50 protein-coding genes and 2 pseudogenes (1 of these 52 running past the window's edge) are annotated in these 57,671 nt (G+C 65.3%); 29 read left to right on the top strand and 23 right to left on the bottom strand.

Annotation, left to right across the window (positions count from 1 at the left end; translation table 11 throughout):
- Positions 1-1,106 carry the 3' portion of an alpha/beta fold hydrolase gene (locus IWX64_RS09345; protein ID WP_196866918.1) on the top strand. Its footprint begins 160 nt before the window's first position, so 1,106 of the gene's 1,266 nt are visible here — the last part of the coding sequence; its start codon lies beyond the left edge, outside the window; the stop codon is at positions 1,104-1,106.
- Positions 1,107-1,306: 200 nt separating this feature from the next.
- Here the strand turns inward: IWX64_RS09345 and IWX64_RS09340 are convergent, their stop codons facing one another.
- The 4 genes from IWX64_RS09340 to coaE form a co-directional block, all read right to left on the bottom strand.
- Positions 1,307-2,356, bottom strand: a complete 1,050-nt coding sequence (locus tag IWX64_RS09340) for a TerC family protein (protein ID WP_196866860.1) — start codon at positions 2,354-2,356, stop codon at positions 1,307-1,309.
- Between the two features lie 150 nt (positions 2,357-2,506).
- Entirely contained in the window at positions 2,507-4,426 is a 1,920-nt protein-coding gene (locus tag IWX64_RS09335; protein ID WP_196866859.1) for a hypothetical protein, read from the bottom strand.
- A 5-nt stretch (positions 4,427-4,431) separates the two neighbouring features.
- Positions 4,432-6,522 (bottom strand): excinuclease ABC subunit UvrB, encoded by a 2,091-nt coding sequence (uvrB, locus tag IWX64_RS09330; RefSeq protein WP_196866858.1) that lies wholly within the window; start codon positions 6,520-6,522, stop codon positions 4,432-4,434.
- Positions 6,523-6,573: 51 nt separating this feature from the next.
- Entirely contained in the window at positions 6,574-7,791 is a 1,218-nt protein-coding gene (coaE, locus tag IWX64_RS09325) for a dephospho-CoA kinase (RefSeq protein WP_196866857.1), read from the bottom strand.
- Between the two features lie 44 nt (positions 7,792-7,835).
- Between coaE and IWX64_RS09320 the strand changes: the two genes are divergently transcribed.
- The 4 genes from IWX64_RS09320 (at position 7,836) to IWX64_RS09305 (ending at position 10,909) form a co-directional block, all read left to right on the top strand.
- Positions 7,836-8,519: an IMPACT family protein gene (locus IWX64_RS09320; RefSeq protein ID WP_196866856.1), complete on the top strand. Its 684-nt coding sequence runs from the start codon at positions 7,836-7,838 to the stop codon at positions 8,517-8,519.
- On the top strand, positions 8,512-9,639 hold the full coding sequence (locus IWX64_RS09315; RefSeq protein WP_196866855.1) for a class I SAM-dependent methyltransferase: 1,128 nt from the start codon (positions 8,512-8,514) through the stop codon (positions 9,637-9,639). The genes IWX64_RS09320 and IWX64_RS09315 overlap by 8 nt, the downstream gene beginning before the upstream one ends.
- 214 nt (positions 9,640-9,853) lie before the next feature.
- Positions 9,854-10,138 carry an APC family permease gene (locus IWX64_RS09310; RefSeq protein WP_196866854.1) on the top strand — a complete coding sequence of 95 codons (285 nt, stop codon included), beginning with the start codon at positions 9,854-9,856 and terminating at the stop codon, positions 10,136-10,138.
- Between the two features lie 3 nt (positions 10,139-10,141).
- Positions 10,142-10,909 carry a hypothetical protein gene (locus tag IWX64_RS09305; protein WP_196866853.1) on the top strand — a complete coding sequence of 256 codons (768 nt, stop codon included), beginning with the start codon at positions 10,142-10,144 and terminating at the stop codon, positions 10,907-10,909.
- A gap of 140 nt (positions 10,910-11,049) precedes the next feature.
- Here IWX64_RS09305 and rpsA read toward each other — a convergent pair whose 3' ends face one another.
- The 3 genes from rpsA to polA all read right to left on the bottom strand — a co-directional run bounded on the left by rpsA (position 11,050) and on the right by polA (position 16,934).
- Positions 11,050-12,552: a 30S ribosomal protein S1 gene (rpsA, locus tag IWX64_RS09300; protein WP_196866852.1), complete on the bottom strand. Its 1,503-nt coding sequence runs from the start codon at positions 12,550-12,552 to the stop codon at positions 11,050-11,052.
- A 252-nt stretch (positions 12,553-12,804) separates the two neighbouring features.
- Positions 12,805-14,130, bottom strand: a complete 1,326-nt coding sequence (locus tag IWX64_RS09295; RefSeq protein ID WP_196866851.1) for a GNAT family N-acetyltransferase — start codon at positions 14,128-14,130, stop codon at positions 12,805-12,807.
- Between the two features lie 47 nt (positions 14,131-14,177).
- On the bottom strand, positions 14,178-16,934 hold the full coding sequence (gene polA / locus IWX64_RS09290; protein ID WP_196866850.1) for a DNA polymerase I: 2,757 nt from the start codon (positions 16,932-16,934) through the stop codon (positions 14,178-14,180).
- Between the two features lie 19 nt (positions 16,935-16,953).
- Between polA and IWX64_RS09285 the strand changes: the two genes are divergently transcribed.
- From IWX64_RS09285 to IWX64_RS09275, 3 genes are all read left to right on the top strand, one after another.
- The gene (locus IWX64_RS09285; RefSeq protein WP_196866849.1) at positions 16,954-17,442 is read left to right on the top strand and encodes a PaaI family thioesterase; all 489 of its coding nucleotides are present in this window, start codon (positions 16,954-16,956) and stop codon (positions 17,440-17,442) included.
- Between the two features lie 184 nt (positions 17,443-17,626).
- Positions 17,627-18,412, top strand: a complete 786-nt coding sequence (locus IWX64_RS09280; RefSeq protein WP_196866848.1) for an AfsR/SARP family transcriptional regulator — start codon at positions 17,627-17,629, stop codon at positions 18,410-18,412.
- 8 nt (positions 18,413-18,420) lie between these two features.
- Positions 18,421-19,461, top strand: a complete 1,041-nt coding sequence (locus tag IWX64_RS09275; RefSeq protein ID WP_196866847.1) for a hypothetical protein — start codon at positions 18,421-18,423, stop codon at positions 19,459-19,461.
- Between the two features lie 39 nt (positions 19,462-19,500).
- On the opposite strand, the gene IWX64_RS09270 is transcribed toward IWX64_RS09275, so the two are convergent.
- On the bottom strand, positions 19,501-19,731 hold the full coding sequence (locus IWX64_RS09270) for a hypothetical protein (RefSeq protein WP_196866846.1): 231 nt from the start codon (positions 19,729-19,731) through the stop codon (positions 19,501-19,503).
- 20 nt (positions 19,732-19,751) lie between these two features.
- Positions 19,752-20,963 (bottom strand): S8 family serine peptidase, encoded by a 1,212-nt coding sequence (locus IWX64_RS09265; RefSeq protein WP_196866845.1) that lies wholly within the window; start codon positions 20,961-20,963, stop codon positions 19,752-19,754.
- 289 nt (positions 20,964-21,252) lie between these two features.
- Between IWX64_RS09265 and IWX64_RS09260 the strand changes: the two genes are divergently transcribed.
- Both IWX64_RS09260 and IWX64_RS09255 read left to right on the top strand, forming a co-directional pair.
- On the top strand, positions 21,253-21,873 hold the full coding sequence (locus IWX64_RS09260; RefSeq protein WP_196866844.1) for an L-threonylcarbamoyladenylate synthase: 621 nt from the start codon (positions 21,253-21,255) through the stop codon (positions 21,871-21,873).
- A gap of 171 nt (positions 21,874-22,044) precedes the next feature.
- On the top strand, positions 22,045-22,452 hold the full coding sequence (locus tag IWX64_RS09255) for a GNAT family N-acetyltransferase (protein ID WP_196866843.1): 408 nt from the start codon (positions 22,045-22,047) through the stop codon (positions 22,450-22,452).
- Positions 22,453-22,470: 18 nt separating this feature from the next.
- On the opposite strand, the gene IWX64_RS09250 is transcribed toward IWX64_RS09255, so the two are convergent.
- Positions 22,471-22,908, bottom strand: coding sequence for a hypothetical protein (locus tag IWX64_RS09250; protein ID WP_196866842.1), 438 nt, complete (start codon positions 22,906-22,908; stop codon positions 22,471-22,473).
- A gap of 149 nt (positions 22,909-23,057) precedes the next feature.
- Here IWX64_RS09250 and IWX64_RS09245 point away from each other — a divergent pair, with 149 nt between their 5' ends.
- Together IWX64_RS09245 and IWX64_RS09240 are read left to right on the top strand one after the other, a co-directional pair.
- Positions 23,058-23,489: a LexA family protein gene (locus tag IWX64_RS09245; protein WP_334683226.1), complete on the top strand. Its 432-nt coding sequence runs from the start codon at positions 23,058-23,060 to the stop codon at positions 23,487-23,489.
- Between the two features lie 8 nt (positions 23,490-23,497).
- Positions 23,498-24,841: a Y-family DNA polymerase gene (locus IWX64_RS09240; protein ID WP_196866841.1), complete on the top strand. Its 1,344-nt coding sequence runs from the start codon at positions 23,498-23,500 to the stop codon at positions 24,839-24,841.
- A 94-nt stretch (positions 24,842-24,935) separates the two neighbouring features.
- Here the strand turns inward: IWX64_RS09240 and cydD are convergent, their stop codons facing one another.
- The 3 genes from cydD to IWX64_RS09225 all read right to left on the bottom strand — a co-directional run bounded on the left by cydD (position 24,936) and on the right by IWX64_RS09225 (position 31,020).
- A complete protein-coding gene (cydD, locus tag IWX64_RS09235; protein WP_196866840.1) occupies positions 24,936-28,322 on the bottom strand; it encodes a thiol reductant ABC exporter subunit CydD in 3,387 nt (1,128 codons plus the stop codon).
- Positions 28,319-29,338 (bottom strand): cytochrome d ubiquinol oxidase subunit II, encoded by a 1,020-nt coding sequence (cydB, locus tag IWX64_RS09230; protein WP_196866839.1) that lies wholly within the window; start codon positions 29,336-29,338, stop codon positions 28,319-28,321. Before cydB ends, cydD begins: the two co-directional genes overlap by 4 nt.
- A gap of 86 nt (positions 29,339-29,424) precedes the next feature.
- The gene (locus IWX64_RS09225) at positions 29,425-31,020 is read right to left on the bottom strand and encodes a cytochrome ubiquinol oxidase subunit I (RefSeq protein ID WP_196866838.1); all 1,596 of its coding nucleotides are present in this window, start codon (positions 31,018-31,020) and stop codon (positions 29,425-29,427) included.
- A gap of 227 nt (positions 31,021-31,247) precedes the next feature.
- On the opposite strand from IWX64_RS09225, the gene IWX64_RS09220 reads away from it, so the two are divergent.
- The 3 genes from IWX64_RS09220 (at position 31,248) to IWX64_RS09210 (ending at position 35,200) form a co-directional block, all read left to right on the top strand.
- Positions 31,248-31,943 carry a response regulator gene (locus tag IWX64_RS09220; protein WP_196866837.1) on the top strand — a complete coding sequence of 232 codons (696 nt, stop codon included), beginning with the start codon at positions 31,248-31,250 and terminating at the stop codon, positions 31,941-31,943.
- A gap of 2 nt (positions 31,944-31,945) precedes the next feature.
- Positions 31,946-34,609, top strand: coding sequence for a DUF4153 domain-containing protein (locus IWX64_RS09215; RefSeq protein ID WP_334683225.1), 2,664 nt, complete (start codon positions 31,946-31,948; stop codon positions 34,607-34,609).
- Between the two features lie 171 nt (positions 34,610-34,780).
- Entirely contained in the window at positions 34,781-35,200 is a 420-nt protein-coding gene (locus IWX64_RS09210; protein ID WP_334683224.1) for a pyridoxamine 5'-phosphate oxidase family protein, read from the top strand.
- Here IWX64_RS09210 and IWX64_RS09205 read toward each other — a convergent pair.
- Positions 35,148-37,061: a heavy metal translocating P-type ATPase gene (locus tag IWX64_RS09205; protein WP_196866834.1), complete on the bottom strand. Its 1,914-nt coding sequence runs from the start codon at positions 37,059-37,061 to the stop codon at positions 35,148-35,150. The genes IWX64_RS09210 and IWX64_RS09205 overlap by 53 nt on opposite strands.
- A gap of 188 nt (positions 37,062-37,249) precedes the next feature.
- Between IWX64_RS09205 and IWX64_RS09200 the strand changes: the two genes are divergently transcribed.
- On the top strand, positions 37,250-38,758 hold the full coding sequence (locus tag IWX64_RS09200; protein ID WP_196866833.1) for a DUF4389 domain-containing protein: 1,509 nt from the start codon (positions 37,250-37,252) through the stop codon (positions 38,756-38,758).
- A 71-nt stretch (positions 38,759-38,829) separates the two neighbouring features.
- A complete protein-coding gene (gene nhaA / locus IWX64_RS09195) occupies positions 38,830-40,245 on the top strand; it encodes a Na+/H+ antiporter NhaA (protein ID WP_196866832.1) in 1,416 nt (471 codons plus the stop codon).
- 130 nt (positions 40,246-40,375) lie between these two features.
- On the opposite strand, the gene IWX64_RS09190 is transcribed toward nhaA, so the two are convergent.
- Positions 40,376-41,899 carry a SulP family inorganic anion transporter gene (locus tag IWX64_RS09190; RefSeq protein WP_196866831.1) on the bottom strand — a complete coding sequence of 508 codons (1,524 nt, stop codon included), beginning with the start codon at positions 41,897-41,899 and terminating at the stop codon, positions 40,376-40,378.
- Positions 41,900-42,134: 235 nt separating this feature from the next.
- Between IWX64_RS09190 and IWX64_RS09185 the strand changes: the two genes are divergently transcribed.
- Complete coding sequence (locus tag IWX64_RS09185) at positions 42,135-42,488, top strand: MerR family transcriptional regulator (RefSeq protein ID WP_196866916.1); 354 nt, start codon at positions 42,135-42,137, stop codon at positions 42,486-42,488.
- Between the two features lie 270 nt (positions 42,489-42,758).
- Positions 42,759-42,968 carry a hypothetical protein gene (locus tag IWX64_RS09180; RefSeq protein ID WP_196866830.1) on the top strand — a complete coding sequence of 70 codons (210 nt, stop codon included), beginning with the start codon at positions 42,759-42,761 and terminating at the stop codon, positions 42,966-42,968.
- A 380-nt stretch (positions 42,969-43,348) separates the two neighbouring features.
- Here the strand turns inward: IWX64_RS09180 and IWX64_RS09175 are convergent, their stop codons facing one another.
- Complete coding sequence (locus IWX64_RS09175) at positions 43,349-44,638, bottom strand: FAD-dependent oxidoreductase (protein WP_334683222.1); 1,290 nt, start codon at positions 44,636-44,638, stop codon at positions 43,349-43,351.
- Positions 44,639-44,845: 207 nt separating this feature from the next.
- Here IWX64_RS09175 and IWX64_RS09170 point away from each other — a divergent pair, with 207 nt between their 5' ends.
- The gene (locus tag IWX64_RS09170) at positions 44,846-46,285 is read left to right on the top strand and encodes an APC family permease (RefSeq protein WP_196866829.1); all 1,440 of its coding nucleotides are present in this window, start codon (positions 44,846-44,848) and stop codon (positions 46,283-46,285) included.
- Between the two features lie 247 nt (positions 46,286-46,532).
- Positions 46,533-46,952: a hypothetical protein gene (locus IWX64_RS09165; protein WP_196866828.1), complete on the top strand. Its 420-nt coding sequence runs from the start codon at positions 46,533-46,535 to the stop codon at positions 46,950-46,952.
- Between the two features lie 46 nt (positions 46,953-46,998).
- Here IWX64_RS09165 and IWX64_RS09160 read toward each other — a convergent pair whose 3' ends face one another.
- On the bottom strand, positions 46,999-47,541 hold the full coding sequence (locus IWX64_RS09160; protein WP_196866827.1) for an ArsR/SmtB family transcription factor: 543 nt from the start codon (positions 47,539-47,541) through the stop codon (positions 46,999-47,001).
- 75 nt (positions 47,542-47,616) lie between these two features.
- On the opposite strand from IWX64_RS09160, the gene IWX64_RS09155 reads away from it, so the two are divergent.
- Complete coding sequence (locus tag IWX64_RS09155) at positions 47,617-48,867, top strand: MFS transporter (protein WP_245345644.1); 1,251 nt, start codon at positions 47,617-47,619, stop codon at positions 48,865-48,867.
- Between the two features lie 97 nt (positions 48,868-48,964).
- Positions 48,965-49,162, top strand: coding sequence for a mycothiol transferase (locus IWX64_RS09150; protein ID WP_196866826.1), 198 nt, complete (start codon positions 48,965-48,967; stop codon positions 49,160-49,162).
- 19 nt (positions 49,163-49,181) lie between these two features.
- On the opposite strand, the gene IWX64_RS09145 is transcribed toward IWX64_RS09150, so the two are convergent.
- Entirely contained in the window at positions 49,182-50,228 is a 1,047-nt protein-coding gene (locus IWX64_RS09145; protein WP_196866913.1) for a S66 family peptidase, read from the bottom strand.
- 279 nt (positions 50,229-50,507) lie between these two features.
- On the opposite strand from IWX64_RS09145, the gene IWX64_RS09140 reads away from it, so the two are divergent.
- Complete coding sequence (locus IWX64_RS09140) at positions 50,508-51,461, top strand: nucleoside-diphosphate sugar epimerase (protein ID WP_196866825.1); 954 nt, start codon at positions 50,508-50,510, stop codon at positions 51,459-51,461.
- Between the two features lie 39 nt (positions 51,462-51,500).
- Here the strand turns inward: IWX64_RS09140 and IWX64_RS09135 are convergent, their stop codons facing one another.
- Together IWX64_RS09135 and IWX64_RS17015 are read right to left on the bottom strand one after the other, a co-directional pair.
- Entirely contained in the window at positions 51,501-51,959 is a 459-nt protein-coding gene (locus IWX64_RS09135) for an SRPBCC family protein (protein ID WP_196866824.1), read from the bottom strand.
- 77 nt (positions 51,960-52,036) lie between these two features.
- A pseudogene (locus IWX64_RS17015) lies at positions 52,037-52,201 on the bottom strand (ABC transporter permease subunit); the annotation flags it as partial.
- A gap of 68 nt (positions 52,202-52,269) precedes the next feature.
- Between IWX64_RS17015 and IWX64_RS17010 the strand changes: the two are divergent.
- The 4 genes and pseudogenes from IWX64_RS17010 to IWX64_RS09115 form a co-directional block, all read left to right on the top strand.
- Positions 52,270-52,434 (top strand): annotated as a pseudogene (locus IWX64_RS17010) (ROK family protein); the annotation flags it as partial.
- Positions 52,435-52,476: 42 nt separating this feature from the next.
- Entirely contained in the window at positions 52,477-52,767 is a 291-nt protein-coding gene (locus IWX64_RS17005) for a hypothetical protein (RefSeq protein ID WP_312883997.1), read from the top strand.
- A 287-nt stretch (positions 52,768-53,054) separates the two neighbouring features.
- The gene (locus IWX64_RS09120; protein ID WP_196866822.1) at positions 53,055-53,543 is read left to right on the top strand and encodes an Lrp/AsnC family transcriptional regulator; all 489 of its coding nucleotides are present in this window, start codon (positions 53,055-53,057) and stop codon (positions 53,541-53,543) included.
- Between the two features lie 14 nt (positions 53,544-53,557).
- Positions 53,558-54,232 carry a haloacid dehalogenase type II gene (locus IWX64_RS09115; protein ID WP_312883998.1) on the top strand — a complete coding sequence of 225 codons (675 nt, stop codon included), beginning with the start codon at positions 53,558-53,560 and terminating at the stop codon, positions 54,230-54,232.
- Between the two features lie 87 nt (positions 54,233-54,319).
- Here IWX64_RS09115 and IWX64_RS09110 read toward each other — a convergent pair whose 3' ends face one another.
- Together IWX64_RS09110 and IWX64_RS09105 are read right to left on the bottom strand one after the other, a co-directional pair.
- A complete protein-coding gene (locus IWX64_RS09110) occupies positions 54,320-55,351 on the bottom strand; it encodes an isopenicillin N synthase family dioxygenase (protein ID WP_196866821.1) in 1,032 nt (343 codons plus the stop codon).
- 306 nt (positions 55,352-55,657) lie between these two features.
- Entirely contained in the window at positions 55,658-56,089 is a 432-nt protein-coding gene (locus IWX64_RS09105) for a universal stress protein (RefSeq protein WP_196866820.1), read from the bottom strand.
- A 254-nt stretch (positions 56,090-56,343) separates the two neighbouring features.
- On the opposite strand from IWX64_RS09105, the gene IWX64_RS09100 reads away from it, so the two are divergent.
- Entirely contained in the window at positions 56,344-56,937 is a 594-nt protein-coding gene (locus IWX64_RS09100) for a gamma-glutamyltransferase (RefSeq protein WP_196866819.1), read from the top strand.
- 29 nt (positions 56,938-56,966) lie between these two features.
- Here the strand turns inward: IWX64_RS09100 and IWX64_RS09095 are convergent, their stop codons facing one another.
- Positions 56,967-57,338 carry a hypothetical protein gene (locus IWX64_RS09095; protein WP_196866818.1) on the bottom strand — a complete coding sequence of 124 codons (372 nt, stop codon included), beginning with the start codon at positions 57,336-57,338 and terminating at the stop codon, positions 56,967-56,969.
- Positions 57,339-57,671: the final 333 nt, after the last annotated feature.

Genomic DNA, 57,671 nt, shown 5'->3' with positions numbered 1-57,671 from the left:
GCGGCCGCGGCGCCAGGGTGACCCAGCTGGGCGGCTGGATGAAAGCAGCGGCCAAACACTTCAGAATTTTGATGCTTGATCAGCGGGGCACCGGCCGGTCCACTCCAGCGGATGCCAGGACGCTGCCGACCCGCGGCGACGCCGCAGCCCAGGCCGAGTACCTCACGCACTTCCGGGCCGACTCGATTGTTGCGGATGCTGAACTGATCCGCCGCCAGTTGGTCGGAGCGCCCTGGACGGTCTTCGGTCAAAGCTTCGGAGGTTTCTGCGCCCTGACGTACCTCTCTTTCGCCCCGGAGGGCATGGACCGCGCCCTGATCACTGGTGGGCTCGCACCGCTCGGAGGGTCACCCGACCGGGTCTATGCAGCCACCTACCGGCTCGTCGAGGCACGGAACCGGGAGTATTTCGCCAGGTACCCCGGGGATCGGAACATCCTCACCCGGATCGCCCGGCACGTCGCCGCCGTCGACGAGCGGCTCCCGACCGGTGAACGGCTCTCTGTCGAACGCCTCCAGATGATCGGCTCATTCCTCGGCGGCAACACCCGCGTCGACGCGCTCCACTATCTCCTGGCGGACGCCTTCGTCGCGACCCCTGAGGGCGATCGACTCTCCGACGTGTTCCTCGACGCGGTGTGGGCGCAGGTCAGCCGGTCCTCCAATCCGCTGTACGCACTGTTGCACGAGTCGATCTACTGTCAGGGTGCGGCCTCCGCGTGGTCCGCGGACCGGGTCCTGGCCGCATATCCCCAGTTCCTTCCCACCGCTGACGAGCTCCTCCTGACCGGTGAGATGGTCTACCCCTGGTACTTCCAGCAGGACCCCGCGTTGGTCCCGTTGCGGGAAACCGCCGACCTCCTGGCCGCGCGGACCGACTGGGGCCCCCTGTACGACGTCGACCAGCTGTCACGGAACACCGTTCCTGCCGCCGCCGCCGTGTACCAGGAGGACATCTACGTGGACCACGGTCAGTCGATGGAAACCGCACGGGCTGTCAACGGTTTGCAGGCATGGGAAACAGCCGACTTCCACCACGACGGAATCTCCGACGACGGCGAAGCGATCTTCACCCGGCTACTTGGTATGACCGGATGGCCCGCCTGACCGGATGTGTCAGTGAACGGGTGTGCCTGGCCGGATCAGTCAGTGAACGGGCGCGCCTGGCCGGATCAGTCAGTGAACGGACCGATGCCGGACCCTGCTGAACAGTAGCGCCCCCCGACACGCAGCCGGCCCGCCAGTCCCGGAATTGCGGTGCTGGCGGGCCGGGGCGGCGCGCTGATCGTTTGGTAGAGCCGAGGAGGCTAGCTGTCGACGTCGGCCGCGCGGGCCTTGCGGGCATCCTCTTCCAGCTGGGCGTCGATGGCAGCCTGCTCGGCCTTCGGGCTGAGCAGGCTCAGGACGACGGCGATCACGATGGTCCCGAGGATGATGCCCAACGACACAAACGTCGGGATGATCGGTGCCCACTCGATGTGCTGCCCGCCGTTGATGAATGGAAGCTCGTTCTCGTGCATGGCGTGGAGGATCAGCTTGATGCCGATGAACGCGAGGATCACCGAGAGTGCGTGCTTCAGGTAGATCAGGCGGGTCATCAGTCCACCGAGCAGGAAGTAGAGCTGACGCAGACCCATCAGGGCGAAGATGTTGGCCGTGAAGACGATGAACGCGCTCTCGGTCAGACCGAAGATGGCCGGGATGGAGTCAACGGCGAAGAGCAGGTCGGTGAGGCCGATCGTGACGAACACGATGAGCATCGGGGTGAAGACTTTCCGGCCGTCAACCACGGTGCGGATCTTGTTGCCGTCGTACTTATCGGTCATCGGCAGGACATTACGGAGGTTGCCGATCAGCTTGTTCTCGCTGCCATGCTCCTCATCCTCACCACTGTCCTTGGCCTGCTGGTAGGCCGTGTAAAGCAGGAAAACGCCGAAGATGTAGAAGATCCAGCTGAAGTTGCTGATCAATGCGGCGCCCAGGAGGATGAAGATACCGCGGAGGACCAGCGCAATGATGATGCCCACCATCAGTACTTCCTGCTGGTATTTCCGGGGTACCGAGAACCGGGCCATGATGATGATGAACACGAACAGGTTATCGATGCTGAGGCTGTACTCGGTGACCCAGCCGGCCACAAACTGGCCGCCGTAGTCAGGGCCGGTGAAGATAAACATCAGGACGGCGAAGACCAGGGCGAGGGACACGTAGAACGTGACCCAGAGGCCGGCTTCCTTCATGGACGGCTCGTGGGGGCGCTTGACCACCAGGAGCAGGTCGAAGAGAAGGATGAGGCCAAGCACAATGAATGTGCCGACCTCGAAAGCCAGCGGCAACTCCAGTGTGGGTTCGGGCATGAAAGACCTTTCGGAGGGTGCAGCGGTGTCCGCAAGTCTCTCCGCCGCGGCATCTGCCAGTCGGCCGCTACGCCCGGCAGGGCAACGATGCCCTGCGTGTTGACGTTCGTAGCGCTTCGGGATACTCCCCTACGTCCGCATCATCGTAGCCTAACCACCTCTCGGATCAGGAAATGACAGCCGTAACCTTTCAATTTCCTCGGTCAACTGGGCGGCCGTCCAATAGTCATCGTGCCCACGGAGTACACCGACAGCGTCAGGGTCAGCGAGCTGCCGGTTGTCGGCGCACGGGACGGCTGTCCCAATCGGGTCGGTATCCCGCCAGAGATTCACCCAGCCCCGGCCGGCGGTGTTGCTGCTGATACGCCGAAAGAGGTCATCGTTGAAGTAGGCGGGAAAGAACGCACCGTACAGGGAGGCCAGCGGTGAGCCGGCGGTGACCAGGAGGGGACTACTGGCGTCCGATCTCGGCGTGTGGGCCAGGAGCCATGCGCAGATCACTGAACCTTGGCTATGCGCCACCAGCACCACTTGCCCGACGTCGGCCCGCCGGGTTTCGGCCCGGATACCCTCCACTACCGCATCGCGGTAGGAGACCCCGGCGAGTGGGTGGTCACGGATGGGCCAGAAGCCGGCAATGTCGGCGATTTTCCCCAGCACGTTGCGAACCGGTGCGAGCTGGCCGAGCAACAGCACCAGGATCACGGCAGCGCCCGCCAGGTGGAGCGCAAGAATGGCCAGTGCGAGCCACGGACCGCCCAACCGTCCCTCCCCGAGGGTGACCGCAGCGGCGATCCCGGCGGCGGCCAACAGTCCTGCCGCGGGCAGGATCCGGGGCACCAGCGTGGGCGCGCCCGCGGTCAGGCGGTGGAGCCACCGGGCCCGCTGCACCGGGGTCCCCCACAGTGCACGGAGGCCCAGAGTCCGGGTGAGTGAGAGGACGACGGCGGCGGCGAGGGCAACGGCCGCCACGACGATCAGCGCAAGGAAGGGGAAAAGATCGAGCCGGCTGTCCCCTGCCTCGGCGGTGCTGTCGTAGGCGAGCAGGATCGCGTGGCTCGTGTTGCGGGCAGGGGTGGGGCCGTCCGCACTGGACGCGCCGAAAAGGCCGGTGATGTACACCAGAATGTTGTCGAGCACCATGCGCAGCAGGGACGTCACACTGTGCAGCAGCAGGACCGCCGCCACCAGCAGCACCCCCGCCGCGGCCTCCGGGGCACGGCGGTCTTCCGGACGCGCCGCCCAATAGCGGACCAGCAGGAGCGTCGCGGCGAGGACAGCAACCCCAGTGCTGAGCGCCATCCAGAGGGCCATCGCGTCCAGCCGCTCCAGGGTGGGCACCTGACTGGAAGCGTTGGCAGAAATGGGGGTGGCGACGGAAGGCCACCCGCCGTAGGCCAGCTGCGCTGGACGGAGCCAGGCGACGGCCAATCCTGCGCCCATGATCAGCCCGAGGTGGGTGAAGACACCCCGGGCGTCGGGGAGACTCTGCTCTCCCTGCTGGCGCCCCTCGGTGTGGCTCCCTCCCTGACGCCTCCCCTCGCTGTGGCTCCCTGCCTGCTGGCGCCCCTCGGCCTGGCGGCTGATGACCGCCCGCCACCGGTAAAGCAGCCAACCGGCGAGGCCGACTGCGGCGACGATCGCCGTCGTCCTTCCCGCGGCCGATCCGCTGACTTCCGGCGGAAGGTGGCGCAGCACGGTTTCGCCAAGCACCACCAGCCAGGCCAACTGGCTGACGGTGAGGACAAGTCCCACCAGGCCGACGCACATCCGTAACAGGGGGCCGCCCACCCCAGCTGGACCGACGGTGTGCATGCGCCCCGCCACATTGGCCAGGGTGAAGGGGAACGCCAGGTACCAGAGGAACCCGGTGTTCCGGCGGTTCGACCGCGACCAGTTGATGATCCTCAGCCGGTGCTGTGGGACCGCCGGTGCGTCGGCCGTTTCCACCCAGGAGTTGAACTGGCGGACTCGGGGCCGTCCCAGCGCGCTCAGGTAGTCATGGTCTCCTACCCCGTGCACCCGGATCTCGGTGAAGGGTCCGGTGGTGGGCGGGCGGCGACCTGTCATGGAGTTTAGGCGTGCCCGGCCGTCTGCATCTGCCGTAGTTCCTTCTTGAGGTCACCCACCTCGTCGCGCAACCGGGCGGCCAGCTCGAAGTGCAGGTCGGCTGCCGCGGAGTGCATCTGGTCGGTGAGCTGGCTGATCAGGTCAGTCAGGTCCTCCGCGGGCACAGCTGCAAGCCCGTCGTGACGGACCGGAGTCCCCCCCTTGGCAGTCTTACCGCCCTTGCGTTTCCTGCCTGTTTCTTCAAGCAGCGCCCGGGTATCGGCGTCCTCCTGGGCAATCGAATCGGTGATGTCGGCGATGCGCTTCCGCAGCGGCTGCGGGTCCACCCCGTGCTTGAGGTTGTAGGCCACCTGGATTTCGCGGCGCCGGTTCGTTTCGTCAATCGCCTTGGCCATCGAATCGGTGATCCGGTCGGCGTACATGTGCACCTCGCCGGACACGTTTCGGGCGGCACGCCCGATCGTCTGGATGAGGGACGTGGCGCTGCGCAGGAACCCCTCCTTGTCGGCGTCGAGAATGCTGACCAGTGAGACCTCGGGGAGGTCGAGGCCCTCACGGAGCAGGTTGATGCCTACCAGGACGTCGAAGGTGCCGAGCCGCAGCTCGCGCAGCAGCTCGACCCGGCGCAGGGTGTCGACGTCGGAGTGCAGGTACTCCACCTTCACCCCGTGTTCCAGCAGGTAGCCGGTGAGATCCTCGGCCATGCGCTTGGTGAGCGTGGTGACCAGGACGCGTTCGTTGCGTTCCACCCGGGTGCGGATCTCGCCCAGCAGGTCGTCGATCTGGCCCTTGCTCGGCTTGACCACGACCTCCGGGTCGATCAGCCCGGTCGGGCGGATGATCTGCTGCACATAACCGTCGGACTTGCCCAGCTCGTACTTGCCCGGCGTCGCCGACAGGTACACGGTCTGGCCGATCCTTTCGAGGAATTCGTCCCACTTCAGGGGCCGGTTGTCCATGGCGGAGGGCAACCGGAACCCGTGGTCCACGAGGGTACGCTTTCGGGACATGTCCCCCTCATACATGGCGCCGATCTGCGGGATGGTCACGTGGGATTCATCCACGACCAGCAGGAAATCGTCGGGGAAGTAGTCGAGGAGGCAGTGCGAGGCCGAGCCCGGCCCGCGCCCGTCAATGTGCCGCGAATAGTTCTCGATACCGTTGCAGAACCCCATCTGCTGCATCATTTCGAGGTCATAGGTGGTGCGCATCCGGAGGCGCTGCGCCTCGACCAGCTTGTTCTGTGACTCCAGCTCATCGAGCCGGACCTGCAGCTCGTCCTCGATCTGCTTGACCGCGCGGTTCATCCGTTCCGGACCCGCAACATAGTGCGATGCCGGGAACACGTACATCTCGGTCTCTTCCCGGACAATCTCACCGGTCAGGGGGTGCAGGGTGTAGATCTTCTCGACCTCGTCGCCGAAGAACTCGATGCGGAGCGCCAGTTCCTCATACATCGGGATGATCTCGACGGTGTCGCCGCGCACCCTGAACGTGCCGCGGTGGAAGTCGATGTCGTTGCGGGTGTACTGCATTGACACGAACTTCCGCAGCAGGTCATCCCGGTTCATCTGCTGGCCGGTCTCCAGCGTGACCATTCCGGCGACGTACTCCTCGGGGGTGCCCAGGCCGTAGATGCAGGACACCGTGGCGACGACGATGACGTCCCGGCGGGTCAGCAGGGCGTTCGTGGCCGAGTGGCGGAGCCGCTCCACCTCCTCGTTGACCGAAGAGTCCTTTTCAATGAAGGTGTCGGTCTGCGGTACGTAGGCTTCAGGCTGGTAGTAGTCGTAGTAGGAGACGAAGTACTCGACGGCATTGTTTGGCAGCAGTTCACGGAATTCGTTGGCCAGCTGTGCGGCGAGGGTCTTGTTCTGCACCATCACCAGGGTGGGGCGTTGGACCTGCTCGATCAGCCACGCCGTCGTCGCACTCTTGCCGGTGCCGGTGGCGCCCAGGAGCACCACGTCCTTTTCGCCACCCTTGATCCGCTCGCTCAGCTCGGCGATCGCGGCCGGCTGGTCGCCAGCCGGATTGAAATCACTGATCACTTCGAACGGGGCGACCACCCGGTTAATTTGCTGCGCAAGGCTCATATAAATACGTTAGACCCTCCCCCGGACAATTACTGTCCTCATGCCCGTGACTTAGCCGACGGCGGAAGGCGGTCCCGGCCGCCAGCCGGTGTCGGCGATCCACCGGGTCAGCAGGGGGTCGGCAACCTGGGTGAACCAGGCTTCCTTGCACTGCGCGTAGCCGTCCGTTCCCTGGTCGTCAGCGTGGTCGGCCGCACAGCGTTCCTTCTCCGCCAGATACCGGGCTGCGGCGTCCGGATCGGACCGCAGCCAGTCCCTGAAGGACAGCGCGTAACACCATCCCGGCGAGCCCTGGACCCTGACGTGCACATTCGCCGGGCGTCCGGGGTCGGCGTTGGCGTGCAGTCGCTTCGCCCACCGGTCCGGATCGGGTGCGGCTGGTTTCGGCTCATCCTGCACAATGCCTTCAACGAGGGGGAACCCCGCCGCAGTGAGTCTGTCGGCAATCCTGTCGGCGTCCGCCAGGCTCGCCACGGTGACCTGCAGATCGATGACGTCCTTGGCCGGCAGGCCGGGAATCGCCGTCGAGCCGATGTGGTCCGCTCCCAGCACCAGGGGATCCGCCAGGCGCAGCCGGCCTGCGATCCGCTCCGCCTGCACCGGCCAGTCATCCCGGTATTTTTCGAGCTGCGGCCCGCCGGTCCGTCCCGCACGCACACCCCTGACCAGGTTGGTGTTGAACGGGACCACCCGGTCCCGCCACAACCGGTCCACCGCGGCCAGCAGTTCTTCGGCGGTTCCCTCATTGGGGATGACGACGTCGGCCGCTTTAGCGCGCTCGGCCCGCGTCGCCTGCGCCGCGATCCGGGCCCGTGCGTCGGCGTCGCTCATTCCGCGGTCGGAGGTCAGCCGTCCCAACCGCACCTCGTCGGACGCATCGACCACTACCACCAGATGGAACTGGTGCTGCTGGCCGGTCTCCACGAGCAGGGGAATGTCCTGCACAACGACGGCGTCCGGCGGAGCGGCGGCGGTCAGCTCACGCGCCCGGTCGCGGACCAGCGGATGGATGATGGAGTTCAGGGTCATCCGGCGCGACGGGTTCCCGAAGATGGCTTTCGCCAGGGCGGGCCGGTTCAGGCCGCCGTCGGGCAGGAGCATCTCCGCGCCGAACTCCGTGACGACGGCCGCCAGCCCGGCCGATCCTGGCTCGACGGCCTCCCGGGCCAGGACATCCGCGTCGACCAGCACCGCCCCGAGCTCTTCCAGACGTTGAGCGACGAGTGATTTCCCGGCGGCGATCCCGCCGGTGAGGCCGATTCTGAGCATGTCCCCCACCCTAGTACGCGGATCACTCGCAGTGCCCGCCCCGTATGCTTGATCCGGTGAGCGACAGTGGAATAACCGGCTATACGACGGTCCGGGGCGAGCACCGCCACGAGACCGAGGTTCGCCGGTCCCGTTTTGTCGCGGTCGTCCGGCGCGCCGACACCGAGGACGGCGCGCGGCATCTCGTCACCGACCTGCGGCGGGAATTCCACGATGCACGCCACCACTGCAGCGCGTTTGTCCTCGGCCCGGACCGGTCAATCCAGCGGGCCAACGACGACGGCGAGCCGTCCGGCACCGCCGGGGTGCCCATGCTGGACGCCATCCTGAAACGCGTTACCACCGGGGGCGCCACCGATCTGAGCGACCTCGCCGTGGTGGTGGTGAGATACTTCGGTGGTGTCCTGTTGGGTGCCGGCGGCTTGGTCCGCGCCTACTCCGACGCCGTTTCCCAGGCACTAGAGGCTGCACCAACCGTTCAGCGCCGACTGCTCCAGCAACTCACGGTCCCGGTGGCCCACGCCGACGCCGGTCGGGTCGAGAACGATCTGCGAGCCGCTGGCACCGGGATACTGGGAACCGACTATCTCGCCGACCGTGCGCTGATCCAGGTGGCCGTGCCAGCCGGGGAAGCCTCGGTGATGGACTTCACCGCCCGGCTTGCCTCCCTGACCGCCGGGCAATCCGGCGCCGAACTCCAAGACCTGAAATGGGTGGACTGTGACTGACTTTTCCTTCGACAACCTTCGGCGGGCTCCCGATGTTGAGGCCCCCAACCTCTTCGCGTTCGACGCCACCGACCGACTGCTCCTGGACACCGCCGGCAGTGCCATCAGTGAGGACCCGGCGGGCGTCGTCGTGATCGGTGATCACTATGGCGCGCTGACACTCGGTGCTGCTGCGCTGCACGGTGCGACGGGGATCCGCACCCACCAGGATCCGCTGTCCGGGGAGCTCGCGCTGACCCGCAATGCGACAGCGGCACGTTTGCCCGACAGGTACACACACCACCCGCTGGACGGCGCGCTGCTGACCGATGCCCGCATTGTCCTGCTGCAACTTCCCCGGTCGCTGGCCGCGCTCGATGAAATCGCCTGGACGATCGCCCGCCATGCCGCGCCCAATGTCCGCGTGTTCGCGGGCGGCCGGGTGAAGCACATGACCATGGCGATGAACGGCGTGCTCGCCCGCCATTTCGGCTCCGTAGCGGCGGGACTGGCCCGCCAGAAGTCCCGGGTGCTGACCGCCTCCGGGCCGGTGCAATCCGCTGTCAGCGGTTTCCCCGTTGAGGAGCAGCACGACGTCGGCCTGGCTTCCCCGCTGATCCTGCGGGCGTTCGGCAGTACATTTGGCGGGGCGAAGCTCGATGCGGGTACCCGTTACCTTCTGCCAGCCCTGTCCGCTGCGCGGTCAGTAGGGCACGCCATCGACCTGGGGTCGGGCAACGGCACGATCGCCGCCTACCTGGCGCTGACGCGGCCTACCCTGCAGGTCACCGCAACCGACCAGTCGGCGTCGGCGGTCGCATCCTCGCGGGCCACCGCTGAAGCCAACGGCGTGGGTGACCGGATCACCGTGGTGCGTGACGACGCGCTGTCCCTGGCGGCGGCGGCGTCGGCCGACCTGATCGTCCTGAACCCGCCCTTCCACCTGGAAGGCACGGTCCACTCAGGAATCGCGCTGAAGCTGTTCGCCGACGCCGGGCGGGTCCTGCGTCCGGGCGGCGAACTCTGGACGGTCTGGAACAGCCACCTGCAGTACCGGGGGCCCCTGACCCAGCTGGTGGGGCCCACCCGCCAGGCCGCGCGGAACCCGAAATTCACCGTAACGGTGTCAACGCGGACCTAATCCGGTGCTGCCTTTGGCACCCGAAAGAGTCATCTAGTCAGCAGGCTTACTTTCTGCAATATACTACTGGCATGTCCACCACAGCACAGCGCCCGTCACCATCGAAACTCAAGCAGGGGATCAGCGCGTCGTCAACGCCACCGGATTCGGTATCCCGGAGTGGATCTTCGGGCTCGTCGCGCTCATCGCTGTCGCCAACCGTTTGCTGCTCACCATGATCATGGCCAGCCGGGTTACCTATGGCAGGGAAGAACAGGGGCTGCTTCCCTCCGTGCTCGGCCAGGTACTTCCGAATCGCCGGACCCCCTGGGCCGCGATTGTCGTGACGACTGCCGCCGTTCTGGTCCTCAGCAGCACCGGTGACCTCGCGTCGCTGGCCGAAACCTTCGTGGTTCTCCTCCTGGCGATAGGGCTCGCGCTCTACGCAGTGCGGCGCTTCGCCTCACGGCGAGGCTCGGATTCACAAGGCGCCGACCAGCGCCCCACGGTCGGGGGCTGACCCATGCGCCCCACTGCAGCTCTCGGCTCCGGTTTCGCCGGACTGTTCGCAGCGATTAAAAAGGTCAGACCGCACCGGCCCATCCACCCGGACGGGGTGATGCTGCACGGGACCCTCACCCGCACAGGTCCGGTGATCCCGAGCGGCATCTCCTGGATCGACGCTCCGGGAGAGGACAAGGTCAGGGCCCGCCTGTCCCGTTCGGTGGGACTCCCCCGCTGGAGTCCCGACATCCTGGGCCTGGCCGTCCGTGTCCCCAGCGGGGCCAACCACTTCGATGTGCTCTTGGCATCAACCGGCGTATCGTTCCCGGGCCGGTTTGTGCTGGTCCCCCAGCAGAACATTATGGCTGCCACGTTCACCTCGCTCATGCCGTATAAAGGAGATAAGTCAGCGGTGCTTCTTGGCGCCTTCCCGCTGGACCCGGGCGGGAACCTCCCCGCTACACCCGTAGGCCTCCGCACCGGACTGGCGAAGCGACCGCTGGAGCTCGCACTGTGTTTCAGCCGGCCACTGGGTTCGTGGATCAGGTTCGGCACCCTGAGGCTGCTCCACGATCCCGAGCAGTCGAGTCTTCGTTTTGACCCGATCCGTCATCCGCTACCTGGGTCAGAAACTTACGCCTGGACCCGCGCGCTGCGGGAGCCCTCGTACGCCGAGGCACGGGCGGATCCAGACACGCAGCAGCCCCCCGTTGCCGGTAATTCAGCTTCTGGTCCCGGCCCCGATGCGGTTCCCGCTGCTGGAGCACCTGGCGCTCCGTCCCAGTGATCAGGCGCGGTGAATGGGACTGTCTAGACAATCCCATTCACCGCCCCTGGTCGGTGGGAAGCCTGATCAGGTCCAGCGTTAGCATCTAAAAAAGGCCCCCACCTCGCGGTGGGGGCCTTTTTTAGATGCTTACGCTGGACCTAGTTGCCGGTCAGCTTTTCGCGCAGTGCAGCAAGTGCTTCGTCTGACGCGAGGGTACCCGTGCCGACGTTGCTGTTGCTGCTGCTGTTGTTGGTGCTCTCAGCAGCGGCTGGCTCGGACGAGTAGCTGGTCGAGCTAGACTCGACAGGCTCGTTGGCCGCAGCTGCATCGTCGGATGCGTGCTGCACAACCTGCTTCTTGTGTGCTTCCCAGCGTGACTGGGCCTCAGCGTACTGAGCTTCCCAGGTAGCGCGCTGGGTGTCGTAACCCTCGAGCCATTCGTTCGACTCTGGGTCGAAGCCCTCGGGGTACTTGTAGTTGCCTTCTTCATCGTACTCGGCAGCCATACCGTACAGAGCGGGATCGAACTCGGTGCTGTCAGCATCGACGCCCTCGTTGGCCTGCTTGAGGGAGAGGGAGATCCGGCGACGCTCGAGGTCGATGTCGATGACCTTGACGAACAGTTCGTCTCCAACCGAGACAACCTGCTCTGCCAGCTCCACGTGGCGGACAGCCAGCTCGGAGATGTGAACGAGGCCTTCGATACCGTCTTCGACACGGACAAACGCGCCGAACGGAACCAGCTTGGTGACCTTACCCGGAACAACCTGCCCCAGGGCGTGGGTGCGGGCGAAGGTCTGCCATGGATCTTCTTGGGTGGCCTTGAGCGAGAGTGAAACACGCTCGCGGTCCAGGTCAACCTCAAGCACCTCAACGGTGACTTCCTGGCCAACTTCGACAACCTCGGACGGGTGGTCGATGTGCTTCCAGGACAGCTCGGAGACGTGGACGAGTCCGTCGACGCCGCCGAGGTCCACGAAGGCACCGAAGTTGACGATCGAGGAGACAACGCCGGGACGAACCTGGCCCTTTTCCAGCTTGTTGAGGAACGTGGAACGCACCTCGGACTGGGTCTGCTCAAGCCACGCACGACGGGACAGGACCACGTTGTTGCGGTTCTTGTCCAGCTCGATGATTTTCGCTTCGATCTTCTGGCCGATGTACGGAGCCAGATCGCGTACACGACGCATTTCAACCAGGGACGCAGGCAGGAAGCCGCGGAGGCCGATGTCGAGGATGAGTCCACCCTTGACAACCTCGATGACCGTACCGGTGACGACGCCGTCTTCTTCCTTGACCTTCTCGATGTCGCCCCAAGCGCGCTCGTACTGAGCGCGCTTCTTGGACAGAATCAGGCGGCCTTCTTTGTCCTCCTTGGTGAGCACCAGGGCTTCGACCTGATCGCCAACGGAGACAACGTCCCCGGGATCAACATCGTGCTTGATGGACAGCTCACGGGAAGGGATGACACCCTCGGTCTTGTAACCGATGTCGAGCAGAACTTCGTCGCGGTCAACCTTGACGACCGTTCCTTCAACGAGGTCTCCGTCGTTGAAGTACTTGATGGTGGCGTCAATGGCTGCGAGGAAGTCCTCAGCGGTGCCGATGTCGTTGATCGCGACCTGCGGTGCACCTGGCTTCTCGGTGGTGGTGATGGTCATGTAGTTGGGACTCCGTTGTGGATGATTAGTTGATCCGGCGGGCGCCGCCAAGCCAACAGGAAACCCTGCTGATTCGTGTGGAACCCGTCCGGAAGTGGACTTTTGGAGAGGAAACGGCCAACCAGTAACAGTCGGATAACCCGTTTCACAGTGCGCATTACACGCCCGTCTAGTCTAGCCGCCTGCGACAACACAGGTCAAAAGCGCCACCGACGGTGAAAGAAGGTTTCGAAGTGGGTAATACTGTGCGGGCTAGAAGTGGGTAATACAGTACGGGTCCGACGGCGTCTGAAAGATCCGGTCGAGGACGGCGATGCTGCCGTCCCCATCCGGGCCCTGCTCGGCAATGTGACCAACCGCGGCCAGAGTGTGCGCGGGGACACCTCCGAGATAGAGCGATCCGAGCGCGGCGACGTCCACGCGCAGCTGCGTCTCGGCGTCGTCGTCGAGGCGCGTCAGCGCACCCGTTCCGTCGGCGGCCGACAACCGGTACCGGCCGGCGGCGTAGCCGAGCGGATCGACAATTTCCAGGGTCACCGTGCCAGTCCCCTGGTACCCGCGCGCTCCCAGCGCCTTCGCCGGGTCGAGGATCCGCAGCCAGAGCACATCCTCGTCACCGGTCAGTTTGTAGCATCGACGGTCCTTCAGTGCCCAGGGCAGCGGGTCATTGACCGGAGCCAAGTTGAAGGTGATCCGCTCGATCAGGTCGATCGATCCCAGATACCGCCACAGTTCCAGGTAGGCGGCGCCGGAGACGGCCACCAGATCGATGATCTTCATCGTGTAGGGGCTGGTCCCCCAGCCGGAGAACTTGTAGGAGACATAGCCGTCGGGCCGGCCGTCATCGTCGTAGTGGACGGCGGTTCGCACACCCTTGTCCTCGACGGGCCGTTCCTCACCCCACCGGCCCGATGCGCGCTGCGGGTAGGCGAACTGGCGGCCGAGGGAACCAGTGGTCGCGTGGTGGAATCGGCCGAAGATCTGCTCGGACAGGGCAGCGGCGGACGCCGGCGACACCACTTCGGTGGCACCATAGGCGGGCGGGCGGAGGGCGAAGCGTTCCTTCACGTCAACCTCGATGTTGCGGGTGAACGTGGCCGTGCCGAAACCGAACCGTCCGTAGATGGTCGCCTCGGACGCGGTCAGCGCCGCGACGGCGAAGCCCTTGGCCGCCGCCCCCTCGAGGTCGGAGGTCATCATCCGGCGGAGCAGGCCGCGGCGGCGGTGGGTGGGCCGCACGGTGACGGCGGTGATCAGGTGCGCGTCGATCAGCTGCCCGTTCCCCACGTTCAGGGTGTTGATCATGGTTCCGTAGGTTGCCACCGGGATCCGGGGATCCCAGGCGTGGGTGCCCGCTGCGTCGTCGTAGGCGCCCCAGAGGGTGCGGCTGTCGGAGGCGAAGGCGCCGGCGTAGGTCGACAGGTCCTCCGGCTCGGTCCTTGTCTCATGGAACCCGAAGCGGATCGCCTCAAACCAGTGAGCGAGGGCGCTGTCGGGCGTCGAATCGGTTTCGGCGGTCACCGTGAAGGTGTCAATGCGCAGCGGGGCGGGGGCGGCGGGGTCCTGGGAAGCAGTCACGATCCATCAGCCTAGTGCCGCAGCACCCCGCGCACCAGCACCGCGGGTCAGTGGGCAGCCTCGTGCCAGCTCGCTCCCACACCGACTGAGACGTCAAGGGGTACGGTCAGGTCAGCGGCCGAGCCCATCTGTTCCCGCACCAGCAGTTCCACAGTGTCCTTCTCGCCCGGAGCGATCTCCAGGACCAGTTCATCGTGCACCTGCAGAAGCATCCGGGAGGCCAGGCCCTGCCTGCGCAGTTCGGCGTCGACGCCGAGCATCGCCTTCTTGATGATGTCCGCTGCCGAGCCCTGGATGGGGGCGTTCAGCGCCGCCCGCTCAGCCATTTCGCGGAGCTGCCGGTTGTCGCTGGAGAGATCCGGCAGGTAACGGCGGCGGCCTTCAATCGTGGACGTGAAACCGTCGACGCGCGCCTGTTCCACCACTCCGCGCAGATAGTCGCGGACGGCGCCGAACCGATCAAAGTAGTCGCCCATCAGGGTGCGTGCCTCATCCACCGAGATGGCCAGCTGCTTGGACAGGCCAAATGAGCTGAGGCCGTAGACCAAACCGTAGGACATGGCTTTCACCTTGGACCGCATGGCGCTGGTGACGTCCTCGGGGGCGACCCCGAAAATGTGCGCGCCGACAAACCGGTGCAGGTCCTCGCCTTCCCGGAACGCCTGGATGAGCCCCTCGTCGCCGGAGAGGTGAGCCATGATCCGCATCTCGATCTGCGAATAGTCGGCGGTCATCAGGCACTCGAACCCGTCGCCGACGACGAACACCTCGCGGATGCGCCGGCCCTCGTCCGACCGGACCGGGATGTTCTGCAGGTTCGGGTTCGTGGAGGACAGCCGCCCGGTCGCCGCGATGGTCTGGACGTAGGTGGTGTGGATCCGGCCGTCGTCGGCCACTGATTTCCTGAGCCCCTCCACCGTCTGGCGCAGCTTGGAGGCGTCGCGGTGCGCGAGGAGCTGTTCCAGGAACGGGTGCCCGGTCTTGACGATGAGGTCGGTCAGCGCGTCGGCATCGGTGGAGTAGCCGGTCTTGATCTTCTTCGTCTTGGGGAGTTCCAGTTCGTCGAACAGGACCGCCTGGAGCTGCTTGGGTGAGCCCAGGTTGATCTCCTTGCCGATGATCCTGAAAGCCTCGGCGCTGGTGGTGCTCATGGTCGCCGAGAAGTCGTCGAACAGCTGGTCGAGCCGCTCCATGGACACTGAGACGCCGGTGAGTTCCATTTCAGCGAGCACCTGGGCCAGTGGCAGTTCAAGCCCACCCAGCAGCTGGTTGGCACCACGTTCCACCAGCTGGCCAGCGAAATACTCACTGAGCTGCAGGGCCGCGAACGCACGGGCGATGGCCGGCGAGGCGACGTCTTCCTCCTCCAGCTGGAGCGCGAGCTGACCACCCGTGGACTCCGCCGGGGGTGCGATGGACATCTTCAGGTGCGACTGGCTCAGGTCACCGAGGTCGTAGGCGCGGCGGTCGGGCTGGATCAGGTAGCCGGAGATGGCGGTGTCGTCCACGACCCCAGCAAGTTTCAGTCCGCGGGCCGCGAGCAGCTTGTACGCCGCCTTGAAATCGTGGGCCACCTTCGGCGCGCCCAGGTCAGCCAGCCAGGCAGCAAGCACCTGCTCCGCTTCGGCGTCGAGCGTTTCCAGATCCACGTACGCCGCGTCCGTCGAGGTCACCATCGCCAGCCCGGCGACGTCGTCGTTCCCGGTGGTCGACTGGGTCACCAGCTGGACGGCGGCAGTGGCCTGGTTGGTGGCCTTGAACCAGGAGCCCAGGGCAACGGCATCGGCGAGGACCACGTGCTGGGGCGGGGTCATTTCGTCGTGCGACTCCGCGGCATCCTCCTCTCCGAACAGGTCGAACAAACGCTTGCGGAGGACGTTGAACTGGAGGGAGTCGAACAGTTCCTCCACGGCCGGGCGGTCGGGGGTCCGGGACACCATGGTGTCCAGTTCCACCGGCAGGTCCAGGTCGAGGTGCAGCTGGTTCAGTCGGCGGTTGCGCTTGACCAGTTCCACGTTCTCTCGGAGGGAGTCCCCCACCTTCCCCTTGATCGCCGCAAGGTTCTCGAGGATGCCGTCGAGCCCGCCGTAAAGCTTGATCCATTTGGCGGCAGTCTTGGGACCCACCCCGGGAACCCCGGGAAGGTTGTCGGCGGTCTCCCCCACCAGGGCGGCCAGGTCCGAGTACTGGTTGGGCGGGACGAGGTATTTTTCCTCCACCGCCTGCGCATCCATCTGCGGGATGTTGGTGACGCCCTGCTTCGGGTACAGCACTGTCACGCGGTCGTTGACCAGCTGGAAGGCGTCGCGGTCACCACTCACCACCTGCACATCCCAGCCCTCGGCCGCGGCACGGACCGACAGGGTGGCAATGATGTCGTCGGCCTCATAGCCTGCCATCGACAGGGTGGGAATGTGCATCGCCTGCATCACCTTGATGATCAGGTCCACCTGGCCGTGGAATTCCGTGGGCGTCTTGGCGCGGCCAGCCTTGTACTCGGTGTACTCCTCGGTCCGGAACGTCGGGGTGCTCAGGTCCAGTGCAACCGCCACATGGGTGGGCTTCTGGTCCCTGATCAGGTTGATCAGCATCGCGGTGAACCCGTAGACGGCGTTGGTGTGCTGCCCCGTGTCGGTGGAAAAGTTCTCGGCCGGCAACGCATAGAACGCCCGGTAGGCCATCGAGTGACCGTCGATCACGAGCAGGCGTTTGCGGGATCCGTCAGCCGGCTCGGTGGCCGTGGGAGGAGCGTCCGACAGAGTCGCAGCGGCCGGGGGAACATCGGGTTTGGTTGTTTGACTCACAGGTGCCAGCCTAGTTCCCATGACCCACAATTACACTCCGGAGCCGTCCGGACAGGAACCGACCGCAAACCCCTACGCCACCGAGCTGGCCGCCGCCGGTGTGCCGGAAGAGATGCACGAATGGCTCAGCGGCCACGGTATCGGGCGTCTCGCCGCGAAGATGGGGATCGTGTTCACGGAGATGACGCCGGAACACCTGGTGGCCACCATGCCGGTCGAGGGGAACGAGCAGGTGGCCGGGATCCTTCACGGCGGGGCGCACCTGGTCCTCGCGGAGACCCTGGGCTCATTCGCCGCCGGGCTCCATGCCGGCCGCGACCGGCAGGCGATGGGCATTGAGATCAGCGCGACGCACCACCGGTCGGCGTCGTCAGGGATGGTCACCGGCACCGCCACAGCCGTCCATCTGGGACGCACCCTGACCACCCACGAGGTGGTGATGACTGACGACGACGGCCGCCGCCTGTCCACCGCCCGGATCACCAACATCATCCGTGACAAACGCTGATCTTTTTTGCGCTCCCGGGGCCCCGGAATCCGCCGTCGATACGGGGGTAATCCTCTACGGGTGAACTTTTCCCCGAGGCATTGACAAGGTTCTGCAGCCTGAGGATGCTAGCACTGACAGCGGTCAACCGTTTCAGCGGATAGGGGACGCCTCTCCCCGATGAAGCAGGAAGTGGGGACGGGGCATGTCATTGAACACTCCGGTCCAGTGGAACTTGAAGATGTTGGGGTACTGGTGCCTTGAACGGGATCACCAGCCTCTCACCGTGGCCTTCCGGCAGCAGCGCCTGATCGCGGCCCTCGCGCTCCGCGGTGGTCGACGACGAAGCTACATTGCAGGCCTCCTGTGGCCCAACCGGACCGATGCCCAGGCCTCAGGCAGCCTGCGTGCCTGCCTGTGGAACATTGCACACCAGCTTCCCGGGCTGCTCCACCCCGTCAGCGACACGCTGGCCCTTGCACCCGGGATCACCATCGACGTTGACGAACTGCGGGGCACGATCAGCCTCGTGGACACGGGCGCCACCGTGCCGCAGGAATTTACCGCGGAGCTGCGGGCCGCCGACCTGCTACCAGGGTGGGACGAGGACTGGCTGCTTCCCGACCAGGACAGGGTCTTCCGCCAGCGCCTTGCCGCCCTGGAAACCCTCGCCGAAACGTATTTGGCTGGCGGGCAGCTGCCGGCAGCCCTCGATGCCGCCACCGCAGCAGTGGCGCTCGACCCGCTGCTGGAAAGCGCTCAGCGCTCTCTGCTGCGCATCCACCTGGCGGCCGGAAACAACGGGTCGGCGATGCGCAGCTACCGCACCTACCTGGCGACCCTGCAGCAGGAATGCGGAGTATGCCCGTCGGCGCGGATCACCGAACTGATCAGGCCGTTGCTGCAGGGCCAGGAGCGTGGGGGCCAGGAACAGACCCTGCGGGGTCCGGTACCCGGCTACCGTGTCAGCCTGCACCCGTCCTTTGAGTAGGTGGAGTCATGTCCGAGCCCAGCTCCTCCCAACCACTCATGCCACCCCCACTGGGACCGCCAACCAACCGCACCTGGCGGGAACAGTCGATCACCACCGCCGCCCAGCTGAGGACCCTCGCCGAATGGGTCAGTCTGACGGACCCGCCCGTCGGGCTGAGTTCGGGCCAGGCCAGCGCGAAGACAGCCCTCGATCGCGCAATTCTGTGGCATCTGAACGCGGCCACAGACGTGGCATCCGAACGGTCACCCGCCATCCAGACCTCCTTCAACGGGGCGGTGGTGGAACGGGTCCTCAGCCAGCTGGATGCCGCGCAGGTGGCGCTGCTGCTCAGGGCACCGCTGAGTTACGTCCAGTCGCAGCTGCCCGGCATCCAGGCCCACGCCCGGCAGCACCTGCCCCGGCTGGATCCGCACCGGGTCGCCGTCGAAAAGGTGGTGAAGGCCGCAGCAGCAGCCCCTCTGGACGAGTCGGGGCGGATGACGTTAGTGGCCGCGTTCAGGGCGTCCTGCCTGGAATCCCGGGAGGAGTTTTCCCGCGTCCGCAGCTTCCGCAACGTGCTCTTCATGGGTGCCCTGGTCCTGGCAATCCTCGCCGCGGCGCTCGCCGTCGCCGGCTGGTTCCGCCCCGAGGAACTGCGGTTGTGCTTCGAGCCTGCCGGGGAATCTGTCTGCCCCACCGGCGAGCGCCCCCGACCGTGGGACGTCTTCTTCATTGAAGCGTTCGGGCTGATTGCGGCAGCGGTTTCCGGTGCCGCTTCGCTCCGGCACGTGCGCGGGACTTCCACGCCGTACGGACTGCCCATCGCCCTCGCCATCCTCAAGCTGCCGGCGGGTGCGCTGACCGCGGTCCTGGGCCTGCAGCTGATGCGCGGCGGGTTTGTCCCGGGCCTCAGCGACCTGGACAATCCGGCCCAGATTGTCGCCTGGGCCATCACCTTCGGCGCGGCCCAGCAACTGTTCACCGGGTTGGTGGACCGGCAGGCACAGACGGTGCTCGACGACGTCGGCGGCAAGACGGGGACAACCGCCGACGGGAACGGTCCCTAGCGCGGCAGCTGGCTGGTCTTGCTGCCGGGCAGGTCGGAGCTACTGGATGTCGCTGTCCGGCGGAGGCAGCACGAACCGTACCTCCCCGTCCACTGAGGACACTCCCTCGACAGCCTCCAACTCCGACCGGCGGTCGTCCGGTGCGGAACCGGTGATCATGCCGACGGTTTCCAGGACCCGATCGATCTCCAGCCCGCAGGACCGCAACCGTTCAGCGACCTCCTGGATTTCGGACCGGTGCGAGTCCCGCACGGTGACAGTGAAGTTCACCTGTCCTCCTTCAGTCGTAGCTAGTCCTGCGGCGCCAACACGAGGCCTGAACCGACGTCGACGGAGGGCAGCAGGAGGCGCTGGCTCTCCTGCGCCAGCGCCGACCACAGTTCCCGCCCCCGGTAGCCCGTAGCCTGAGCCCAGAGCGCGGCGACGCCGGCCGCGTGCGGCGTCGCCATCGACGTCCCGCTGATGCTCCGGTACCTCCCTGGCATCAGCCAGGACGAGTACACCTGGAATCCGGGGCCGGCCACGTCCACCTGTCCCCCGCGGACCGGTAACGTCCGGGCCGAGAAGAACGCCATCTCAAGCTGCTGGTCCAACGCTCCGACCGCCAGGATGAACGGACTGTTGGCTGGAGCGCCCACAAATCCGTAGTCGTTCTGCCGCCGGTCGGCGTTGTTTCCGGCCGCCGCGATGATCAGTGACCCCTGATCCAGTGCCCGCCGGCCGACCGCTGTGTAGGGCGGGTGGACCTGCGCGATGTCGGCTCCGAGGGACATGGAGATCACTGCACACTCGTTGGCCATCGCCCAGTCGATGCCGGCGATGATGCCACCGTCGCTGCCCGACCCCGAATCTCCCAGGACCTTCCCGGCGAAAATATCCGCTTCGAATGCGACCCCGTACGCCGGGCCCTCCTCCGGCGACCGCGGTCCACAGGACGTGCCGATGCAGTGGGTCCCATGGCCGTGGCCGTCCTGGGAGGTTTCCCCCGGTACGAACGATTCGGTGGTGATTTGTCGTCCGGCGAAATCAGGATGGCTGGAGTCGAAGCCCGTGTCCAGGACCGCCACCCGGATGCCCGCTCCACTCCACGGCGAGGTGTCGGCGGCTACCGCCTGGAGACCCCAGGTCAGTTCGCCAGAGTCCTGGAACAGTGTGGAAGGTTCCCCGGGCGACTCGGTCAGCACATGGTGGATCAGCTCGGGCGATACCGAAGCGATCGTGCCCTCCTCGGAAAAGGAGCGCAGCGCCCGTGCCTGCTGCGGATCGGCCGACACCACTGCCACGCCCAGCCGGGAGAACACTGTGGCAGCTGCGCCCTCGGTCTGGTCCGGGGTCGCTGCACGGGACCCGAACTCGCGGGAGTCGGCGATGCTGGCCATCCCTGCGGACCTCAGGAAACCTGGTGCATCCTGTTCCGCGTCGGCGAAGACGACGATGAAACGACCGGTGGTTTCCGGCTCCTGTCCGCGGGAGCGGCTGCCGGAGGACTCAGATTCAATCATTGTGGCACTCTACCTTTGGGGTGCTGGGCGATAAAGCATTCCGGGGAATAACCTTTTCGGGATCAAGCCATGGGGATAGGGTCCCGGGCAATCACCTGACGCACAATCTTCTGGGGCACCGCCAAGGTATCCCCCACCGCGTTACTTCCGCGTTATCTCACAGTCATTTGCCCCGTGCCGGCGAGCACGAGAAGCGGGCGACGCCCGGGGACGAAACCCTCGCGGGTTTGCTCTCCCAGCGCACCGCGGGATAGGACCCCAGAGCCGCTGCTCGACGTATGCTCTTCGCATGGCCAAATTTTTCGATGTACACCCGCAGGATCCGCAGCCGCGCGCGATTGCCCAGATTGTCGACGTCATCCGGTCCGGCGGGCTGATCGCGTACCCCACCGACTCCTGTTACGCACTGGGCGCACAGCTGGGGAACAAGGACGCACTGGATCGCATCAGGTCCATCCGGAAGCTCGACAGCAAGCACCATTTCACCCTGGTCTGCAAGGATTTCTCCCAGCTGGGACAGTTTGTGCACATCGACAATGACGTGTTCCGCAGCATCAAGGCGGTGACGCCGGGGAGTTACACGTTCATCCTGCCCGCCACCAAGGAAGTGCCACGCCGGCTGCTGCACCCCAAGAAGAAGACCGTGGGCGTCCGTATTCCGGACCACCGGATGGTGCAGGCGCTCCTCGCCGAGCTGGACGAACCGCTGCTGTCGAGCACCCTGCTGCTCCCCGACCAGGAAACGCCCCTGACACAGGGCTGGGAAATCAAGGAAGAGCTCGACCACCAGGTGGACGCCGTCATCGACTCCGGGGACTGCGGTGCCGAGCCGACCACCGTCATTGATTACTCCAGCGGCGTCGCTGAGGTGGTCCGGCACGGGATGGGTGACCCCTCCCGCTTCGAGTGAAAGTGAGCTGATCATGCCGCACACCGTCCGTCCGCTCGACGCTTCGACCTGGGACGCCTTCGCCGAACTGATGGAACGCAACAACGGCGTGTTTGGCGGCTGCTGGTGCGCCGGGTTCCATCCGGAAGGTGCCGAACGTGGCCTCGACCACCGCGAGGCTAAAGGGAACGGGTGTTCTTGGACCGCGCGCACGCGGCGCTGGTCTTCGACGATGACGGCGCCGCGCAGGGCTGGTGCCAGTTTGGCAGTCCCCGTGAGCTGACCCGGATCAAACACCAGCGGGAGTATCTCAAGGCCGAGCCACCGGTCCCGGACTGGCGGATCACCTGCTTCTACGTCGACAAGAAGCACCGGGGGCAAGGTATTGCCAGGACGGCACTTGAGGGTGCCCTGGACCTGATCGCCCGGCGGCGCGGCGGCCTGGTGGAAGCGATTCCCGAGGTCACTGCCGGCCGGACCGCGCACGGCCACTTCCTGTTCAGTGCCACCGTCGAACTGTTCGAGGACTGCGGCTTTACCCGCCGCCGCCAGGTGGGCAAACACGCCTGGATTGTCGGCCGGGTACTCGACCCCAGGTGAGCCCGACGGCGGCTGGCGTCACCAGTCCTGCCAGCGGCGGTTGCCCTGCAGGGGAATGGCACGGCGGAACGGCCCGCGCTGCTCGTTGTCCTCGGTAGTCCAGGAAATCAGGACCGCCGGCTTCTTGCCCCGCAGGTACCCGCTGAAGGTGGCTTCCCCCGAGGTCTGCATGGTGCTCCGCAGGTGCGAGGAGTCGACCGTGAACTGCTCGAACTGCACATCCACCCCCGTGGCCTTGGCGGAACCGGTGTTGGTCAGTACCCAGATGTTGTCCTTCTGCCAGTACACCGCCCAATCGGCTTCCCTTTCCCGCGGCGCCTCGGCGGGCTCCACCACGGGTGTGGATGCGGTGGCCGGGGTGCGCCGCTTGCGGTCGACCGCGAGCGCCGCCCATCCACCGGCAAAACCAAAGCCCGCCGCGACTACTGCCAGCACGGGGATCAAGATCCAGTCCATCGCTCGTTTCCTACTTCATTTACAGGCGACAACCCGGCTGGCCAGTCGCCCCCGTAGCGTTGCCGCGTCCCCGTGAAATCTAGCACCAGCGGGACCGGCAAGTGCTACGCTGATTACGTTCGAAGATATGTTCTAGTTAAAGGGATGTCGTGACAGTTGTAGCCCAGATCGCCCCTTTGCAGGGAACCCCGCCCGGGCAGCTCACCGAGGTCAGCCCGGTCTCCGTTCCGGCCGGTTTCCCGTCGCCCGCCCAGGACTATTACGACGGCGGGATCGACCTCAACAAGCACCTCATCAAGGACACCACGTGCACATTCATCGTGCGGGTCTCCGGGGACAGCATGTCCGGTGCTGGCATCAACGACGGGGACGAACTGATCGTTGACCGCTCCCTCACTCCCCTCCACGGCTCGGTGGTGGTGGCGATCCTCGACGGCGAACTGACGATCAAGCGGTTGCACCTCGGTACCGCCGGCGTCATTCTCAAAGCCGACAACCGGGACTACCCCGACATCACGGTGGCTGAACTCTCCGACCTCACGGTGTGGGGTGTCGTGACCCGCTGCCTCCACTACGTTTAGGCACCACCATGGGTGAACGTCCCACGCGTGCCACCCCGGGCCACCACCCCTCGGCCGCGGCGGCGGGATGGACCGGGACATCCCGGATAGCGCTGGTGGATGTCAATAGCTTTTACGTCAGCTGCGAGCGGGTCTTCGATCCCCGGCTGGCGGGCGTTCCCGTCGTCGTCCTGTCCAACAACGACGGCTGCGTGGTGGCACGCTCCAACGAGGCGAAGGCGCTGGGCATCCCCCTCGGTGAGCCCTGGTTCAAGATCGCGGCGCAGGCACCCGGGTGGGGGATGATCCAGCGGTCCAGCAACTACGAGCTGTACGGCGACCTGAGCGCCCGGGCGATGGAGCTGATGGGACGTTTTGCCGCGTGGCAGGAGGTGTATTCGATCGATGAGTCGTTCCTGGGACTGGCGGGGTCGCCGCGGGCGTTGCAGGAGCAGGGGACAGCCATCCGGACGGCGATGGCCCTGCATACGGGCCTTCCGGTGTGCGTCGGGATTGCCCCCACCAAGACGCTCGCCAAGTTCGCCAACCGGGTGGCGAAACAGAACGCCGCAATGGGTGGGGTGTGCAGCCTGGACCTCATGCCCGACGCCCATATCGATCACATCATGTCCCGGGTGCCGGTGACCGGCATCTGGGGGATCGCGGGGAGGCTCGGGAAGCGGCTCAACGCGATCGGGGTCTTCACGATCGCCGACCTGCGCGCCGCGGATCCGGTGCTGATGCGGCGCAAGTTTTCGGTGCTGATGCAGCGGACCATTCTGGAGTTGCGCGGGATCCCCTGCATCGAGCTGGAAACGGAGCGCGCGGACAAACGGCAGATGATCTTCTCGCGGTCTTTCTCGACGCCGGTCACCACGCTCGAGGGCATGCAGCAGGTGATGAGCCTCTATGCCCAGTCAGCCGCCATCCGCCTGTCCCGGGCGAACCAGCTGGCCAAGAGCATGACGGTCTTCGCGGGGACGTCGCCGTTCCACCACACCGCCTCCTCCTTTCCCTCGGTCGCGCTCCGGCTGGCCGCTCCGACAGCAGATCCGGTGCTACTGACCCGCGCCGCCGTCGGTGCCCTTGACGGGCAGTTGGTCGAGGGCGCGCCCTATGCGCGGGCGGGCGTGATGCTCACCGATCTCTCCCCCGCCGGCTATCAACCGCAGTTCGATACGTTCGTGTCGGTGCACGAGCGACGCAACATCGGGGCACTGCTGGGCCAGGTAACCGACCGGTACGGGGCCACCAGCATCGGACTGGGACGGGCCGGCATCAGCGCCCCGGCCGACTGGACGATGAGCCGCCGCTATTCCTCCCCCCGGTACACCACGGAATGGGACGAACTGGCCATTGTCAGGGCGGGCTAGGTAGGGCGGGCTATTTGAGCCAAAGCCCCCGGACAGCGCGGTTCAGTGTCCGCCGATCACCTCGCGGCAGACCTGCTGTTCCCCGGCGCAGCGCTTAGCGAGCGACCGCCGCGAGCGTTCCCTGACTCGTCAGCTCAAGCTCCGTCTCACACCGCGATGCCTCGTCCCGGCTGTGGGTCACCATCACCACGAATTTGTCCGCCAGACCCCGGCGCAGATCGGTCAGCAGTTCGCGGGCGGCCGCCGGGTCCAGGTGCGCGGTGGGTTCGTCGAGCAGCACGACGTCGGCCTGGGTCAGCAGGGCGCGGCCGACGGCGAGGCGCTGCATCTGCCCACCGGACAGCCAGGTTCCACCCGGGCCGACCTGCGTGTCCAGCCCCGCCGGTAGCGTCCTGACGAAGTCCCCCAATCCGGAACGGTCCAGGGCCGCATAAAGGTCAGCGTCGGACGGTGACGCCGTCGAATCCCGCGCCAGGGCCAGATTGGCCCGGACGCTGGACTGGAACAGGTGCGCCTCCTGCGGGCACCACGCGATCCGTGGCGCACGGGCCCCGCCCGGCTCTCCACTGCCGGTCGGTTCAGCGCTGCCGGTCGGTTCACCATTGATGAGGTAGCTGCCGGCACTGAGCGGCAAAAACCCAAGGAGCACTCCCAGCAGCGTCGATTTTCCGCTGCCGGAGGGTCCCGTCACCGCCAGCCATTCACCTCGCTGCAGGTCCAGCGACACGCCAGCGAAGGCGGGGATCGACTGGTCCGGATAGGTGTAGGAAGCATCGCGAAGCTCGAGGGAATCGACCGGTGTCGCGGCCGTCCGCTCGGCGCTAATGTCGGCGGAACCCAGATCGGGCACCACCCGGTCACCGACCGCCCGCCACGCACCGACCTGGTGCACAGCCGTGTTGACCGCGACGAACGGCTCGATCAGGGCCAACTGCATGAGCACGACGACGGCGGCCACGGCCGGGTCCACCCCCGCGGCGGAGCCCACCATGGCCAGGGCGCCCAGAGAACAGGCGAGCACGGTCAACCCGTTGGCCAGTCCCTGCGCCCAGGCGCTGCGATCAAGCCTTGCCGAGACTGCCGCCTCCAATCTGGCGACGTCGGCGCGCAGCAGCCCGTCTGCGGCGTTGGCGCTGAGGTCCGGTGCGGCGGCGAACATCCGCGAGGTGGTGTCGAGAATTTCAGCCTTGAGTCCCACTGCGGCGCGGCGCGATGAACGGTCGGCGGCTAGGACCAGGGCAGGCGCCGCCACCAGGCAGAGGGCGAGGAGCACCAACTGCCAGTACATACCGGCGGGAAGCAGCAGGGCGGTGGTGATGGCTGCGGCCAGAGCGGTGAGGACGCCGACCAGCGGGGCGAAGATCGCCCGCGGCGACAGGTCCCGCAGCTCGTCGACATCGCCGACCAGCTGTTCAAGGACTTTGCCGCCGCGGCCGAGTTTCCGCCACGCGGCAGGACGCTCCAGCAGTCCATTCCACAGCCGCAGCCGCAGCGTGTTGGTGCTTTCGAAAATGGCGTCATGAAGGCGGAGGCGCTCGCAGTAGCGGAGCACCGAGCGCCCAATCCCGAAGAAACGTACTCCCACAATGGCGGTCAGGAGGAAAAGAATCGGGATCTGTTCGGACGCGCGCACGATCATCCACCCCGAGGTGGCGGTCAGCGCCACGGCGAACAGGGTGGCGCCGGTACCGAAGAGCAGGGCGGAGACAAACCGTGGGCGCCACGGCTGGACCATGGCAACGCTGCGGGCCAGGGCAACCTTCCCTGTCCGGGCCGGCGGCTCCGTGCCGGGTCGACGGCGCTGGACAGCAGCGCTGGCCGGCAGCGCGGCGTTCGTCGGGGCTTCCGGTGGGGGGCCGCCGTCGTCCTGTCCTGCCGATCCGCCGGCGACCGCGATCACCTGGTCGGCCAGCGACACGGTCGCCGGGTTGTGGGCGACCAGCAGGACTGTGGTGCGCCCGCGCAGTGCCGCCAGCGCGGTTTCCACGGTCCGGGCGGCGCGGGCATCCAGATGGGAGGTGGGCTCATCCGCCAGGAGCAACGCGACGTCGGCGTGCTCCACCCGGGCGAGCGCCCGCGCGACCGCCACCCGGCGAAGCTCGCCCGGACTCAGGTCGCCGCTCCCGGCGTCCAGCAGGTCCAGGGCGTCCAGGTGGGTGAGGGCGCGTACCGCTGCATTCCGCTGTTCGCCCGGACCGGCCAGCCCGGAGTAGAGACCAATTTCGTCGGCAACAGTGGGCATGGCGAGGACCGGGTGTTGCGGAATCCACGCGATCTGCGACCGGGTAATCCCGGTGATGGTGCCGGACACCCGCGCACCTGCCCCGTGACCGCGAAGTCCGGCGAGCACTTCCAGCACCGAGGTTTTCCCTGTTCCACTGGGTCCGGTGAGGGCGGTGATGGTTCCGTGGGGCAGCGTGAGGTTCAGCCCGTCCACCACGGTTCCCGCACGGCCCGCATAGCCGATGGTGAGATCCCTGACCGTGATCGTCGAGCGTTGCGGCTGTGGGTCGGTCGAGGGGAGCAGGCTGCGGATGGCCGGGGCGTCGATGACCCGGCGGGACCGTTCCAGCGCGTCGACCCCGTCCTCGCTCGCATGATGGGCAGCACCAAGGTCCCGGAGCGGAGCGAAGCACTCGGGAGCAAGAATGATCGCGAGGAGTCCGATCTCGAGGCTCAGGTCTCCCCCGATGAGCCGGACGCCAATCACCACGGCCACCAGCGCAACCGAGATGGTGGCAATAAGTTCCAGGGCAAGGGAGGAAAGGAACGCGACCCTCAGCGTTTCCATGGTCCGGGTCCGGTACTGCCCGGCGACCTCGCGGAGTGCCCTGGTCTGGCTGCCCGCCCGGCCCAGCCCCACCAGCACGGGCAGTCCGCGGGACAGCTCGAGGAGGTGGTCGGAGAGCCGGTTCAGCGACGCCGAGGCCTCCCCGACCTTATCCTCCGTGTGCTGCCCGATCAGGATCATGAAGATGGGCACCAGGGGGACGGTCACCACGATGATGGCGGCGCTGAGCCAGTCCGCGGCAAGAATACGCGCACCAATCAGCAGAGGGACTACTGCGCAGGTGACCACTGCGGGCAGGTATTTGGTGTAGTAGTTGTCGAGTCCGTCGAGCCCCCGCGTGACCAGAACGCTCAGGGCACCGGTCCCGGCGTCGGCCGAGGTGCCGCCGTCGTTCATCACGCGGGTGGCAATCGCGGTGCGCAGCTCCTCTTTCGATCCTGCAGCGGCCCGCTGCGCCACCGTTTCCTGCCACCAGGTCGCCAACGCGCGGAGGACCGCTCCGGCGACCCCCTGCAGCAGGACGGTGGGGAAATCGACGCTCAGGGTGTTCCCGGAAACAGCGAGCGAGGCGACGCCGGTTGCCACAGCCTGGGCGATCAGGACCAGGCCCGCCGCCTTCAGCGCGGCGAGCAGGCCGAGGAGGTAGAGCGCACGTTTACCGGCGGCACCCACCGGCAGCGTTGGCCTCATTGGGCTGTCACGGCGTGGGCGGGCGGGATGTGGCTCCGGCTGACCCGTTTGCGGAAGACCCAGTAGGTCCACCCCTGATAGACCAGCACACCCGGCAGTCCCACCAGCGCGACGACGCTCATCACGGACAGGGTGTACCCGGAGGAGGAGGCGTTGGCGACCGTCAGGTCGAACGCCGCGTCGAGCGTTGAGGGGAGGACCACGGGGAACGCGGCGGTGAAGATGGTGGTGGTTCCCGCGGCAAGGAACGCCGCCATTCCGATGAAGCTCCACCCGTCGCGGCGCCGGCGGGCCATGACCCAGGCAAAGGCCGCGCCCCCGACGGCGAGCATCAGCGTCAGCCAGGTGATGCCCTTGCCACCCGAGGAGTGCACCACTATCGCCCAGACGGCCATCGGCAGCAGCCCCCAGGGCATCCACCGGAGGAATTGCCGCCGTGCACGGGCACGGATCTCGCCGTCGGTCTTGAGCACCAGGAATCCCAGGGCATGGACGAGGCTGAACAGCACTACGGCAGAGCCGCCGAGGACAGCGTAGCCGTTGAACCAGGCGAAGGCCCCGCCCACCCGGTCACCGTTGTCGTTGATGGGCAGGCCCGTCGTCGTCAGCGCCAGGGCCGCTCCGATGCCGAAGGCCGATACCAGCGATCCGAGCGCGATGGCCCAGTCCCACCGGGTGCGCCACGCGTCGTTGTTGCCTTTCCCCCGGTACTCGAAGCCCACGGCACGGAAGATCAACCCCATCAGGACGAGCAGCAGGGGCAGGTAGAGGGCGGAGAACAGTGACGCGTACCAGAGGGGGAAGGCAGCAAAGGTGGCCGCACCGGCCGTGATCAGCCAGACCTCGTTGCCGTCCCAGACCGGCCCGACGGTGTTGAGCAGTACCCGCCGGTCCTGGTCGGTGCGGGCGAAGAGTTTCATCAGCATGCCAACACCCAGATCGAAGCCCTCCAGCAGGAGGTACCCGGTCCAGAGGTACGCGATGATGACGAACCATAGGGTGGGGAGGAATTCCATCTCAGGTCTCCAGTCGATCGATCAGGACCACCGCGTGCGCGGCGGGAAGCACGGGGGCAGCGGACACTTCGGTAGCGGACACCGGGCTAGTACGCGAACGCCAGCACGTCGCCGTCGCCCTTCTTCCGGGAGGGGTCGCCCCCGGAAGTGTCGTCGTCGGGGTCGTCATGCTGCGGCAGGAGCTCGGGCATGGCCGAGGGCACGCCCCCTCGCACGTACTTGACGAGCAGCTTGACCTCGACGACCAGCAAGACGCTGTACACGACCGTGAAGGCGATGAGGGAGATGGCAAGCTCCACGGCGGAGACGCCGGGTGACACGGCGGCGGCAGTGAACATGAACACGTTGTCGATGCCGCTGGGGTCGGGGTTAGGGGCAACCACAAACGGCTGCCGGCCCATCTCGGTGAAGATCCAGCCAGCGGCGTTGGCGCCGAAGGGGGCAAGGATCCCCAGGACCGCGAGCTGCATGATCCGTTTGGATTCCGGGACCGTCCCCCTGCGGGTCAGGAACAGGGCAACCGCCGCCGCGAATGCTGCCACCGCTCCGAAGGTGATCATCATCCGGAAACCCCAGTAGGTCACTTCCATGACGGGCACATAGTCGATTTCCATGCCGGCGCGTTCCCCGTACATCGGATCATCGGGGAGGTGGGTTCCGTACTGTTCCTGGTACTGCGGCACCAGGGAATTGACGCCCTGGACCTCGGTGGCGAAATCCCCGTTGGCCATGAAGGAGAGCATGCCGGGGACCTCGATGACCGCCACGATGTCATCACAGTTCTGGGAGCCGAGGTTGCCGACCGACAGCACGGAGAATCCGGTCCCGTCGTGGCAGGCCGCTTCTGCCGCGGCCATCTTCATCGGCTGCTGTTCGAACATCAGTTTGGCCTGCAGGTCGCCGGTGACGGCGACGCCGGCGAACGACACGACGGCGACGACGGCGCCGATCCGCAGTGAGCGGAGCCAGACCTGGTGGTCGGCGGCGTCCCGGCCCGTGCTCTCGACGCTACCCACGGTGACCCTGCCATCGGGTCCGACGGTGTCGATGCCGTCGCGGCGGCGCTTCCACAGGTGGTACCAGCTGATGCCGAGCAGGAACCCGCCGGCCACCGAAAACGCACCCAGGATGGTGTGCGGGAATGCGACCAGCAGGGTGTTGTTGGTCAGGACCGCCCAGATGTCCACGAGGACCGGACGTCCGTCCACCATTTCCACTCCTACCGGGTGCTGCATCCAGGAGTTGGCGGCGAGGATGAAGTAGGCCGAGAGGATCGACGCGGTGCTGGCACCCCAGATGGTGGCCAGGTGCAGGTTTTTGGGGAGGCGGTCCCAGCCGAAGATCCAAAGTCCCAGGAAGACTGACTCAACGAAGAATGCGAGCAGCGCCTCCATCGCCAGTGGGGCACCGAAGACGTCACCGACGAACCGCGAATACTCGCTCCACGCCATGCCGAACTGGAATTCCTGCACCAGCCCGGTGGCTACCCCCATGATGAAGTTGATGAGGAACAACTTTCCCCAGAACTTGGTCATTCTCAGGTACTGCGCCTTGCCGGTGCGGACCCACATGGTTTGCATGATGGCCACCAGCAACCCCAACCCGATGGTGAGGGGCACCATCAGAAAGTGGTACACGGTGGTGATACCGAATTGCCATCGGGCAAGCTCTAGGGCTTCCATACGACTTCCTTTGAACCTTTCAGGGCGGACGCCCTCCGATCCAGGGTTTCCACACAGAGGTCCACTATTGTGGTTTCTACGCTGCGTAGAAAAGCTGACTTCTACACAGTGTAGAACAGCTGGTTGACCGTCGCGAAACCGGCGGGCAATCCCGCGTCCGAGAGCTTCACAGGTTCTCCACATGTCATCCCAACCGTGTCCAGATTCGCGCTTGTAGGCTCAGGACCATGACAAACGGCAGCGGACCAGCCCACACAGTGTTGATCGTCGAAGATGATCCGACCATCAACCAGGCGCTCGCCGACCGGCTGGCGGCCGAAGGGTTCAGGACCGTCAGCGCCTTCGACGGGCCGGGGGCCCTCACCGCGTACACCGAGCATGATCCGCAGCTGGTCATTCTCGACGTTATGCTTCCGGGCTACGACGGACTCGAGGTGTGCCGACGGATCCAGGCCCTTCGGCCCATCCCCGTCCTGATGCTCACCGCGAAGGTCGAGGAGACCGACCTGTTGATCGGCCTGGGCGTCGGCGCCGACGACTACGTGCTCAAGCCGTTCCGCATGCGGGAGGTGGTCGCCCGGGTCCGGGCCCTCCTGAGGCGGGTTGACCGGGCTGCCCAGTTGGCCGTCGTCAGGGATCCGAAGGTGACGGTCGGTGACCTGGTCCTGCACCGCGACACCCGGAGAGTGCAGCTCGCCGCCGTGGACATCCATCTCACCCCCCTCGAGTTCGACCTCCTCGCGATGCTCGCCGAGCAGGTGGGGACCGTCCGGACCCGGGAAGCCCTCATGACCGAGGTCTGGGGCTGGGCGGACGCCCGCGGCACCCGCACCCTCGACAGCCATGTGAAATCCCTGCGCGCCAAGGTGGGGGCCACCCGGGTCCGCACCGTGCACGGCGTCGGCTACGCGTTGGAGCAGTGACGATGCCGGCCAGTCCCCTGCGCCCCCGCCGGCCGCTGGACCCGGTGGCGTCCATCAAGGTCAAGATCGGCCTTCTGGTGGCGCTGAGCATCATCGCCGCGGTAGTGGTCCTGCAGGTAGGCATCCGGGCGGGCGTGCCAGGCTGGCTGACCCTGCCCGCCACGCTTGCCGCGGCCCTCGGGATGACCCAGTGGTTGGCGCGCGGGATGACGTCCCCGCTGCGGGAAATGACACGGGCAGCCGGCCGGATGGCCACCGGTGACTATTCGGCCCGCGTCACCGCCACCTCAGCCGATGAGGTGGGGATCCTGGCCCGGGCGTTCAATACCATGGCGACGGATCTCGCCACTGATGAGCAGCAGCGCCGGCAACTGATCGCCACGGTGTCCCACGAACTCCGCACACCCCTCGCGGCGCAGCGGGCCCTCCTCGAGAATCTGGTCGATGGGGTGGTCAAACCCGACGACGCCGTCCTGCAATCGGCGCTCGCCCAATCCGAGCGGCTCAGCAGGCTGGTCACCGACCTCCTCGATGTCAGCCGGGTCGACGGCGGCGCGACCTCACTTGACCTGGCGCCCGTCCGGGTGACTGACCTCCTTGACCAGGCGGTCAGCGAGGCAACGGTGGGTGGGAGAGCAGTCCGGTTGACGACCGAGGTTGAACCGGCCGGCCTGGTGGTGACCGCCGACGCCGCGCGCCTGGCACAGGTCGTGTCCAACCTCCTTGACAACGCTGTACGGCACAGCCCCACCAACGGAACGGTCACCCTCCGCGCTGCCCTTGAGGAGGATGACTCCTGGTCCCTGGCGGTCACCGACGAGGGACCGGGGATACCGGTGGAGCAGGCGCAGCGGGTCTTCACCCGCTTCGGCGTCGGTGACGACAGCAGCGGCGGCACCGGCCTGGGCCTCGCCATCGCCAGCTGGATCGCCCAACTGCATGGCGGGTCTATCGCTGCTCTCCCCGCCGCACCCGGAGCAGCGGGGGCCCGGGTGGTGGCCCAGTTCCCCCGCACCCCCAGCCCTCGCCCCGAGGAGCAGGGCTCGGTCACCTCCGCGTCAACGCCGCCGACCCCCAGCGCCGCTGCAGCGCACACCACTGCGACCACCCCCGAGGAGACTGCCGTGAACCCTGTTGGCCACCCACACCCCATCCCACCGGCGGGGTCGCCAGCTACGGCGACGGCGGACCCACCCGCATCCGTCCCCCCGGAGACGGTGGTGGACCGGTTCTGGCCGGAGCGCGGGTTGCTGACCGCACCGCTGCCGGTCTACGCATCGCTTGCGATCGGCGCGCTGGCCGCCGTCGTTTTGCCCAACCGCCACCTGGGCCTCGGCACCCTGCTGGTTCTGCTGGTTTCTGGCGGGCTGGTGCTGGCCCTGTCGATCCACCGCCGCCGCTCATGGACGGGACTGGCAGCGGTGCTCTGCCTGGGACTGGCGTCACTTGTTGTGCTGCGCGACGCCGAATGGCTGGCGGTGCTGGCCGTCCTGGCGGCGGGGATCCTCGTCACCACCAGCGTGACTGATGCGAGACGCTTCCTGCCCATGTGCGCCAGCGGCGCCGCCTGGGTGCTGAGCGGGATTCGGGGCCTTCCACTGCTGGGCCGCACCATGGCGGCCACCACCAGCCGCCGCGCGCTCTGGCCGATGCTGCGGACCGCTGCGATCTCGCTGGTCGCGCTGGTCGTCTTTGGTGGCCTATTCGCCTCCGGAGACGCGGTCTTCGGCTCCTGGGTGCAGACACTTCTCCCCGACGTGCAGGTTGCGGATACCCTCGTGCTGCGCGCTTTCGTCTGGTTCGTCGTCGGCGGAGTGGTCCTCGCCGCCTGCTACCTGGCCCTCAACCCGCCCCTGGTGGAGAAGTCCGCCCTGGGACCCGGGCAAGCGGTCACCCGGCCGTGGGAATGGCTGGTTCCGGTCGGTGTGGTCGTCGCCGTGTTCCTGACGTTCGTCGTCGCGCAGGCCTCGGTGATGTGGGGAGGCCACGCGTTTGTGCGGAGCACCACCGGTGTGAGCTATGCGGATTACGTCCACCAGGGTTTCGCCCAGCTGACGATCGCCACGGCGCTGACCCTGGCCACCATTGCGCTCGCCGTCCGCAAAGCCCCCCAGACCACCGTCCGGGACCGGCTCCTGCTGCGCGTCATGCTGGGCACGTTGTCGGTTCTCACCCTGGTGGTCGTGGCGTCGGCTCTCTACCGCATGTCCGTTTACCAGGAGGCCTACGGCTTCACGGTGCTGCGGGTGCTCGTGGACGCGTTCGAGGTGTGGCTTGGTGTCCTCGTGGTGCTGGTGATGATCGCCGGGGTGCGCTTATCCGGACGCTGGCTCCCCCGGGCCGCGCTGGCGACCGGTACCGCACTGGTGCTCGCCCTTGGTCTGGCCAACCCGGAGGCGTGGGTGGCGGAACAGAATATCCAGCGGTACGAGCTCACCGGCAAACTGGATGTTGCCTACCTCGCCACGCTCGGCGCCGACGCCATTCCAGCGATTACTGGGGGGCTGCCCAGGGAGGTGGCGCAGTGTGTGGTGGCGCTGCAGCCGGCCACCGGGACGACCGATGACTGGCTGGGCTGGAACCTTGGCCGGGCCCGCGCTGCTGCCGCTGTTGAGCCGCTTCGGGTGAATCCTCCGGCGACCTGCGAGGAACGGATCGGTCATTGACGCGGACTTCCCCTGGGGAATCGATCGCCACCCCTGCGGTAGCCATCGTTTGCGGCAGGAATCCCCTGATTCGTGCCCTTCGGCCCTAGTGTCTGCCCGCACTCGGGCGCACGCTGGAAGCCCTAATCGCGAACCCGGTGTACCGGATAGCTGTCAAAGGAGACCACTGTGGTGAATGACGATCGACCCGGAACTGTCCTCTCCGCCGAAGACTCCTGGCGGGTCCTCGAACGCAACCAGCATGGCCGGTTGGCGGTGAGCGTCCTCGGCGCGCCCGACATCTATCCGATCAACTTCCTGGCCCACGACAACCGCCTCCTCTTCCGGACCAACCCCGGCACCAAGCTCGCGGAACTCACCGTGAACAACCGGGTGGCCTTCGAGGTGGACGAAATCGACGAGGCAGAAGCCCGGAGCGTGGTGGTCAAGGGGGTGGCACGGGTGATCGATACCCAGTCCGAGGTAGACGTCGTCGATCAGCTAACTCTCAAGCCCTGGACCGGCACCCGAAAGTACACCTACGTCGAGATCGTCCCTACTACGGTCCACGGTCGCCACTTTGAATTGGGCGGGGAGCCGGACCGCTACTGACCCGTGACCCTTTCATCCGTGGGGTCCGCGCCGATCGTCCGCCTCCGAGCGCCCTCAGTGCGTTCAGGATCGCCGCGAGATCGACCAATTCCTGGAGCAGCGCCCCGGTCACTGCGGGGATGGTTCCGAACATTGCCGCAACCATCAGCCCCACGCTGAGGATGATCCCGGTCCAGATGCTGGTGCGCGCAACCCGGATGGTGTGCTGACCGATCTCCACCGCGGTGGCGACCCGGGACAGATCATCCACCAGGAGCACCGCATCCGCCGATTCACTTGCCGCGGTTGCGCCCTTAGCGCCCATCGCGATGCCCACGTCGGCCGAAGCGAGGACAGGCGCGTCGTTCACGCCATCCCCCACCATCAGCACCGGGCGCAACGGAAGCGACGCAACCACCCGCACCTTGTCGCCCGGCAGACAATCGGCGACCACCCGCGTGATCGCCGCCTCCCTGGCAATATGTTCAGCGGTCAGCGAGGTGTCCCCCGTCAGGAGTACCGTTTCAGTCACCCCAAGCCGGACCAATTCGGCCAGGGTGTCGGCGGCATTCAGCCGCAGCGGGTCACTCATGATCAGTGACCCTACGAACACCCCATCGACTCCCACATAGATGCCAAGCTGTCCGCCGTGGAGGGACGCCAGCTCGAACCCCGTGGTGCGGGAACGCACGAAGCCGGGCTTGCCAACAACCACTGTGCCGGCGCTGCACACTGCGCTCACGCCTTCGGTGGCGTGTTCACTCGCGTTCGCCGCGGGCAGGAGAATCAGCCCCCCTGCCGCAGCCGCGTCAATGACCGACCCCGCCAATACGTGCGAGGAGTACTGTTCAGCAGAGGCCGCCAGTTGCAGGACCCGATCGGGGGTCATTGCGGGCGAAGCCCCACCCGCAACCTGCACGAGGGACAACGTGGGACGCCCCGACGTGAGTGTGCCGGTTTTGTCGAAGACCGCGGTCCGGACCCTGCTCAGTTGCTCCAACGTTCCCGCGTTCTTGATGATGATGCCGGCGCGGGCGGCCCTGCTCGTGCCGGCGAGGAAAGCGACCGGCGCGGCGATCAGCAGGGGGCAGGGAGTGGCCACCACCAGCACCTGGGCGAAGCGGCCCGGGTCCTGGCTGACGAACCAGGCCAGCCCGGCCAGCAGGAACGCGAAGGCGGTGAAAGGCACCGCGTACCGGTCGGCCATCCTCACCATCGGCGCGCGGCTGGCCGATGCTTCCCGGACCAGCGCCACAATCTGGCTGTACTGAGACTCGGCGGCGGTCGCCGTCGCGACCATCCGCACCGCCTCAGCCCCGTTGACCGTCCCACTGAGCAGCGCTTCGCCCACCACCCGATCCACTGGCAGGCTCTCGCCGGTGAGGGCCGCCTCATCGAAGGTCCCGGCGTCCGACAGCAGGGTGCCGTCCACCGGCACCAGTTCAGCGGGCTTCACCACCAGGACGTCCCCGGGGAGGACAGCCTCCACGAGGATTTCTTCGGGCGGTCCGCCTTCAAGCTCGCGATGCGCGACCCGTGGCGAACGGTCAAGGAGCGCCCGCAGTTCTCTCGTTGCCCTGCCCTGGGCAAAGTCCTCCAGGGCCTGTCCCCCGGTCAGCATCAGCACGATGATCAGCGACGCAACATATTCGCCCACCGCGACCGTGGCGCCGATGGCGGCGACTGCCAACAGGTCGATGCCGAGCCGACCCTGCAGCAGTCCTTTGACCATCGACGCGGAACGGTACACCGCTATCGCCAGGGCAAAACCACTCGCGAGCAGCTGCGCCGCACCTGGCTGGCCAAGGAAAAGCAGCACTGCGGTGCACGCGCCAACAATCACAGTGGTGGTGACCAGAGGGAACCGGCTGACAAGGTGCATTGACTCATCTGACCCGACCAGTGTTGCAGCCCGGAAGTGCCTTTCGACCCCAATCTGAAGGGCACACCCCGAAGCTGGCGCTGTGCGGCCAGAAGGTGACTTTTGGCCCTACCAGCACCAGTCTGGCCACAGCATCCTTGGCAGGACAGCGGGGGTGGTGCCGCCGCCCGACAGGAGGGACGTTTTCCATGAACAGGGCCGGCTCCATTGCAATGCTCATCATCGGGATCGTCCTGTCGCTCATTGGCGTATCACTGGCCGCGGGCGGCCTGGCCGTGGCAGTCCTGGCGTCCGATCAGCGCGATGACGGCTACTTCACTTCCCCCACGGAGCGTTACGCCGTCGCCTCCCATGCCCTCGTGTCGCCGCGTCTGGAAGCCTTCGGTGAGGGAACCGCAGAGCGGCTCCCGTTTGATGTCGGCACCCTCAGGATCCGCGTCACCGCATCGGATCCATCGGACGAGATCTTCATCGGTCTGGCCCCGCAGGACGCAGTGGACGACTACCTGGAGGGGGTGGACCGGACCGTATTGCGCGACGTGGATTTCAACCCATTCCGACCCGTGTACCGCAACATTTCGGGGTCATCCACTCCCGGCACACCGGATTCCCAGGAGTTCTGGGCTGCCGCAGCCTCGGGACCCGGCGAGCAGGAAATCACCTGGAACATCGCCGCGGGTGACTGGACAGTGGTGGTGATGAACGCCGATGCCTCCCCCGGAATCTCCGCCGACCTGCAGGCAGGCTTCCGCTCCGAGCTGATCCAACCGGCTGGCACCGCCATCCTGCTCATCGGGCTCGTGACACTCGCGATCGGTGTCCCGCTCGTGGTTCTCGGCGCCGTCGGTTTGGGGCGTGCCGCCCACGAACCAGGCCAGCCCACGTCGACGGCACCCGTTCCGCCTGCCGAGGCGTCCTCCGATCGGGGCAGTGAATCGATTCCCGCCCCGTCGGCCACCGGGTTGGCAACTTCCGCCCTGACGCCGCCGCCCTACCCCGCCCAACTCATCGGCCGCCTGGACCCGGGGCTCTCCCGATGGCTGTGGCTGGTGAAATGGTTCCTGGCGATACCCCACTATTTTGTTCTGTTCTTCCTGTGGTTCGCCTTCGCGGTGACCACCATCGTCGCCTGGTTCGCCATCCTCTTCACCGGCCGCTACCCGCGCTCACTCTTCAACTTCAACGTGGGCGTCATCCGCTGGAATTGGCGGGTGGCGTTCTATGCCTACGCTGCCGCCGGCACTGACCGGTATCCGCCCTTCACCCTGGCGCGCGCCGACTACCCTGCCGACGTCGTCGTCGAGTACCCGGAACGGCTCTCCCGCGGCCTCGTGCTGATCAAGTCCTGGCTCCTCCTCATCCCCCATCTGCTCTTCGTGGCGGCAATCACCGGGTCCGCCACCTGGGGATGGCAGGTGCAGCGGGGCGAGTATGACGGCACCGGGGGGCTGTCGCTGCTGGGGCTGCTGGTACTGATCGCGGTCGTGACGCTGCTGTTCACGGGAAGCTACCCGCGCCCTCTCTTCGCCTTCATCCTGGGGCTGAACCGGTGGACCACCAGGGTGTTGGTGTACGGGGCACTGATGCGCGACGAGTACCCGCCGTTCCGGCTGGATCAGGACACCGACGATTTCCTGAGCCACGGGGCCGCGCCGCCGGGCAGTCCGGCTGAACCCGAACCCTCGTCGGGCCGGTAGACTGGAAAAAAGGTGAGCCGGGAAGACTGGTCGGCAGTAAATTTGGCGACCCCAATCCAGGAGACTTCTTCATGGCAGAACGATCAACCGAGCCCAAGCCGAAATCAGGCGTACTCGGCCGCGGTACCTATTCCGAATCGCTGCGAGTCGGTGAGATTCTCCGCAAGGAGACCGTTGGCGGCATCCTGCTGGTGATCACCGCGGCTGCCGCAATCATCTGGGCCAACTCCCCCGCGTCCGACAGCTACTTCGCCTTGCGGGACTTCACCTTCGGGTACGAGCCGTGGCACCTGGAACTGAGCCTGGGCGCGTGGGCCGCTGACGGCCTACTCGCGATCTTCTTCTTCCTGGTGGGCCTCGAACTCAAACGCGAGTTCGTTGCGGGCGACCTGCGCAATCCCGCCAAAGCGATCGTCCCTGTCGCGGCTGCGATAGGCGGCGTCGTAGTCCCCGCCCTGGTGTACGTGGGCATCAACATCTTCAGCCCCGATACTTTGCGTGGCTGGGCCATTCCCACGGCGACCGACATCGCTTTCGCCGTCGCGGTCCTCGCCATCGTCGGTTCACATTTGCCGAGCGCGCTGCGGATCTTCCTCCTCACGCTCGCAGTGGTCGACGACCTGATTGCCATCTCCATCATTGCGATCTTCTACTCCGACGACATCCAGGTCACTCCCCTGCTCCTGGCCCTGATCCCGCTGGCCCTGTACACGATCCTGGCGCAGAAATACCGCCAGTTCTTCCATCTGAAACCTGCTGCCGCCTGGTTCATCCTGCTGCCAATCGGGTTTGTGGTGTGGGCGCTGGTCCACGCTGGTGGGATCCACGCGACCGTGGCGGGCGTCCTCCTCGGATTCGCTGTTCCCGTTCTGCACCGCAAGGCCGTCGCCGGACCGGATGCCGGGCCGGGACTCGCTGAGCTCTTCGAACACCGCATCCGCCCGCTGTCGGCTGGGTTCGCTGTCCCGGTTTTCGCCTTCTTCTCAGCCGGCGTGACCGTCGGCGGCTGGAGCGGCTTCGTTTCGGCGGTCACCGACCCCGTTGCACTGGGCATCATCCTCGGCCTGGTGCTGGGCAAGCCGATCGGCATTGTGGGCACCACCTGGCTCCTCACGAAGCTCACCAAGGTGAACCTGGACCCCGCGCTGCGCTGGGTGGACCTGGTTGGGGTGGCGCTGCTGGCCGGCATTGGTTTCACCGTCTCCCTCCTGATTGCCGACCTCAGTTTCACGCCCGATGGAACCACCAATGATCACGCCAAGGTGGGAATCCTGATGGCGTCCATCCTGGCCGCGCTCATTGCCTCAGTGATCCTCAAGGCCCGCAACAAGCACTACCGCACGATCGAAGCTGAGGAGAGCGTCGACGACGACGGCGACGGGATCCCCGATGTCTACCAGGAACCGGGAAACCCCGCGGACGAAACAATCACCGCGCCGGACCCCGATGACGCCGTGCCGGGAGCCGACGCCCAGGGACCACGCTGACACCAGCAGAACTGAAAGAACGAGAAAGAGCCAGCCCCCCGCGCGTTACCGCGCTGAGGGCTGGCTCTTTCTCGTTGACCATCGGCCTACCTGACCGTCGGGCCAGTAACCCGCAATAGTGACCGTCGGGTCAGTGACCCGCCCCCAGCTTGCCACCGAGGCGGTCCCTCATGAGGACGCTCGCATCGTTGAGACCGGTCACCTCAACCTGGGTCCCGTGCCGGTGGTATTTCTCGGTGATCGCATCCAGCGACGCAATCGTCGACGCATCCCACAGGTGGGAGCCGCTCATGTCGATGATCACCTTGGCCGGGTCCAAGGCGTAGTCGAACTGGGTGTAGAGGTCATTGGAGGAGGCGAAGAACAGCTCGCCGGTGACCCGGTAGGTGGCGACCTGGTCGCCGTCGGGCCCGGTCACCTGACGTTCGACGGTGACGAAGTGCGCCACCCGGCGGGCGAACAGCACCATTGCGACCAGCACGCCCACCCCGACGCCGATGGCCAGGTTGTGGGTGGCAACGACCACCACCACGGTGGAAACCATGACGATGGTTTCGCTCTTGGGCATGATCCGCAGGGTGGAGGGTCGGATACTGTGCCAGTCGAACGTGGCCACTGACACGAAAATCATCACCGCTACCAGCGCCGCCATGGGGATCAGGGCGACAATGTCACCCAGCACCACCACGAGGATCAACAGGAAGACTCCGGCCAGGAAGGTGGAGATCCGGGTCCGGGCACCGGACGCTTTGACGTTGATCATGGTCTGCCCGATCATCGCGCACCCGCCCATCCCCCCGAAGAACCCGGTGATGATGTTGGCGGCTCCCTGCCCCCATGACTCACGGGACTTATTCGACCGGGTGTCGGTCACGTCATCCACCAGCTTGGCTGTCATCAGCGACTCCAGCAGACCGACGAACGCCATCGCCAGCGCGAAAGGGGCGATGATCTGCAGGGTCTCAACTGTCAGCGGAACGTTGGGCACGAACAGGGATGGGAAACTGTCGGGCAGCTCGCCCTTGTCGCCGACGGTAGGTACCGCGACGGCGGCGAAAACGGTGATGAGGGTCAACGCGACGATCGCTACCAGCGGTGCCGGCACGGCCCTGGTCAGCCTGGGCAGTCCGAAGACAATGACGAGGCCCAGAATCACCAGCGGGTACACGAGCCACGGGACACCGATGAGCTCCGGGACCTGAGACATGAAGATAAGGATCGCGAGGGCGTTGACGAACCCGACCATTACCGAGCGGGGAATGAAGCGCATCAGCTTCGCCACCCCCGACAGGCCAAGCACAATCTGGAAGATGCCGGCAAGTATCACCGCCGCTATGAAGTAGTCCACGCCGTGGCTAGCCACCAGGGGTGCGATCACCAGGGCGATGGCTCCGGTCGCCGCACTGATCATTGCTGGCCGGCCGCCGAGGAACGCAATCGACACGGCCATGGTGAAGGAAGCGAAAAGCCCCAGCCGGGGATCAACTCCGGCGATGATTGAGAAAGCGATCGCTTCGGGGATCAGGGCCAGCGCTACAACCAGTCCCGCCAGCACCTCAGTTTTCAGGCGCCGGGGGGATCGCAAGGTCGCACGAACTGATTGACGCTGCTCCGGCGTCAGGACCGGTTCAGCCGGGGCCGTCTTCATAGCCATACTGGCTCCGTTCACTGGGTCAGGGCCCGCGCTGGGCCTGGAGTCGAAAATCGGGGGCGCAGCACTGCGCGGATAGCGTAGCTGCAAGGGAACCCGGGGGTGGCGGACAACAAGCCAGCTGCAACACCCGGTACAATCGAAACCCTACCCTAACGTGAGGGTAGGGTTTCAATCGGGACAGGAACGAATGGCTTTGACAACGCCCAATCGCCCGGGGGCAACAGCCGCCCGGACCATGCATATCGGGGAACTGGCCGAAGAGACCGGCCTCTCGCTGCGGACCATTCGCCATTACGACGACGTCGGCCTGCTTCCCGCAACCACCCGGACCGACGGCGGTTTCCGCCTCTACACGGAGGCTGACCTCGCGCGGCTCCTGGTCATCCGGTCGATGAAGCCCCTCGGGTTCACCCTCGAGCAAATGGCCGAGCTACTCGATGCCATCGGCCGCCTCGACGGCGCCGACGCCCACCCGGACGATCAGGACCTCCTCGTCCGTTACATCAGCGAAGCGGAGGCCAAAAGGGAGAAGCTCGCCCGGAATCTCCGCCAGGCGGACGAATTCATTCACTCCCTCCAGACCAGGTAGCGGCTACTCAGCCTGCATTCTGCGGGACTTCCAGTCACCCCTGAGCACCCGAGGGAGGAAGCTACCAAAAGCCTCTCCTGGCTGCAGACTTCAGCACTGGAACTGGCACTGGCACTGGCACCGGCACTGGAACTGGCACTAGCACTGGCACTGGCACTGGCAAAAAGACCCGGCACAGGAAAAGCGACCCGGTTCTGGACTGTTTGCCGAGTAGGTTGAGCGTGGCTACTCTGGTCGCATGGCTCACGCATCGCGACCAGGAGCACGCAGATGGGAGACCTAAGGGAGCCCGCGCCGGGGTGGGTTGCCCTGATTGGCTGGGGCTTCCTGGCAGCTGGAATCACTCTCCTCTTTCTCACGCTCTACTGGATTCTGGTGCAGCAGATCTGGAGTCGAGGGTGGGTCTTCGTCGCGGCAAACGCGCTCATTGTCATCGGATCGATCGCAGTCCACCGTCGGTCAAAGGGGCGCCCGACGTAGGCGGTCCGGGTACGGCGCCGGTTCAGGGCCAGTAGTGTCGCTGAAACTCTGGCGCATAGGGAGGAACGTCCGGGACCCTGACAATCTGCCCGTCCTGGTCTTGCGGCGGTCTGTCGTCATCGCCGCCGGGCTGTTCAGTGTGGCCAGGCGTAGCGGAAGTCAGACTGTGATCCATGTTTCCCCCATGGTGAACGGTGGCGGAGGGTACCGCCGCACTACCGGAAGTATGCCACCACCTTCCGACATTTCGGCGAAGGAGGTACGTCCTGTGGCACGAAAGTTTACTCACCGGGCGCGGACCGGAAGACAATCCGCTGGGCAAGGCCGCGAAGAGGACCCGGAAGACCGAATTGGTGGGGCTGATGGTCGCCTGGATCCGGCTAGGACGACCGCCGCGCCCAACCCGGAGCCCTCTCGGGGCGGGGCCCGACTCCGATCAGGAAGGCGGGAATCGCGGTAAGGGCTGGGACGCGCTCCAGCACCCAGCCGAGCAGTGGCGGCGGCGTGGTGACTTTTCCATGAAGGACGCGCATGATGACCGCCGCGTGAATCACCCGCTGCAGGCGCTGTAACAACGCGGTGGGAATCATCCGTCGGCGCTGGACACGGGCGAGGTACCGGGTGCTGTTCGCATGGGCGAGCCTGCCTTCCCGGAGCGGCCGGGCCAGCAGTCGCGCTGCAGCCACCGCATCCTGAACGGCGAGGTTGATGCCGACGCCACCCACCGGGGACATGGCGTGCGCGGCGTCTCCGATACAGAGCACGCCCGGGGCATACCAGGGCTGTAGCCGATCGACGCGTACGTCGAGGTGTTTCACGTCGTCCATCGAGGACAGACCGGCGAGGCCAACTGCCAGATCCGGAAGAAGTTCGGCTGACTCTTTGCGGAACACATCGATTCCCCGGTCCCGGATTCCCGGGTCAGCGCCCTTGAGACGTAGCTCAGCGACTTGTCGGTACCCCTCCCTGGGTATCACGACCGCGGCGCGGCGCACTCCGATCCGGGGCAGGAGGGCGTCATCTCCCTTGCTGTCGCTGGGGACGCGATACCACCAGACGTCGAAGCCGACGGGGAATTCCCGCGCAGGGAGGTCAGCACTTTGACGCACCACTGACCAGCGTCCGTCACACGCGATCGTCAGATCTGCGGACAGCCGTCCCGGGCCGACCGTGGAGTCATAATCCACGCCAACCACCCGGTCGCCGTCGCGAATCACTCCCGTCACCGGGTGTTCCATGAGCAGGGTAAAGCTCGGCTCACTAGCCGCTGCGTCAGCAAGGAGGTTGAGCAGGTCCCATTGCGGGACCATGGCGATATAGGGATGCCGGAGGGGAAGGCGGCTGAAGTCGGCGAGCACTACCTGCCCACCATCGGCACCCGGCACTGACACCCGAGTCAGGTGGGACTGCTGCAGCGTAGCAAACCGCTCGAACAAGCCGAGTTCGTCGAGGAGGCCGAGGGTACTCGGATGGACTGTGTCCCCGCGGAAGTCACGGAGGAAGTCCGCGTGTTTTTCGAGGACTGTCACCTGGATGCCCGCGCGGGCAAGGAGCAGACCCAGCACCAGCCCGGCTGGTCCGCCGCCAACAATCGCGCACGTTGTGCGGGATAGGACCCGGGTTTCGTCACCACTAGTCATGGCGATCAGCCAGGCCAGGGCGAGGGCCATGCTCAGGGGCTAGGCCAAGGCTCATGCGAACAGTCTCCCACCCCGGAGTGAGACCAGCGAGGGCACCAAGGAATAGATCGAGGAAGGCCTCATCCTGCAACTCACCAGCTGATGCCAAGAAATGTGAGGCTTCGTTGGCGCTGGAAGCGCCGTCCGGTACTACTCTGATCGTAATCGCCATCCATCAAGCACCAAGAAGAGGCTCCCATGGGTACTGAATCATCAACACCGACGGATACCTCCCTCCTGAAGGTTCTGGGTAACTGGGACGCCCTTGCACTGGGCTTCGGTGCCATGATCGGGTTCGGCTGGGTAGTCCTGACCGGCGGCTGGATTGCTGAGGCGGGCACCATGGGGGCCACCCTGGCCATGATCACCGGCGGCGTCATCATGGGTGTGGTCGGCCTGACCTATGCCGAGCTCACGGCGGCGATGCCGAAGGCGGGTGGCGAACACAATTTTCTGCTCCGGGGAATGGGACCGCGTTGGTCCTTCATCGGATCGTGGGCAATCACTGGCGGCTACGTCACGATTGTCGCGTTTGAAGCGGTCGCTCTCCCCCGCACCGCGCTGTATCTCTTTCCCAACCTGAATCAGGTGCCGCTCTGGGAGATCGCGGGGAGCCAGGTCCACCTGACCTGGGCTCTGGTCGGCGCCGTAGCCGCGGTCGTCATTACCGGCGTCAATATCCGGGGCGTGAAACTTGCCGGCGTGGCACAGACCTTCGTGGTGTTACTGCTTATGGTCATCGGCCTGATGCTGATCTTTGGTTCGTTCACGGGTGGTTCCACCGAGAACATGGAACCCTTCTTCACCGGTGGCATGGGTGGGTACTTCGCCGTCCTGGTGGTGGTGCCGTTCCTCTTCGTCGGATTTGACGTTATCCCGCAGTCAGCCGAAGAAGTGAATATCCCGGCACGGCAGATTGGCCGCCTGGTGGTCATCGCCGTGATTCTCGCAACCATCTGGTATGTCATGACCGTGCTGACCACCTCGTCGGCCATGCCCGCGAACGAGATCGCCCAAGCCGACATCGCAACGGCAGATGCGATGGGCGCACTGTTTGGCACCGATGTAATGGCCAAGATCCTGATTGCCGGGGGCATCGCGGGCATTCTCACGTCCTGGAACTCGCTGCTGCTTGGGGCGTCCCGCCTGATGTACTCGATGGCCCGCTCCGGCATGCTTCCCCGCTGGTTCGGCAAATTGCACCCGAAATACCGCACCCCATCGAACGCCCTGCTGTTCATTGGCGGGCTGTCCTTCCTCGCTCCCTTCTTCGGTGAGGCAATGCTGGTGTGGCTGGTGGACTCGGGCGCTCCAAGCATTGTGATCGCGTACCTACTGGTGGCAATCGTGTTCATCATCCTGCGCCGCAAGGAACCGGCAATGGACCGGCCCCTGCGCATTGGTGGCGCAGGCAACGGTGGCGTGATTATCGGTTTCGCGGCAGTCATCCTCTGTGTCGGACTGCTCAGCCTGTACCTGCCGGGGATGCCCGCGTCGCTTACGCCGCCGCCGTGGATTCTGTTTGGGCTGTGGTGGGTACTTGGAATGTTCTTCCTGTTCAGAATCCCGACCGGTGTCAAGCCCGGAGCGGACGCTGAGGAGGATCTCCTCGCCAGACTGGCGCAGAAAAGGGGCTAATTCACGCGGGCTTCCCGTTCAGCGTTTCCTGCCAAACTTCCGCTCCCACCAATCACGCCTCGGCGTCGTCAGCGGACCGATTTCGACGGGAAGCCTCCGCGGCAGTTTGGTGATCAGCTCGGTACCGGAAAGGTCCTGAGGACGGGAGGGTAGCCTTAACCTTCTCACGTTTGCAGGGGCGGTCACCGCCTCACTGGCTTTCGGGCTTGCCTGGAATGATCCAGCGAACCTGCAGCTCGGATTCGTTTTGGCTGGCACCGGAACCCTGATAATCGGCTGGATTTACCACGTAAAGCGCATCCGTCCCGCGGTCGAGGTAGGAAGGCTGAATGTCTTGATGTCGCTTGAAAGCGACGAGCAGAAGTGGGTGCGGCGGCAAATACTGCGCAAGATCCCAACCGAGCAGGCCCATCTGGATGTCAGCCGGGCGGCCGCTGTACAACTCCGGAAGACCGCAGCAACCTCATTGCTGATCGCGCCAGTCGTGCTGTTCAGCGTTTCGTCGAACCTTTTTCACACCTCTGGTGGGGTGTGGTGGTTCATTGCGTGCGTTCTTCTTGTTGGCCTGATCGCTGTCGCTCAGACCGTCCGCGAATTTCGGTCAGCGGGCCTGTTCCTTCACGAGACCGAAGACGGGTGGGCGCTGCACCACGCTGATCATCGGTGACCTCCGCAGTCCACATCGGTTGAACGCCCGGCCCGCTGAACGGTGTCTAGTCCGGTGAACGGTGAAGCACAAACATTCCGCCATAGGCGGGCTCACCCGTCCGCGAAGCCTCGGTATCGGTGTATTCCCTCAGAACATCGTAAATCCGGGAAATGAGGTCATCGGCATCGGCTTTCGAAAGATGCAGCACAAAGCGGGAGAGGCTTGCCAGCGCATGCGGCCCGGATTCAGCCAGTTCCTCACGTAGCGCGTCGATTGGCGCCAGCGGACCGTTAGAGCCGGCGTCGTCCAATGCCGTATCCAGGCGCCAGGATCGCCCGGTCGATCGATACGGTTTTTCCAGCGCACCGCTCTCCCCGGTGCGGACTTCACCCGGCTCCAGGAATTCCGTCGCGAGCAACTGCCGAACGTGATAGAGCATGGTGCCCGGGTCCTGGCCCAACCGGTCAGCGAGCTGTTTGTTGGTCAGTTCATGAAGGCCGCATAGACGCAGAATTCTCAGCCGCAGGGGGTGAGCCAGCGCTTTGATTTCGCGCGCGCTCGCTGCGGGATTCAACGCGCCCTTGCCCGTCGGGGTGCCATCAGTCATGCGTCCAGCATACCGGCTGATGTACGTAATTGTAATCACCTTGAAGTTTCTACATCGCCGTGAGATTGTTCACATATGACCAGAAACATGGAACGGGTGCGGGAGCGAAATAGCGCTCCCCTGGGTGCGTCATATTGGAAGCTATGGACCTCGACAGGGCTGTCCAACCTGGCCGACGGCGTCTTCAAGATCGCCCTGCCTCTGCTCGCGATCCAGTTCACCCAATCCCCCACGCTGATCGCCGGGCTCGCCGTCGCCGCCTCACTCCCCTGGCTACTTTTTGCGCTGACGGCAGGTGCGTTGGCTGACCGGTTCAACCGCCGCACACTCATGCTGGCAGCGAACCTCACCCGCTCGGCACTGCTCGCCGGACTGACAGCGATCATCCTGCTGGATCTCGGAACCCTGTGGGCGCTGTACGTGATCGCCCTCCTGGTCGGGGTCACCGAAACTCTTTACGACACCTCGGCCCAATCGTTCATGCCGCAGATTGTGCGGCGGGATCAGCTCTCCCGCGCGAATGGCCGGCTGTACGCCGTCGAACTCACCGCAAATCAATTTGTCGGGCCTCCGCTCGGGGGATTGTTGGTGGCAGCCGGCGTCGCCCTGGGTTTCGGGGTGCCCGCAGCCCTGTGGCTGCTCGCCGTAGGGGCACTTTTCCTGGTGCCCGGCAGTTTCCACATTGAACGCGAGCAAAAGACGACTCTCCGATTCGATATCGCGGAGGGCCTGCGTTTCCTTTGGAACCAAAAGATCCTGCGGACCCTGGCAGTGATGACAGGGGTATTCAACTTTGCCTCCAGCGCTGCTTTCGCCGTCTTTGTCCTATTCGCCGTGGGCCCAGCTTCGGTGATGGGACTGTCCGAGGTGGGCTTCGGCGTGCTCCTGACATCGTCTGCTCTCGGTGCGTTCGCAGGCTCATTCCTCTCTGAGTGGGCCGAGTCCACGCTGGGTCGATCCAGGTCATTGGCGCTCACAATTGCTGGCGGCGCGCTGTTCGTTGGCGCGCCGGCCATCACCGATAACCCCTATGTCCTCGGCGGCATCTTCTTTGTGGGCGGAATGCTCCTCATGCTCTGGAACGTGATCACCGTGTCACTGCGCCAGCGCATCGCCCCCAACCGCCTGCTGGGGAGGGTTAACAGTGCCTACCGTCTGCTGGCCTGGGGCACGATGCCCCTGGGTGCGGCAACCGGCGGGTTGCTGGCCCACTGGTTGGGGCTGCAGGTCATGTTCGGCATCATGGGGCTATTAACCGTTGCGCTCCTCGGGCTGATGCCAATCCTCACGGACAAGGCAATCGACGCGGCCGACGTCGAATCCTAGGCCCCGGGTGGATCGCCGAATATTTTGGGCGCACGGATGATGAGTCGGTAAGGATGACCAGCGTGGACAAACAGATCAAGCGACTGGTGCAACTGGTTTGCGCTCGGTGATCCACCGGATTATGGAGTACGCGAGGCACTGCGGTCACACGGACTTGCTCAGGGAATACATTGACGGTCACCGGCAGCACACCGTGGATATCGTGCAGGACTGCAACGGTTCGGACCATTCGCCGAGTATGACCGCTCCGGCCGATTTCGGTAACCATTGCACCAGCGGATGCCTCGGTCTTTAGGTCCGAGCCTTTTCGCCGGTCACCCATAGTGCGCCGTGATGGTGTGATGTGATCCGTCCAGAGTGATCATTCCGCCGAAGGGCAGAATCCATTGAGGACGGGTATGGCCGAAGGGCACCCCGACGCAGATCACCGCCTCCGGGTTGTACTGGCTTACCTCGCCGATGACAGTGTCCCGCTGGTCGGCTCGCAGACGGGAACGTTGTTCAGAGTCGGGCCTGCTATCGAAGTCGCTGGTCGGGGGGCGGGCCACGAGTACTCCCTGGACCGCACTAAGGATTCCCCTCTCCCCCAGCCCCCGAACCCACCGTTTGACCCAATCAGTGGGTGGAATCAGCTCGCTCGTCTCCAGGAGCAGGATCGAACCTGCCAGGTGCTCCAGCCGCGGTATCCGGCCGGCCAGCGCGAGCTGATCGATGACTTCCAGGCAACCACCCCAAGTCCTTCCCGTCACCTGCCGGGCCGGGCCAGCCCAGGTCCAGGGTTCGGTTGGCTCGCGATCACCATAGCGGAGGAGGGCACTGGGATCACGCCAGTCGCGTCCGAAATCCTCAGATTCTCCCGGGTTACCAATGGTCAATTCACCGCCGATCATCAAGGCAGCACGGAGGGAGGCCAGATGAATGTCATCGATACCAGGTCCGGAACCAAGATGCACCTGCGTGGAACCTCCGTAGAACCCACCGATCCTTTGTGCCCACAACCAATTGAGCAGGTTGGTGTTGTCGCTGTATCCGAGGAAAATTTTCGGATCGGCCCGCGCCAAGTCGGCTCGAAGGTGGGGAATCACGGTGATCTGGTCATCGCCCCCGATCGTCGAAAGGATGGCACGGATCGCCGGATCGGCGAACGCCGCGTTAAGGTCTGCGGCTCGCGCTTCTGGCGTGGCTCCAAGCTGGCGGGTTGTCGGGTACTCGACCGGAATGAGACCGGTCGCCTCTGTCAGTCGTCGCATTGCCTGCTCATGAACGGCGGGAGCGAAACCGGGGGCCGCAAAGGATGGGGACAGGACCGCCACACGGTCCCCGCTATGAAGCTTTGGAGCCTCCAGGCCGTCCCCCCACATATCCATCCCGCCATTGAAGCACACGAAGGATATGCATCAGTCGGCTATACCTGCGCTGGCGGAACGGATCGGGGTATCGCCGTCGTACCTGGCCGACAGAGAAGGAACCGCATAGTAATTTTCCTCTGCCATGCCCAGCACCGCCCTCACCGAATGAACTCGCCACGACGCTATCAGCCGAGACTTTTCCTCTGAGGGTGGGGCGGAGCGTAGTGTCAGAGCTGCCCACAATCCGGTTCGCCGCGACCAATCGGGCAATGATCCTACAAGGGAGGGCGCGTGCGGGCCATCATTCTTGGCGGTACCGGTGCAATCGGTGGAGCCACGGCGGCAAGGTTCGCTGCCGCGGGCTGGGACGTTGACGTTACCGGGCGTGATCATGCATCGATGCCAGGCGAGCTTGCGGCAGTGGGTGTCCGTTTCCACTCGATTCCCCGGAGCGATGTGCATGCCATTGAACGGCTCGTCGGCGCCGGGGCTGAGGTTCTGGTGGATCTGCTCGCCTACCGGGGCACCGACGTCGAGGCACTGCTCCCCGCGCTGTCGTCCGTCGCTTGCCCGGTCCTAGTTTCCGGCAGGGCCGTCTACGTCGACCCGGTTGGCAGGCACCTTAACGGCGACGTCACACCACGCTTCCCAGGGCCGATCAGCGAGCAGACGCCGACGCTGCCGCCAGCCGGCGACGGCGTCGACCCCTTCACGCGTGAAGGATACGCGCCGTCCAAGGTGGCCGCCGAGCAGGTGGCATTGAACAGCGGCCTACCGTTTACCGTGATCCGTCCGTCGAAGGTCCATGGCCGCTGGGCCAGGAATCCACGCACCCGGTTCTTCATCGAACGCATGCTGCGCGGCGACGACACGATCGCGCTTGCCCATCGAGGTGCCACAGTGGACCATCTGACCGCGGCCACGAACACAGCCGTTCTCATCGCTGCTGTCGCCGCCATGCCCGAAGCGCGGGTCCTTAATAGCGCCGACCCGGATACGCCGACAGCGGAGCAGATCGTCCAGGTGATCGCCGCCCGGTTGGGATGGAGCGGGAGCCTCAATCTCCTGGCTGAATCACCCGATCCCAACCCGGGTGCTCACCCCTGGTTCACCCCTCACCCCCTTGTGCTGGAGACCGCAGCCTCCGAACGTCTCGGCTACCAGCCGGTCGGTACCAGTTTGGAGCTACTCGAGGAAGAAATCGATTGGGTGGTCGGCGAGCTCGCCCACCACCCGCATGCCTAGGACGAAACTGCGGACTCCCACGGGCCGGTGAACCGGTCGTTAGAGCGATTCGGCCTTCGCCGCTATTTCCGTGAGGTCCTTCGCGAGTGCGTTGCGGGTCATGCGTAGTCCGAGTTTGCCGAAGATTGCCAATCCCACTCTGGTCAGGAGGGAGGGGTTGGCCGGCTCCCCTCCGAAGGTCATGGTGAGGTCGGTGCCGCCGTCGCGCTCGACCAGCGTCATGCGGGAGGTGTAGTCGGCGCCGTCCTGCAGCGCCCTCACCGTGGTGCTGTGGGGCGCGTCGGACTGGGTCACCCACATCTCAACCGTCTCTGTCCTGCCCATCATGGTGCGGGTCTCTTTCCAGCGGGTTCCCTCCCCATAGGGTCCCGCGCTCAGCATCTCGACTGATTGAACGCCCGAAAGAGTCGAAGCTGAACCGGGGATGTCAGAAATGACCGTCCACACCTTCTCCGCGGAGGCGTTGACGTGCTGGGTGAGGCTGATGGTGTGGTCCATGTCCCCGAGCCTAGTCCTGATGCTTCCGTCCCGCGTTGCATCTCACCGGTCGCTATCGCTGCGAAGGACCAGCAGTCAGCGGCTGCGACGGTATACATTTCGGGGTTGGTGAGGTGGATGAGTTGGCTGAAGAAGTCGTTCCAGGTTCAGATGAACGTGAAGATCGTGGTGGTGGCCAGAGCCGGGAGCATCAGCGGGAGGATGATTTTGGAGAAGATTTTGAAGTGACCGCGCCCAGTGATCGTGTGGCTTCACCGCTAACCGATCACCACCCGTGAGCTAGGCGTCCGGCTACGTATGCCACGCGGCCAAAGACGCTTCCCTGGCGGCGGAAGCCGAGCTCATCTTCGGAGCTGGCGCAGGCCAGCGGAATATTGTCTACCTCAACGGCGGTGCGAGCGGGATCGGTGGCGGCCTCGTCTCCGACGGAACGCTGCTGCGGGGCTCCTCGGGGTACGCGGGGGAAATCGGCCACACATTCGTCCGCACCAGCAGGAGCGACGATCTCGACAGCCAAGTGGCACGCCAGTTGGGGTATCTAGGCATAGCCCTCCGTAATGCGGTCACCACCCTCAACCCGGACGCCATCGTCCTCGACGAATTCCTCGGCGTTCTTCACGCCCTGTCCCCGGCTACTCTGAACAACCACCTGCTGTCGCAGGCGTTGGGCGGACCGGCGAGCGAGGTAACCATCCACCGCACTGAGCTGGGCTCCGATCTGATGATGATCGGAGCCGCCGAATTGGCCTTTACACAGTTCCTTTCCAATCCTGCCGGCACTGGTTCGCTGCCGACGGCGGGGAGCTAGTCTGGAAAGAGGAGTCCGTTGCTGTCGATGGTGCCACGGACCACAAGGCGCTCGTTGTGCGAGCGTCGTTCCTACAACCTGTCAGGGGTTACCCACTGGTTGCTCCCGAAGCCGAGGTAGAGGATCACCCTTCCCGACCGTTCTGTCTCCCATTGAGCGACATGGCAGTCCCATTGTGCAACAGTCAAAGCATGCACTGGTCAATTTGACTACACTTCAAGCCTGGGGACCGCTAAACCTGGTCATCCTGACTGCGAATAACCTGACCGAGAGATGAAGGAGCACCCATGGTTGCCACCAGGGATCATCGTCCCATCCGGGACGCCATTGATCGGGCCGTCCTCGAGGCATTGGACGCCGACTCACGCATGACTGTGCTCGCCATCGCGCACCGCACCGGCCTGGCCCGTGGCACAGTCCAGGCCCGGTTGGAGCGATACGAGCGCGAAGGTGCGCTGAGGGATCACAGCGTCCGCATAGCACCCGAGGCGCTTGGCCTGAACATTTCAGCGCACGTCGCGGCGGAGCTCGATCAGCACAGAATCGATGTTGCGGTGGAGGGCCTCCGGGCTATCCCGGAAATCATTGAATGCCTCGCTCCCGCAGGTGAGACAGACCTTCTCTGCCGGGTTGTCGCCCGCGACCCGGACGACCTGTATCGGGTCTCCGAAGAAATCCGCCTCTGCCCAGGAATTCTGCGCACCCGAACAAGTATGTTCCTGCGCCAACCCATCCCCTACCGCATGAGTCCGCTGCTCGCGGCGCTCGGCAGCTAAGGAGGACCATCCCCGTGTCCACGAACCCCTCTGCGCTGATCTTTGACGTTAACGAGACACTGTCAGATCTGGCGCCGCTGCAATCCACCTTCATCGACGCCGGATTGGCCAGCGATCTTCCCCGACCGTGGTTCGCGGAGTTGCTCCGCGACGGTTTTGCCCTGACCGCTTCGGGTAGCAACCCCTTGTTCGCGGACCTCGCCTCGGACAGCTTTCACCGCCTTCTCATGCAGAATCTGGGGCCAGCCGACTATCGGGAGCACATCGATCACCTGTTGACTGCGTTCAGAAACCTTCCCCTCCACGCGGATGTAGCGCCGGGTGTCGAGGCACTCAGCGCAATCACCCAACTCGTGACGCTCAGTAACGGCGCCGCTGCCGTTGCCGAATCCCTGCTGACCCGGGGCGGCATCCGGGACAGATTCTCGCGGCTGCTGAGTGTTCAGGACGCACAGCTCTGGAAGCCTGCCCGCCCGGCCTACGAGTACGCCGCTCAGGAGACCGGCCATGCGCCCGAGGACCTGATGCTGGTCGCGGTACACCCATGGGATATCCACGGAGCAAACGCCGCCGGCGTCCAGACCGCGTGGATCAACCGGTCCGCGGCCGCTTATCCGTCCTACTTCTCCCCGCCCGACGTCGTAGCGCGCGATCTAGTGGATCTGGCGAAAATACTCCAGGAGGGCTGATCCGACCAGGTACCCTCGTGACAGCCACCGCCTCCCCCACGACAGCCCGGAGGAAGGCTCCCCCGGGCTATCTGTATCCGCTGTGCGTCAGCTGGTCCGCGGGGAGCTCTGCGTTAGAAGATCGGCGTGGTGCATAGCGGCGACATTGGGGTGGGCTCGGAGCCGGTAGCGGAGCGCGTTGTCCCCGTAGGTTTCCAGGATTGGGCTGTTGGTCGGATCCACCGAGAGCCCGCCGGCTTTGGCGTGAAACTCCGGACTCATTCTCAGCGCAGGCATGGTGGCGTCCAGCGCGGGGTTGTAGAAAAAGGGCAGGGAGATCCGTTCGGCGCCGTCTGCCGGTGAGATCACGCGGTGCAGGGTCGCCTTGAGGAATCCGTTGGTGGCAAGCTCAAGCATTTCGCCAATGTTGACGACGAAGGTCCCGGGAACCTCAGGCACGTCGATCCACTTGCCCTGGTGTTCGACCTGGAGTCCGCCCTTTCCGGGTTCAACGAGGAGGAGTGTCAGCACGCCGCCGTCGCGGTGTGACCCGACGCCCTGCTTGGGCTTGTCTCCGGTTTCCCGCGGATAGCGCACAATTTTGAGCATCGGAAAGGCCCTGGCGCCAAACGCTTCGTCAAAGCTATTCGACGGTGCGCCCAGGGACACCGCTATCGCCCGCAGCAGATCCATGGAAATGGCACTCAGGCGCTGTGTCCACTCAGAAACAATTTCCTGCATCTCGGGCAGGTCAGTTGGCCACAGATTGGGACCTTCCAGGCGCCAATAGTCGGCCACGCCCGGGCCCGGCTTGACGGCGTCGCGGTCCACACCGATGTCGATCTGCTCGCGCCAGTCCACGGCCCGGTCGGTGAGCTCGGCGCCCATCCTGGTATAGCCGCGGAACTGGGGACTGTTGACGTTTTCCAGCTCGAGCTTCTGCTCCTCGGACAAATCGAAGAAGCGACGGGAGACGGCGAGCATCTGATCGGTGAGGTCCTGGGGTATGCCATGACCGCCCAGGTAGAGGAAGCCGACGTCGTGCATCGCGTCGCGCAGATCGTCCCTGAATTGTGCGGCCTCTTCCTGACCCGCGCTCAGTCGTGAGTAGTCCAGGACGGGCAATGATTCGAGTGACAAGGTCGTAAAGTCCTTTGAAGCGAAGTGAGGAAAACAAGATCCGGATGCGCTTAAACGTTACGACTGCAGCCGCTCAGAACGGCGTTCGCGTTGCGAAGTGTGTCATTTTGGGCGTGGATCGGGTGCTTGGCGTTCGGAGAGCAGACCTCTCCAGCCTGGACAGGTCCGTGGTGCGCCGCCATGGGTGCCGTCCACTGGACGCAAACCTATCACTCGGCGTCGGCGTTCCCAGTGGCCTGGCCACTTGTCCTCGTGGCAGGCCACCGGGCAGCCTGGAAGCGCACCACCGCACTTCTTCGGCGAACCCTAGGAAGCAGTCTTGACCACCAGTACGTCGCAGGGAGCGTTGTGCACGACGCTCCACGCGACGCTTCCCAGAACCCGCAACAGTCCGGTCATACCCACGTTGCCAACAACCAGCAACTGGGCACCGATGCGATCGGCCTCCTCGATGAGGACATCCTGCGGTTTGCCCCGGCCCGCGGCCGAACGGACCTTCACCGAGGGGTGCTCTTCGCGCAGTTTCACCGCCACCCGCTCAGCCAACTTCAGAGCTTGCTCGGCGTCGTCCAGTATCCAGGTGTCATTTCCGATCCGGACAACCTCAGTGTTGCCCTTGATGTGCGCGCTGAGCACCACAAGCTCCACTCCCAGGCCCTCGGCAAGGACCGCGGCGCGCGAAGCGGCCATATACGCGGTGTCGCTGCCATCGACCCCAACAACCACATTTCCTGCCATGCTGGTTCCTCCTCAATTATCGATCCGCTTATAGCGGTATCCGGAGCCTACCGAAGTTAGCCGAAAAACCTCACTAGGCTAAGGCAGCCTTTCATTCCCCCGGACCGTGAGTCGAGGCTCTCCTACCCGGGCAGGACCGCTGGCGGGGACTGATTTAGCTACTCAGGCGTCGGTCATGCCTGTGCCACTTGTGACCGTAGCTGGGTAGGCACTGCCCCAGATCATCTCCACCAAGTCCCGCGGGCACCGTCGGCGTGGCTTCCAGCCGGGCGTCTGGCTGTCCGGCAACCGTTCGCCAGGGGCGGGTCCAACCGTCACACCTGCGCCTACCGAGGCTGGGAAACCCCGCTATCTCTGTCGCCGGTCCCCGCCATCACCTTGCCCGATCCGGAGCCCCAGCCCGAACTGGTGGAAGCGGTGCTCTCCTGGCCACCGATGCTGGCGCCGCCATTCTCGACGCCGGCGGCACCGCTCCTGACGCGTGGGTTGCCGTCACCGCAGTGCCGAGCGTGGTGGAACCCTTCTATCCGAGTGCGCTCGGCGGGGACACCTGGGGTCTCTATTACGACGCCGACGCTGAGGCGGTGACCAGCGTGAACGGTGTTGGCCCGGCAGGCAGTGGAGCGACCCTTGCCGACTATGGTCCCCAGGCCGGGACCCCTGGCCTGCATCAGGTAGTCGTGCCCGATGCATGGGACGGCTGGATGGTCTGGCTCGGTGAATACGGCACCATGGACCTCGACGAAGTCCTTGCCCCGCTGGAAATTTCTCCCGACGGGCTGTCAGCCGAGGCAGCGGCCGAGCCTTGCAACGACACCGCCAGTGGCATCGTCACACCACCGGGCTAACCCCCGGGGCAGGATGAAACGTATCCCGGTTAGGTGACGGGCACTTCTACATCGACGATGCCGACAAACCGGCTCCCAATTCCTTCGTACTCGCTGCGAACGAGACTCGGCATTGCCTGCGGGATTTCATCGTGGGAGTGGTGGGCACAGGAGACATAGGTGAACGGCGGCCACCATTTCTTCGGCCGGGCAGCTTCCGAGAAACCACAGACCACACAGGTCAGCTGGACCCAGACAGGCCGCTTGCCCGTCCGGTTTTCCCTGGACTGGACGAGCCAGGCTGGGGGATTTTCCACCAGCTCCGACAGTTCGGCGTCGGTCAGCCTGCTGGGGATACCGTGGCGGTGTGCCATCTCCAGCGGAATATCGAGAATCTGAGCTGCTTCACGTCGTGTAACCACCAGTTAAAGATACGGGATGCGGGACCTGGCCGTCCGTCCGGTCTGGTTGCACGGGGATGATTGAGTCGACGCGGCTCGTGATAGCCGTCCTCACCTGAGGGGTATCTGGGTGTCGGAAGGGATGGGATGGCAGCGGCGGGTCTGTGTCCGATGCCGTCGTCCCTTTCTTGCGTACTCGCATTCAATTACGATGCCACGGTGGACACTTTGCTGAAGTACCGTCCCTTCCACCCGAAAACCCTGTCTGTCAGCATTGGGTGAGACACCGCCACTTTTCCCACTGACTCCTTAAGGGCGAGATTTGGAAACCGATTCCCTGTGAGCACCGCACTT

It is taken from the genome of Arthrobacter sp. CAN_A212 (assembly GCF_015752345.1).
GTDB lineage: Bacteria > Actinomycetota > Actinomycetes > Actinomycetales > Micrococcaceae > Arthrobacter_D.
This window is presented reverse-complemented; position numbering and strand designations above follow the sequence as displayed.

Bases quoted from the DNA above. Each gene is read 5' to 3' on its own strand.
- IWX64_RS09205 (WP_196866834.1), bottom strand. From the start codon at position 37,061: ATGCACCTTGTCAGCCGGTTCCCTCTGGTCACCACCACTGTGATTGTT.
- IWX64_RS09335 (WP_196866859.1), bottom strand. From the start codon at position 4,426: ATGACAGGTCGCCGCCCGCCCACCACCGGACCCTTCACCGAGATCCGG.
- IWX64_RS09340 (WP_196866860.1), bottom strand. From the start codon at position 2,356: ATGCCCGAACCCACACTGGAGTTGCCGCTGGCTTTCGAGGTCGGCACA.
- IWX64_RS09280 (WP_196866848.1), top strand. From the start codon at position 17,627: ATGTCATTGAACACTCCGGTCCAGTGGAACTTGAAGATGTTGGGGTAC.
- IWX64_RS09155 (WP_245345644.1), top strand. From the start codon at position 47,617: ATGACCAGAAACATGGAACGGGTGCGGGAGCGAAATAGCGCTCCCCTG.
- IWX64_RS09225 (WP_196866838.1), bottom strand. From the start codon at position 31,020: ATGGAAGCCCTAGAGCTTGCCCGATGGCAATTCGGTATCACCACCGTG.
- IWX64_RS09265 (WP_196866845.1), bottom strand. From the start codon at position 20,963: ATGATTGAATCTGAGTCCTCCGGCAGCCGCTCCCGCGGACAGGAGCCG.
- IWX64_RS09180 (WP_196866830.1), top strand. From the start codon at position 42,759: ATGGGAGACCTAAGGGAGCCCGCGCCGGGGTGGGTTGCCCTGATTGGC.
- IWX64_RS09250 (WP_196866842.1), bottom strand. From the start codon at position 22,908: ATGGACTGGATCTTGATCCCCGTGCTGGCAGTAGTCGCGGCGGGCTTT.
- IWX64_RS09320 (WP_196866856.1), top strand. From the start codon at position 7,836: ATGCTTGATCCGGTGAGCGACAGTGGAATAACCGGCTATACGACGGTC.
- IWX64_RS09120 (WP_196866822.1), top strand. From the start codon at position 53,055: ATGGTTGCCACCAGGGATCATCGTCCCATCCGGGACGCCATTGATCGG.
- IWX64_RS09105 (WP_196866820.1), bottom strand. From the start codon at position 56,089: ATGGCAGGAAATGTGGTTGTTGGGGTCGATGGCAGCGACACCGCGTAT.
- IWX64_RS09240 (WP_196866841.1), top strand. From the start codon at position 23,498: ATGGGTGAACGTCCCACGCGTGCCACCCCGGGCCACCACCCCTCGGCC.
- IWX64_RS09200 (WP_196866833.1), top strand. From the start codon at position 37,250: ATGAACAGGGCCGGCTCCATTGCAATGCTCATCATCGGGATCGTCCTG.
- rpsA (WP_196866852.1), bottom strand. From the start codon at position 12,552: ATGACCATCACCACCACCGAGAAGCCAGGTGCACCGCAGGTCGCGATC.
- IWX64_RS09215 (WP_334683225.1), top strand. From the start codon at position 31,946: ATGCCGGCCAGTCCCCTGCGCCCCCGCCGGCCGCTGGACCCGGTGGCG.
- IWX64_RS09145 (WP_196866913.1), bottom strand. From the start codon at position 50,228: ATGTGGGGGGACGGCCTGGAGGCTCCAAAGCTTCATAGCGGGGACCGT.
- IWX64_RS09260 (WP_196866844.1), top strand. From the start codon at position 21,253: ATGGCCAAATTTTTCGATGTACACCCGCAGGATCCGCAGCCGCGCGCG.
- IWX64_RS09135 (WP_196866824.1), bottom strand. From the start codon at position 51,959: ATGGACCACACCATCAGCCTCACCCAGCACGTCAACGCCTCCGCGGAG.
- cydB (WP_196866839.1), bottom strand. From the start codon at position 29,338: ATGGAATTCCTCCCCACCCTATGGTTCGTCATCATCGCGTACCTCTGG.
- IWX64_RS09285 (WP_196866849.1), top strand. From the start codon at position 16,954: ATGACCCACAATTACACTCCGGAGCCGTCCGGACAGGAACCGACCGCA.
- IWX64_RS09190 (WP_196866831.1), bottom strand. From the start codon at position 41,899: ATGGCTATGAAGACGGCCCCGGCTGAACCGGTCCTGACGCCGGAGCAG.
- IWX64_RS09310 (WP_196866854.1), top strand. From the start codon at position 9,854: ATGATCATGGCCAGCCGGGTTACCTATGGCAGGGAAGAACAGGGGCTG.
- nhaA (WP_196866832.1), top strand. From the start codon at position 38,830: ATGGCAGAACGATCAACCGAGCCCAAGCCGAAATCAGGCGTACTCGGC.
- IWX64_RS09160 (WP_196866827.1), bottom strand. From the start codon at position 47,541: ATGACTGATGGCACCCCGACGGGCAAGGGCGCGTTGAATCCCGCAGCG.
- IWX64_RS09170 (WP_196866829.1), top strand. From the start codon at position 44,846: ATGGGTACTGAATCATCAACACCGACGGATACCTCCCTCCTGAAGGTT.
- coaE (WP_196866857.1), bottom strand. From the start codon at position 7,791: ATGCTCAGAATCGGCCTCACCGGCGGGATCGCCGCCGGGAAATCACTC.
- IWX64_RS09275 (WP_196866847.1), top strand. From the start codon at position 18,421: ATGTCCGAGCCCAGCTCCTCCCAACCACTCATGCCACCCCCACTGGGA.
- IWX64_RS09305 (WP_196866853.1), top strand. From the start codon at position 10,142: ATGCGCCCCACTGCAGCTCTCGGCTCCGGTTTCGCCGGACTGTTCGCA.
- IWX64_RS09175 (WP_334683222.1), bottom strand. From the start codon at position 44,638: ATGGCCCTCGCCCTGGCCTGGCTGATCGCCATGACTAGTGGTGACGAA.
- cydD (WP_196866840.1), bottom strand. From the start codon at position 28,322: ATGAGGCCAACGCTGCCGGTGGGTGCCGCCGGTAAACGTGCGCTCTAC.
- IWX64_RS09185 (WP_196866916.1), top strand. From the start codon at position 42,135: ATGCATATCGGGGAACTGGCCGAAGAGACCGGCCTCTCGCTGCGGACC.
- IWX64_RS09220 (WP_196866837.1), top strand. From the start codon at position 31,248: ATGACAAACGGCAGCGGACCAGCCCACACAGTGTTGATCGTCGAAGAT.
- uvrB (WP_196866858.1), bottom strand. From the start codon at position 6,522: ATGAGCCTTGCGCAGCAAATTAACCGGGTGGTCGCCCCGTTCGAAGTG.